Here is a 57,671-nt window from a genome sequence, read left to right as displayed (position 1 = left end):
TTATGATACGTAAAGAAGGCTACTAAAGGAGGATTTTCAGTTGTACCAAAACCGGATGTATTCTTCCAGTCGACCACTGCACTTCCTGAGAATATATATCCCAGGCTATCCGGAGCCAGTGCGATAGGCATGTGTTCCCAATGCACCAGGTCTTTGCTGATAGCATGCCCCCAGTGCATAGGTCCCCAAACGGACGCTTCAGGATAATGCTGATAAAACAGGTGATATTCTCCTTCATAATACACCATACCATTTGGGTCGTTCATCCAATGTTCTGCAGGAGAGAAATGGAATTGTGGACGATACTTTTCCTGAAACGCGGATACTGTATCCTCCGTTTCAGTTTTCGGTTTACTATTTTTACACGATGTCATAGACAATATGATTACCAGTGGGATCGCAAGATATAAAACATATTTCATCAGCATACTCCTTTTATATACATTTAATAATATCCATTTACTTCCAAATAGACCGGAGTGTATAAACATCCAGATCCTTTACTTCAATATTATTTCCCCAGAAGTGGAAACCTTCCTTATTCTTCATATCCGGACGACGCTCCATTGAATAGGAGTAAGCACCGTTATCTATAAAGACTTCGACAGAAGTCTTATCCAGAATGATATCGGCAGTAATTTCCATGCCGGTCATATCTTCAGGTGAATAGAACACACCATTTATACGATTGAAGTTCATATCATAATCCAATAAAGGTTGTCCGAAGAGATTCAGACCTGCACTGGTGGCATGAGACAGTTTGATGGTGGTACGGATACGTAATATTCCTGCGTCATTATATTGTTGAAGCAACTCATTGGCCTTATCGGCTGTCAGTGAGTTCCACTGGCCTGCTTTGGTCTGCAACTGGTCAAACTCTTTGATCGGTTTACTGAAAAGGCGGATACCGTCTTTGGTCGTGCGCAAAGACAATTCTGTCGGAAGCAACATCATGCCGTTGATAGGCATTCCCGGATGAGAGATACGTCCCCAGCCCAGTTGGATACGGCGTCCGTCGGATTCAGGAATATTGGTGAAAGTTTGGGCGGCATAGATAGAACCGGTCGAATAGTAATATTTACCGGCTTCAGGTGTGAACTTCTTACCATCAAAAGCACCGGTCATATAGGTGCCGGAAGCTCCGTACATCACCCATTTGGTATTATTCTTATTTCCATCGACAGGCAGTTCGAACAATTCGGGGCATTCCCAGAAGCCGGTGATATGGCTTTCGAACGTCCAGTCTTTCAGGTTATCCGAGTTATAGATAGAATGTCCGTCGCGTTCATTCAACACCATCACCCATTTATTGGATGGTTTATGCCAGAACACTTTCGGATCACGGGTATCTTTACTGTTCCATTTCGCTTTGGAGTCGATCACCGGGTTTCCTGTATATTTTGTCCAGGTACGTCCTTTGTCGAGGCTATAAGCAATACATTGTACCTGCTTTTCCGGATTGTCGGCCGTATAGATAGCTACCATCGCCGGAGTACCTTTCTTTCCGAAGCCGGAGGTATTGTCATAGTCGATCACGGCCGAACCGGAGAACATAGTACCATGTTCATCAGGGAATAAAGCCTCCGGCAGTTCTTCCCAATGGACCAGGTCTTTACTTACAGCATGTCCCCAATGCATATTTTCCCATTCACGTTCGTACGGGTTGTGCTGGTAAAACAGATGGTATTCGCCCTCATAATATAGTAATCCGTTGGGGTCGTTATTCCAGCCTCTACGTTGGGTATAATGTATCTGAGGACGGTTTGTCTCCTTATACAGACTATCCTGTCCGGCAATTTCGTCGGCCTGATAGATCTTGTTTATTCCAGCTTTATTCCCGTCGTAGGATATTTTTATTTCTTTATTTTTCAAGGCCGACATATCACAGAACACCCAGTAATCCGGGTTCTCCGGAGCCAGGCGGATCTTAAATGCCCGTTCCTGCTTGCCTCCTACATCAAAAGTCATTACTGCCCGGTCTGTCTGATGCGAAACCGGAAGATTAAGATACCTCTTCGTAATCTTCATTGTCAGGTCTTGTGCCTCCATTGTAGAAATACAGGTCAGTAAAGCACTTGCGAGAATCAACACATTTTTAGTTTTTACTTTCATGGTAAATTAAAATTAAAGTAAGACATTATTATAACGATAAAACAGGGCACAATCTTATTCAGTCAGTGCCCTATTTATATCAAGTCTCATTATCCATTAATCGAAATCCAACTTACAAAGTCAAGCTATGCGTCTCATATTCATTTTGTGATAGTTGAATTTTTATCACATACACTCCTTTAGGCAAATTAGAAAAATCTAAAACATCACCTTCTCTATTCATCTGACCTTTACTTTTCAATATACCAGTACCTTTGCTATATAACTCGTAAGAAACCAGAGAAGATCTTTGTAACAACATTTTTTCATCTAAATTTTCAACCAAAGATAATTCTACTTTTTTTGAAGCCAAAGAGGAGACTAAATAATAACCGGAGAAAGCAGTTACTGTTAGAGAACCTCCTGTATTTTGATTTCCACATGGCGAATCGCCCTGACACATAACAAGATAATTTCCTGAATTAGGGAAAGTTACCTCACAACTATTCTTATAAGCATATTTAGTTGCATTAGGAGATACAGTCCATTTATAAGGATTAAAAAGTTCTGCAGTTTCAGTCACAGGAGTTACCGAATATACAACCCTTTCTCCAACTCTCACTCTTGCCGGTCCATTGACATAAGTTACAACAGGTATTCCCAAAAATATTTTTTTAGAAGTAGATTTATTACCACAGGTAACCGAAATCTCAGCAAGTTCTCTTTCCTGAAGCATTTCAACTTGAATTTTATTTGTTCCTTGACCAGAAAGTATTTTTACTTTACCTGATACTTGCCAAACAAAACCAGATCCAGACTTCGGTATCCTATATTCAACTATTTTTTGTCTTGGACAAATATTGTTGGTACCAAGTATTTTGAAAGGGAAGCCAGATCCAACGCCAACAGCATACCAAGCGTCTGTTACCTGTATCACTTCTTCAGAATCAACACCATATAAAGATGTTGCAGCCATGATACTATAATTACAAGCTTGCGAGTAATTTGAATTAGACGTTAAATACTTCGTCAAAGTGTTATAAGCAATTTTTGCAGCTTTATCTATGCCTATTCCTTGGATTGCGTAAGAGTTTCCTAAATCATTTGTTCCCGAACCACCTACTGACAATAAATAAAACCAATGATTTAAAACCCCACTATTTGTATGTACACCACCATGATCAGTATTTGCTGTATGCCAATTAGCTCCTTGATAAGTATCCGGTTGCCCTCCCATTTTAGGATTATCCATATATCTCAAAGCCCCAGACATAATATCCTCTCCAATACGCCATATATTATTTCCACTTCCACTTTTTGCATAATTTTCCACACAGGCTGCCCATATATCACTAAAACCTTCATTCAAAGCCCCTGACTCATTCTGATAAACCAAATTTGCCGTAGAGGAAGTTATACCATGTGATATTTCATGAGCAATTACATCTAATGACGTCACCGCGTCCCAAGTAGTTCCTACTCCATAGGTCATACGTTGTCCATCCCAAAAAGCATTATTGTTATTATTGTAACCAAAATTAGTCAATGTCGCATTTACATAATTAAGTAATACGGAACCACGATTATCATAACTATTTCTATTAAATATTTTCTTAAAATAATCATAAGTCATTTCCGCTCCCCAATGTGCATCCAATGCAGCATCATCATTATTGGCATTATGCCATTCTGTCGCAGTCCAGTTATTATCATTATCAACATAATCAATATCAGCATAATTAGACCGTCCACTTAAATTATATGTTTTTATTCCACTTCCACGAGAATAATCATGAAGACGAAAACCTCCAGAAGCACTTTGTGTTTCAATATTTCTCACTCCACTATATCTAGTAGAAGCAGAACCAGCAACTTGATAAATTAAAGAATTCTTACCTTCTACCTTACCATCATCTGCATTTACATATACATAATTGCGGCTTAGTGGCTTATTAGCATAAATATTAAACTTATACGTAAGAATAGGAATACTATCACTAAAATAAATAACGAGTTCTCCTTTAGGATAAAACGTTGCTGTTGAATCTTGCTGTTCTTTCTTCAACCAAGCTTCATTTTCTTCATTCTCCCACATATAAGATTCTGCACCAACATAAGCTAACGCATTTGCAAGTGCAGTTCGTTCAGATATACCAGGAACGACATCAGTAGCTGTTATCGTTCTAAAATTACCATTAATACTTTCTGCTACATCATCTTTATAATGTACATGATATTGGGAACCTTCAACTTTAATTCCTTTATAATACTGAGTAAAAGAGACATGATCATCACTTATAACAGAGTTACTTTCATGTAATAAAACTGAAACATTTTTTCCCAATGGCAAAACGTCTGTTAAAATTGTTTTCGCTTCTAAAACCTTATCCTGAACAATTCTTTGTTTTGAATACTTTATTGAATTTTGCCCGGAAAGCCTAACAAACGATGGTATGACTTTATCTACATCATAGACAATACTATCATTGATATTCTGAGAATAAGTATTACCACTCAAACATATCAATATTAAAAATAAGACTAAATTTTTCATATGTAAATAGATTTATTAGAGGTCTATAGAACATTATTAACTCTATGACCCAATTAATACTAGTAAACACAAAAGCTACATTCCTAGAATGCACTTTGAAGAAACAATATGATTCCATTTTTCTATTATCAACACCTCCTATCCATTTAATTAATATGAACATATATATTAAGTTCATTTGTTTAACAATGATTTGGTGAAAGCAAAAGTATTCCCTCTCCCGATAACAGGTGATAAAATATTCATTTAAGCGTATCAAAATTGTCACATACATAAAGATTTAAGGATAAAATGTGACATTTGTGATAGGGACGCGACATTTGTTATTTATCAGGGGAAAGCGAGAACGATAATATTTTTATTATCTTTGTAATGTCGTTAAGACAAACGTTCTATGCATAGTGACGATGGGCTAAAGACCCGGTTACCCTTTTTGTATAACTCATAAATAAAATAAAATGGACAAAGTGAATCGTTTTTTTGAATTAAAGGAGCTGTGGAAACAGAGTGCCGAGGCAGATCGCCCAACCATCGATCTACAGATGACTGACCTGATGGATAGTATGACCGACCAAGAAGTTGAAGAACTAACCACTGGTGTACAAAATGACTTTGATAATATTCATCGAGAAGTTATTGAGATAAAAGAACAACTTTCGATCCGGGAGCGACTGGAACCGGTATTGCCTTATTTGTCTGTTTCTAAATTGTCAAAGGATTATTTCAATAAATCCTCATCCTGGTTCTACCAGCGTTTGAACGGAAATTTGGTGCATGGCAAAGTTAGCCGATTTACCCGTGATGAGTTAGTTATTCTGGAAATGGCTTTGAAAGATATCAGTCTGCGTATTTCTGCATTACGGCTTGTGTGAACAAGGCCGATCATTTAATATTCCGTCGGTGTAACATCATACACCTGCTTAAAGCATTTGGAGAAGTAAGCCGGTGAAGAAAAACCGGTCTGATAAGCAATTTCGCTTACTGTATATTGTTTTTGTTTTAATAAGGCCGCCGCTTTACTCAGGCGATAATTACGAAGGAATTCGACAGGTGTCGTTCCGGTCAGTTCTTTTATTTTCCGGTGAAGATGTCCGCGGGACAAGCCTAACGTATCACTCAGTTTCTCTACATTATATTCAGTATCTGCATAGACTTCTTCTATACATTTGATAAAGTTATTCAGGAACACATCATCCATGTTCTTTACCTTTTCCGGCTCGGTCAGTAACAGGTTTCCTTTTTGCAGTTTCTCAAGCAACTGTTCGCGTAGTCGTTTACGCTCTTCCAGAATACGGATAATCTTCAGTTTGACGAAATTAATACGGAAAGGCTTCTGGATATATTCATCCGCACCTCCTGATAATCCGAAGTTACGTTGACGTTCGTCGGAAAGGGCGGTCAACAAAACAATCGGAATATGGCTGGTCGATAGATTTGTCTTGATATGACGGCACAGATCGAAACCGTTCATTTCAGGCATCATTACATCACTCAATACCAACGATACATCTTCGGTTGCCAAAACTTCCAATGCCTCTTTTCCGTTAGCAGCAAGCAATATATCGAAATTATCCTGCAACTCCTCTTTCAGGTATGTTCTCACCTCTTCATCATCTTCCGTGATCAGAATGGTATATGGATATTTGACTGACAACAATTCTTTTTCGGTAGAGTCATCCAATTGGGAAGCATCATAAGCCAACGGGGAAATAGGCAGTTCAGTAACATAACCATCTGTAAAATGCTCTTTTCCTTTCAACAATGTCAGGGAAAAAACCGTCTTTACTCCCGGAGTGCTCTCTACCGCGATCGTTCCATGATGCATATCGACATATTCTTTCACCAGATGAAGTCCTATTCCGGTTCCGTTGGAAGCATTTCCCGTATAAAAACGGGTAAAAAGGTAAGGTATATTCTCAGGAAGAATACCCCGACCACTATCTTCTACCAAGACCTGTATTTTATTATCTACCTCAGCCAGGCTTATATGAACCGTCCCATTTTCAGGAGTAAACTTAAATGCGTTGGATAGCAGGTTGACCAGAACCTTCTCCATCATCACCGGATCGAACCACAGCATACATTCCTTCAACTCAGAAGTAAAAGTGAAATTAATATGCCGCACAGTAGCCATACTTTCAAAATAAGATTTGATCTCACGGATGAAAGCAATAAGGTCCGTCTTACGTATCTTCAGCTTCTCCTGCTTATTCTCCACCTTCCGGAAATCAAGTATCTGGTTGATGACGCGCAACAGATGATCCGCATTCTTCTGCATCAATTGCAGGTCGCGCAGGTAGGGAGAATCATGCATCAACTTCAACAACTTATCCAAAGGGCCGAGGATCAGAGTCAGCGGAGTACGAACCTCGTGGGAAATATTCGTAAAGAATTGTAGTTTTTGTGCTGTCACTTCTTTTATCTCGGCGTTCAACTGGATAAGCTTTTCTCGTTGTTCTTCCTCCTTCCGGTTGATCTCGCGCAGTTCGTGATTGGTTTTCTTCAACTTAAAATTAATCAGGAAAGTATAGATAGAAAGAAGTACAAAACCGATCATCAGGATGGAAATGATCAGAAAAGAGTCCTGCAGGAAATTAAAACGGTTGAGCAACGTATCGAGGTTCGTACGTTGTTGTTCGATCCTTTTTTGGTAATTCAGGAGGCGGGCGGATTGTATTAAGAGAGTCCGTGCACTGATCTTATCGATCTCCCCGGTTTGCAAAGGGATATACTTTTGAACCGACTCTCCGTTAATGATTTTCATAGCAGTACGTATCACCTGTTCACCTCCGGTAGGATAAAGGAAAGAGGCATTGATACGTCCGTCGGCCACAGCTTCAAGTCCGGCTCCTGCCACTGCATCCACTCCGATAATCGGTAGTTTTTCCGCCCATTCCGGAGCCTTTTCTATGAAATATTCGCGGGCGGCAATAGCCATCATATCATTATGGGAATAAACAAAATCCACCTTGAACGGCCATTCCAACTGTTTCAAACGTACTTTTGCCGTATCATACACCCATTCTCCTTCTACTTTACGGAAACTTAAGTCAGACCGTTTCACCAAGGCATCTATAAACCCCTGATGGCGTTCCTGTGCCGGAGAAGAACTCGACAACCCCCATATTTCCAAGATAGAAGCCGAAGGAGGAAGATACCTGGCAGCATAACTACCGGCAGCATATCCGATCGTATAATTATCGGCACCGACGAATGTCGTATACAAATCCGTATTGACTTTCCTGTCGGTGATAATAGTTGGAATACCGGCCTTGTACGCCTCTTCGGCAACTTCCGTGATCGGGTTCGATTGAAAAGGGGAGATAATCAATACATCCACCTTGTCGTTTATCAATTCTTTTATCTGCCGGATCTGTGTATCGTTATTGCTGTTCGCATCCTTGACGATTATTTCAATATTGTCATAGTTGGAAGCTTCAATCTGCATTTCCTTTACCATCGCCTGCCGCCAGGCATCGTCGAGCATACATTGCGAGACACCGATTATATACTTCTTTTCTTTTTCCAAGGTATTACAACTTACTACCAATAAAGAAAAGAAAGACAATAACAAAAAGTATTTTATGCGTCTCACCAATGCCAGACAGGATTGTTTTTTCATGTATTATCTTCAGATTTATTTTACATTGACTAAAGTACAAAAATAAAATAATATCCTCTGAGAAGACTATCACAAATGTCATAAACTCGATAACAATTGTACCATACCTCACATCCACATACAAAAAACCTCTTTCTCCATAACGAAGAAAGAGGCCAATTGTCTGTTAAACAGAATAAAGAACTAGTTATGGACCAATGTTCCGATATTTTCCCCGCTCATCACCTTTTTCAGGTTACCGTTAGTATCCATATCGAAGACAATGATCGGCAGGTTATTTTCTTTACACATGGTAGTTGCCGTCAGATCCATAACCTTCAGGCCACGAGTGTATATTTCATCATAAGTGATATCTGAAAATTTGGTTGCCGTAGGATCTTTCTCCGGATCGGCCGTGTAGATGCCATCTACGCGGGTACCTTTCAGCATCACATCGGCTTCGATCTCGATCCCTCGCAGGGAAGAACCGGTATCGGTAGTAAAGAACGGATTACCCGTACCGCCGGACATGATTACGACATTACCTTGTTCCAATAGTTCGATGGCACGCCATTTATTATAAAACTCACCGATCGGTTCCATACGAATGGCAGTCAGCACCTTTGCCTTCACGCCTTGTGCAACCAACGCAGAACTCAATGCAAGGCTATTGATAACCGTTGCCAGCATTCCCATCTGGTCTCCCTTCACCCGGTCGAATCCTTTGGATGCGCCACTCAGGCCACGAAAGATATTACCACCACCGATCACAATTCCGATCTGTACACCCATTTCGGCAATTTCCTTGATTTGTGTTGCATACTCGTTCAGACGAACTTCGTCGATACCGTATTGTTTCCCTCCCATCAGCGACTCACCGCTTAGTTTCAGAAGAATTCGTTTGTATTGTGCCATCTTGCTATTTTTTGATTTCTAAATGTTCTTCTGCAAAAATACAGTATTTCAATCAGCAAACAATATCAGTAAGGAATTATTGCGGTATTATTTAATAAAACCGTATAGCAAATGTAACAGGTTTGCAACGCATACACTTTACTTTTGCTCCTGAAATGAAACACACACTTTATTCCTTATTTTGAAACACTAAGAATATTGACCAAACCTTCTTCCTAACTTTAGCATTCCCCTGTTTCTTTCAGCGGAAAGAGACGGGGAATGTCGTTTTCACAATTTCATATATCTTTTTACTTTTCAGGGCTGAACAATATAAAGGAACACTCTGTTTCATAGAAAAGAAACGTTGAACAAAAAGAATCAATTTAAAATTATGTAGTTATGAAAAATGTATTAATTGGTATCGCCGCCGGTGCAGTCATCGGTTACGTACTTCGCAAAATGGAAGATGACGGTAAATTCAAATGTATTCACAATGACGTTACTCAGCTGACGGACATGGCAAAGAAAAAATTCAAGAATGTAGTAGATAAAGGTGTCAATGAAGCCGAATATATTGCCGACCGTGTTGAACATGTCACTGATAAGGTGAAGAAAAACGGAACAAATTAACATCCAATCATAAGTTATTCTTACATTTTGTCAGCCAACAATCAAACAAAAGACTGATTTAATGACAAAAAGACATATCTGGATAATAAATTCATTTGGCACACAGTTTGTATATTGATAAGCGAACGAGGGGTTCGGAAAGAGCCCGGAGTTCAATAAATTATTGAATGTGTAACTTAAATATAGGAGATTTAATTATGATGCCGATCAGAAAAAATCAAAATTGGTTACCGAGTGTCTTCAATGATTTCTTCGATAACGACTGGATGGAAAAAGCTAATTCTACAGCGCCTGCCATCAATGTGATTGAAAGCGAAAAAGATTATAAAATAGAATTAGCTGCTCCGGGAATGACTAAAGATGATTTCAACGTTCGTATTGACGAAGACAATTGTCTGGTTATCTCCATGGAAAAGAAGAGTGAAAACAAAGATGAAAAGCATAACGGACGCTATCTGCGCCGTGAGTTTTCATACTCTAAATTCCAGCAGACGATGATATTGCCGGACGATGTTGAAAAAGAACAGATCAGTGCAAAAGTAGAACACGGTGTGTTGACAGTGGATGTTCCTAAAAAAGCTCCGGTCGAAGCTGCAAAACTGCAGAGGAATATTGAGATTAAGTAACTTATAAATAACAAAATGAATACCCCCCGTCGGAATATCCGTCGGGGGGTATTTTTTTATCTGACTTCTCTCTTCTCAGGGATACCGACAGATGAACTTTATTTTATTACTTTAGTATTAATACGGCTACCTGTTCGCCCGTCACGGGGTAATTGGTTGAAGTATAGACGCTGCAAGCAACGTCTATACCTGACAACCGCGTAGCGGTAATTTTAGAATTATTTCATTATTTCTTATTTAACGATTGCTTTAACAGCAGCTTCGCCTTCTACAGCAACTACAACTACGCCCTGAGGAGCAGCGATTTCTGCATTGTCAGAAGAAAGTACTGTGTTAGCAATAGCCTGACCTAAGATGTTGCTGATTGTAACAGTCTTACCTGCAGCACCTTTGATAGTAACTTTACCGTTACCGGCAACTACAGAAACTTCACTGGCAGTGATAGCATCGTTAGATGTTGCTACTTCTTCAGTCGGTTCGATGTTGAAGATTTCAGTATCGAGGATAGCTTCGTTGTAGTTTGCAGCTTTTGCAATTACAGGAACCCCATTCTGGATTTTAATCCAACCACCCTTACCATCTGTAGGAATAGGTTTGTCACCAACTGATTCGATCAGGAAGTCACAAGCAGGTTTATCATCAACCAGACGCAATGCGAATACTGCATTCTTGATACCATATTCGTGAGCAGCATTGATAGAATCACCCTTAGTGTTCTTGCTAGGATCAGCATCCAAAGTCCATGTAGTCATATTGTGCTTGTTGTCACCCAGGAAGATAGAGTCTGAAGCAACAGCCAATGCAGCTAGGTTCATATCTTTACCATGACGCATTACGATCAAAGTATCACCGATATGTTTTGCCCATGTGAATGACAGACGAGTATACTTTTCATTCCAGATATAATCCTTACCGTTAGCAGCCAACTGTACAGAATCCTGTGCATTAACTAAATAACGACCGATCTTATAACCCTGAGAAGGAACTTTGTGACCGCAATCACCGTGGTTAGCGATATATTCATCTGTATTATGTTCTGGATTATCAGGACACAACATACCAGCAGGAACTTCTGTTACGTCTACAGCAAACATATACTGAGGCATCTTAGTCTCATTACGTACATAAGCAGTATCAACATACAGAGCAGACAGTTTGTTGTCACCCTTACCTTCTACGCCCAGGAAGTTGATTCCTTTTTCCTTAGAATAAACGCTATAAGCATCTTCATACAGATATTCTTTAGCTGTGCTGTTTACTCTATAGATCTTAGCATACTTGTTAACATCCATATCTTTCAGACCATCTTCAGGATTAGAAACACCCAGACGACGATACAGAGGAGTTGTACTTTCTTTCAAAGCGAATGTTGCAACACGTTCTTCGCTGCACTGACCTTCGATAGAGAACTTCATAGATGCATCACGTACACCTACACGAGTCGGATCTTCTTTCTTATTTGCACTAATCAATGCATAATAGCAAGTAGTATCACCTTCTTCTGAGATCAACTGGTTGTTTTCTTTCAGATAGAATTCAGCAGCCTTTGATTTATCAGCAGAGATAGCATATGTATTTTCGTTATTCGGATCTTCAACAACAAACTTGTTATTATTACCCAGTTTAGAGCTATCATATACACGGATACGATATGCTTTCTTATACAACTGAGGTGCAACAGAACCTACATAACCATACTTAACATCATAAAGCGGTTTAACTGTATCCAATTCAACTGTTACTTTTTCACCTTTCAGGTCTACATAAACAGTTGTATCAACAGCTGTTGTATTTACATTTACAAAATTACCAACCTGGATACCATTGAAATAGTCCATATTGAAAGCAATCTTTGACAATGCATCTTCAGTTACAGAAGCATAACCCAGATATTTGTTAGTAAGAATACCAGCAAGCGGTTTCTTAACTTCAGCCTTAACCCAAGCCAAAGTATCTGTAGAAACATAGCCAAACATACCTACCTGCGCAAAGATCTGGCTTGCGTCAGCACCTTTATACAACTGAACATTTTTTACACTCTTTGCAGGGAATTCACGGTTGTAAATGTTTACAGTCTGTTCACCCGGCAAACCAGGGTTCTGTTCAACAACCCACTGCGTACGTGGCATATGGCCGAAGTCCTGAGCCTGTCCATAAAGCTGAGATTGTTCTTCAGAAGCATATTCCAAATTAGTGCCACAGAAGTCTGCAACCAAATATTTACCATTCTGAACTTTCTTCACGTTAGAAGCCAAGTTGAAGAAATAAACACCTGAAGGTAAAGTTGTCTTCGCATATTTAGAAGAACCATTGATAGTAATCTTTGTATTAATTGTAGAAATAGGAGTAGAACCTGCCTTATATTCAGAACTTCCTACAGTTACTTCACGATGGTTATCAGCAAGAACAGCTATTTTAATTAAATTCTGTTCAAAAGGAAGATTGCTAGCATCAATGTCCACAGCTGTACCATTAGTTGTTTCCAATGCTGCTGCATTAGCTTTCCAGATTCCTAGATCCTGAGGATTTGTTGCTGAAGTCATTTGAGTCCAGAACTTCGTATCATCCTGTTTTTTTGCAAAACCTGCTGTACGAATTACAATAGAGTCAGAAGACGGATACCATACAAACTGGAAATTGAAACGACCATTCAAATCATGGCGAGTACGATCCAAAGCATTGTGAATTCTCTGATCTTTAAAATTCTTAATAGCAAAAGCGAGATGCTTATTACCAGCTTTGCTTGTAACGAAGTTTGTATCAACAGCCAAATAAGTCATTTTTGATGCATCTTCTGTTTCATCATTTGCTTTCAAAGAAACCCAACCATCTGACATTGCAGCAGTCTTAAATTCTCCATAAGCTTCCGGAGTTTTTGCTTTCAAAACTGTTTCTGCTGTTGTTTTTGATGTTGTATAACCAGCTACTATGGTAGAAACACCGTCAAAAGTATCACCTTTTATAATTTTATCCAGTTCTTCAAAAGCTCTACTCAAACCTAAAGAAGCAGATGTCAAATCATTAGTACTAACACCATAAGCTTCTGACGGATGAGAATAAAGCATCGTATTCAATGCGGCTTTCACTGCTGTTACAGTAGCATCTTCAACACCTGTTACCACTGTTGCATTAACAATTGCTTCAATATCAGCCTTATCTGTTTTTTTATTATATTCTCCAGTATTTGCAGCAGTAGCAATAGCACTATAAATATCCCATACTGCTTTATGATCTGCTGTAAATGTAGCCTCAGGCATCAACGCTTTGATAGATTTACCAAAAGCTTCAACTACAACTGCTTCCAGATAATCGTATTCAGCATTGGTTAGTTCGTTATACTTTGCAGCCAAATTTAAATTATTTGTTAATTCATCTTTACCCGGAGTTGCAGGTGCTGTGAAATTAGCAGGGAAACCTACCGGTGCAACAGCTTTATATTCTTGTTTAGTAAACAAGTTTATTGCAGCAGGATTACCACCTTCAACATCTTTATCGAATGTCAATTTCAATTTTCCAGTTTCTGTATTAGCCCAAAGCATAGAGTTCAGATCATCTACACCTAAAACAATCGCCTGAGGATCAACAGGAACAACTTTTAATTGGCTATTTGACAGGCTTGCCACAGGATTATTCAATGCATATTTCAATGCATATACACTAGAGCTTCCTTTTACCAAAGTAACAACTGAGTCATTCTTCGCCCCAAATACAGAGGTTAATGCAACTTCTTTAGTTGTGAGATTTTTAAAACCATTTACAGGATCCGGAGCATCATGCCATTTCCACAAAGCCACATCTCCACCAATGTTTGTAGCATCAGCAGAAGTATTTAATGCTTTTAAAGCAGTAGACGGATCAACAGCCAAAGCTGTTCTCGTTCCCAAGTTAACAAATGCATAACGATAACCATCTGTAGCGTTACCCTGTACATCAATAGTCCATAAAGTAAAACGAGCATCCACTACATTGTCTGTAGCCACAGCCTGTAGTTGATAGGCAGCACCATTGTTTACCGGAACCATAGCTATCACTTCTTTAGTAGTAGCAGTCTTCAACTGATAATAAGTACCAGCTTTAATTGCCTGTGCATAAGTAGGTGTTGCTGGAGCAACATACTTAGCATAGCTAGGAGCAGCATTTACAGTTCCAATACTTGTCGCCAGCAGGACGCCAGCTACCAAAGTAGAAAACTTTTTGTTCATAAATCTAAATTTTAATATTAATAATAGTGTTAATGAAATAGTTCTTGTTCAATCATTTACATACTCTAGTCCAATTTGAGTGACTAGAAAAAACGACCGTTTATTCTAGTCATGCTTTTGAGGGAAACGTCTGTTTGTAGTCAAAACATAGAATTTCGTACTTGTTTTGCTATTCTATTGATAAGAAAGGAGATACTAAAGATATTTTTCTTTGAAAAAGGATTGTGATTTCAAAAGTTATAAGTACTTTTGTTGACGAGAATAAACGGTCGTTTTATTTAGTCAGTCATAATAAGATATTCTTCTCTTATTTTTCATAGCATTTAATGCAATAAATTACCCCTATAAATATAGCTATTATATATATTAATGTACGCGCGTACCTTTTATAAATATAATTTTCTTTTAATTTGGCGTCAAAGGCATCCTTACACTCATAACAAGCTATATATCTACACTTTACAGATGACGCCACCTTTAAATCCAGCGTCACCCACTACTTTTGGGAGCTCTTTTTCAGATCATCGGCATAATTAAAGATTTTCATAAGGAACACTAAGCCTAAAGTATATGACAATTTATGGGATTTGTCAGCTATTTTAAATACGTAAGGCTAGGGATACGGATACGCAAGGCAAGCCTTGCAAAAAAGTAAGGCTTGCCTTACATATTCGTAAAGTATATATTACTTATTTAAAGTACAGGAGAAAAATATTTAATCATGCTGAATAAGAGGTTTAAAGATAGTGATGAAATTGCTTAACTGTAACACTGATATTTTAAATAGGGTGTAAAAAAGAAAGGTGACGCTATACCAACAGTACGTCGTCACCTTCATAAGTATTTATATTCAACGGATACAGCCCATATTTACAGCCATTGACGCCATAAATACGAAAAAGAATCTTCCGGCTATTCTTTCGGAATAAACATACTGATGCCAACCGGGTAATGATCGGAAAGGTAATCGTTATCGGGGCCGTTATAAATTTGAGCATCTACACAGTTAGAGCGAAGGCTATCGGTAACAAAGATAAAATCGATCCGTTCCTGCTGACGACGCAAGGCTTCTCCTTTCGGAGAACTGGCCAGGATACGGGTCGGGAATGAATAACGCTGACTATCAGGGGTAAACATATAACAGATATCATGCAATGAAGCAGCCATAAAAGTTGATATAACTGCATAATTCTCCAGATGCTCGTCTGTCCAGGAAGCATCGAAAGGAGAATGGGCATTCATATCACCCATCAACAAGCAACTGGTCAGCTGGTTACTATGTATATAGTTTACAATATTATCCGCTTCCTGTTTACGTTTCAGACGATCGGAAGGATTCAGATGCGTTACCAGAAAGTCCATGTCGAGCACTTTACAATGTAACAAGCCATGTCCGTATCCATCTATTTTCCGGTCGATTACTTTGATAGGCGTTTTGGAAGTAAGACCGACCGGATAACCGTTCTCCTTCACAATAGCGGCATACGGATGACCGTATCCGGCAGCCAGTTCTTTCAGCTTGGCTTCGGTGAAGCCACAAAGTTCGTTCAGTGCCAATACATCAGGCGATTGCTCTTTTACCCAGGCTGTGAAACGAGCGATACGATCCTGATCGGTGCCGTCACTGAAACCGTCCATAATGTTGTAAGAGATAATCTTTATCTTCTGACGATCGGTGCGCCAATCGCGTTCATAAGTCTGGGCTTCCAATACCGGAGATATAAACAAAGATAACAGAAACAATAGAAATCCACTTTTTAATAATCGCTTCATTGCCATAGTATTTAGATTGAATTATTGTCGACTACCGATACTTCCTTAAACGCATACCGCCTTACTTCCCCGTCATTCAGTTCGAGGATCAGATGACCGGTCGGTTCTATGCCCCGGATACGTGCCCGGAAAACTCCCTGCTCATCACGGTACGGATAAAAGCCCTCTCCACGATAAAGGGCAGCCATATAACTATTCCGTATCTCTTCCTCCTTCTCCAGGATCAAGCCGAGATAACGGTCGTAAAAACGTTTCAGGAAACTGTTCAACAGTTCTTCCCGATCATATTCCCGACCGGTGATCTGGAACAGTGAAACCGGATTGGGAGCATTGCTCAGGAACTCCCGCTGGTTTATATTGATACCGATACCGATCACTGAACAATAGAGCGAATGCCCCGTCAGGTCGTTCTCTATCAACATGCCGCATATCTTCCGGTCTTTCCAATAGATATCGTTCGGCCATTTCACCGTTACATCGTCGATATACTGATCGAGTGTCTCTTTTACGCTGAGCGCAGCTATCTGGGAAATCAGGAACTGACGGTTGGCCGGAAGGAAGTCAGGATAAAGGATCACACTGAACATCAGGTTCCTGCCATCTTCCGACTCCCATGAGTTGCCTACCTGTCCACGTCCGGCTGTCTGAAACTCAGTAACAACTACGCTTCCTTCCGGTAGCGATTCTTTACCGACCAGTCCACGGAGATAGTTATTCGTAGAGGTCGTTTCGTTCAGGCGGATAAAGCGCGGCGCTTCGTTTTCTTCATTCATCGTATGTTTCCCTTATCTTTTTTGGCAGTTTGGCTATTACTTCACGATAGGAATGATGAATCCAACGGCAGACCTCTTCGGCTGGCATATCGCGTTCCAGATAAACACCGTTCCAATACTTTTTATTGAAGTGATAAGCCGGTTCCACAGCGGTATAACGATCACGCAGTTCTTCCGTATAATCAGTGCTGCATTTCAAAGCGATATATGGTTCTTCCGCATCTAACGACAGAAGAGCAAACATCTTGTTCTCCACTTTAAAAACCAGAGAGACATCGTCAAACGGAAAACTTTCCGTAACATTTCTCAGCGACAGGCAATATTCGCGGGCTTCTTCTATATTCATACTTTTCTTTGTTTTATTATCTGCAAGGAGCGTAGAAAGCATCATCCAGATGTTCGATCTTATAGCCTTCCCGGCCCTTTATGAGGGTTATAATATCGAAGCGAACCGGATAGTCGAGATTGAAATAACGGACATAAGCATCTGCTGCGGCTACGATCCGCCTTATTTTCTTATTGTCGACAGCCTCTTCGGGCGAGATAAGAAAGTCTTCCGAACGGGTCTTTACCTCGACAACGATTATCTCGCTGTCTTTCAGGGCAACAATATCCAATTCGTAATGATGCCAGTGCCAGTTCGAGTGCAGAACCGTATAGCCCTGACGAATCAAAAAGTCGCGTGCAACAGCCTCTCCGTCTCTACCTAAATTGTTTCCTTCAGCCATCTTATTAATTTGCACAAATATACTGTTTTTCTTTTTTATTTGCGCTTTCGCTTGTACATTTGCACATTATGGCACAGAAACGGAAATATTCAGCTCCACAACCCAACCGTCCGCGGGTATATAAGGTTACTTTTATGCTTAATGAAGAAGAGCAGAAGGCTGTCGACCGCTATCTGGCCAGATATAACATAGAAAACAAATCCCGGTGGTATCGTGAAACCATCCTTTCACACATACTCAAGACGCTGGGAGAGGACTATCCTACGCTCTTCAAGGAAAACGAAATGAGACGATGAATCCATTTAACGACGAATATTTTATGAAACAGGCCCTGGTGGAAGCACGTGCTGCCGCGGCCGAAGGGGAAGTGCCCGTAGGGGCGGTAGTTGTATGTAACAATCAGATCATTGCCCGTGCCCATAACCAGACGGAACGGTTGAACGATCCGACGGCCCATGCGGAAATGCTTGCTATTACTGCTGCCGTAGGTGTATTGGGAGCGAAATACCTGACCGGATGCAGTCTGTATGTGACAGTAGAACCTTGTATCATGTGTGCAGGAGCAATCGGCTGGTCACAGCTAAGTACGATCGTATACGGTGCCGGCGACGAAAAGAGAGGATACCAGGAATATGCCCCGAAAGCATTTCATCCGAAGGCCGTTGTAAAAAAGGGAGTGATGGAAAAGGAATGTGCGGAAGAGATGCAGAAATTCTTCCGGCAGAGAAGATAAAAACAAAAATCCCACGTCAAAAGCGCGGGATACTGTTTGCATATTACTATTTCACCTCTTCGAAGTCGACATACTCGCCTTCGTCTTTTGCAAAAATCTTCTTACGGTTTGCAGAAGCGTAATCATCCTCAGCAGCATGCGACTGCTGTTGCCCGCCAGAGTAACTGCTTGTCTGACGACGTTGTTCTCCCTTCTTTTCATTGCTGCTTCCGCTACCGAACAACATATTTTTAAATGTGCGCAGAATAGAGAAGCCCATCAAAAAAACTAACAGGATGAAGAAGAAAAACATTACAAACAAAAACTTAAACATAATATTCGTTACTTAGTTGGTTTATAAGAGAAACACATAGACCAAACCTCTTGTTTAGTGTCTTCTGTTAAAAATAGACAAGAGGATATAGAGAAGAATCGTTCCGGCTATACCAAGCATACCGAAAAAGGCAACGAACAAGACTGCACAAACGACTAATATATAGCGTCTTTCATTACCTTTCCAGCCAACCGACTTGATCTTTAACGAGAACATGGGTATCTCAGACACAAGCAATAAAGAGGTAGCCAACGCCACCACCAATGTAATCACAATAAACAGAACATGATTAGCCTGGCTCAAAGGAGACAATGAATATCCGACCGAGGCCCAGAACAACGCATGTGCCGGAACCGGCATACCGATAAAAGAAGTTGTCTGCCGTTCGTCGATATTAAATTTGGCCAGACGCAAACCGGAGAAAGCCGTGATCACAAAAGCCAGATAAGGGATGTAACGTCCTATCTCTCCCAAAGGAAGACTGGCCTGGCCCAGCATCCAGAACACGATCATACCGGGTGCAACACCAAAGCTTACCATATCCGAAAGGGAGTCGAGCTCTTTCCCCATCGGGGAATAAGCTTTCAGCAAACGGGCGGCAAAACCATCCAGGAAGTCGAACACAGCAGCGATAATGATCCATATAGCTGCCCACAACAGATTTCCCTGCAACGCCATTACACTGGCTATACAGCCGGAAATAAGACTCAAACAAGTAATTGAGTTAGGAATATGTTTTCTGATATTCATTGTTTCGTATATTTTCAGGGCCTTATTCGCACGGACATTTGCTCAAACGTGCAATCGGAGTCTGATTACCGGTAACCTTCTGATCCATCTCGATCAGAACTTCAGTTCCGACAGGCAAATAGACATCTACACGCGACCCGAATTTGATAAAACCCATTTGTTCGTCAACATGACATTTCTCTCCTACCTTCGCATAAGTAACGATACGCCGTGCAAGTGCGCCTGCAATCTGGCGGGCCAGCACATCTGTTCCATTCTTGGTAGTGATAACAACAGCAGAACGCTCGTTTTCGGTACTGCTCTTGGGCAGATAGGCAGCCATGAACCGTCCGTTATTATGAGAAACATGTTTCACCGTCCCGTTTACCGGAAACCAGTTGGCATGTACATTGAACACAGACATAAAGATAGATATCTGTAAACACTTCCGGTGAAGGACCTCATTCTCCATCACCTCTTCAATGGCAACGATCGTACCATCGGCAGGGGCAATCACCAGTCCTTCGGAGTCGTAAGGGAAACGACGGAACGGACTACGGAAAAAATTCAGTACCAATAGAAAGAGAATGGCCGATACCGATGCAACAGAATAGAACAACGCCTCCTTGCTGACGGTATGGTATATTGCGACATTCACGATAAACAACACCGTAAATAACGTAAGTAGTAGACCTGTTCCTTCTTTATGTACTTTCATTCTTTTCCTAAAACTGCGTTTTTATTACAATCTGCAAAAGTATTCATTTTTGTGGAATAACAAAACAATTGACTGCCGACAATTGACAAATGAAGCGTATTTCGGCTATTTACTGAATAAAAAAGGATAAAACACCTCTATTAACTATCAACAACCTCTATTTTACCCTGTTCGACATACCAGAGAAAACCTTCCACTTTTGTGTAGCCCATCTGGCGGATCAGTTTCATATAATTCTTTACCTGGTTATGGTGTCTCTTATCCTGGATATCCCCGAACTTATAGTCGACCACCACTACTTTATCGTCCGTAATCATTACCCGGTCAGGACGTTTAGACAGTCCTTTGCCGAAAAGGATATCCACTTCGTTGAGTACGCGGGCTGTTCCGTCATACCAGGGAAGGACTTCCACTGTCTTAAGCAGTTCCTCTAAACGAAGGATCAATGTTTCAGCTTCACTTTTATTGATCACTCCGGCCAGACGGTAACTCTCTACGGCCGATCCTATATCTGCACGTGTTCGTATCTGGCTCAACACTTCATGCATCAACGCGCCATGTTTCCGTTTCTCATTATCAAAGAAAAAGCCTTTACCATGCAAACGGAGTTGAAGGCGGTCGTCGGGAGAGATGGAGTTGATACGGATCATTTCTACTTCTTCCGGGGATGATTCGTCCGCCTTTGCAACTGACGGATGCCACCAGCTTCCTAATTCAAAAAGTCCGGCTTTTGTATCGAAAGAGGGAGACAAAGGCATTAAAGACTCTCCTTGCTTGGTATCCGTTACTTTCCAGTGCAGTGCGCCCCAAAGCGCGTCGGCGACAGACGATATCTTCTCTACCTCTCCGGTCTCTTCTTTTATCTTCTTGGGACGCGGGGCAAAGACGATCAGTTCTTCTTTCGAGCGTGTAAAGGCCACATACAAAGTATTCAGGTTATCGATAAAGGCATGCAACCGTTCACGGAAATAGTCTTCCGCAAAGATGGTATTCCCCAACGACTGGCTGTAACGCACCGGAACCAAATGTAAGCGATCGAACGGCTTTATATCCGGCTTACACCAAAGGATAACGGGTTTCGTCGGTTTATGGTCGATCTCCCAATCACCGAAAGGTATGATAACGACCTTAAAACCCAACCCTTTCGATTTATGGACGGTAAGGATACGGATCGCATTTTGTGCGTCAGGCGTGGCAATCGTCTTACGATAGCCTGCGTCATCCCACCATTTCAGGAAACGGCTCAGGTCGGCACTTTCCTTTTGGGTATATTCGGACACCATATCAAGAAAAGCCTGTACAAAGACTTGTTCATTATCCTGGAAGTGACCGGAGAAAAGCCGGAAGAGTCCTTCCGATATTTCATACAACGACTGGCGGGAAAGGGCCTGCAATTCGGAAGAGATCTCCGGCGGGAAAGCCAGTCCGGTCGTTTCTACGGAACAGACATCCGGACGATCCGCTCCTGCCGGTTCATCCTTTAATATCCGGTAAGAATACAAAGCTGTTTGTTCGTTGATCTTGTCTTCGGGGTTCTTCAGATAGCGCAACAGGGCGATCATGAACCTTACGGCAGGCGATCCGCTGACAAAGAGGGCTTCATCGGAGATAATATCATAATTATAATGGTCGGAAGGGTTTTCTTCTTTGTAGGAAAGCAACTTATCCGCCACCATAGCTCCCTCCATGTTGGTTCGCACCAGGATTGCTATATCTTTCAGTGCATAACCGTTGTCCTGTAACTGTTCGACTACCCGGGGCAAGCGGTCGAGTGCTTCTTCTTTCCACTCCTTCTCTTCATCACCCGACAGGAATTCGATCCTGACATGTCCGTCCTTCTGCTGAAAAGGAGGGGGCACCTGTTGGTAACTCTTATCATAGGCAGACATGATCTTGGTAAGGAAAGAGGCTCGTTGCTCTTCACTCAGCGAAGAGGTCAACAGCGTTTCATTATACACAGTCTGCAACAGGGCGGGAATAGAGGTAAAGAAGGTGTTATTGAACTCCACGATATTCCGGCAACTACGCCAGTTCTCCTTCAATGTTTCTTCCGTTACTTCTTCGGTGGAGAAATCGGTTTGTACCTGTTCGTCCAACAGTTTCCAGTCGGAGTTACGGAAACGGTAGATACTCTGCTTCACGTCACCTACGATCAGGTTGGCCCGGTCGTGTGCCAGGCTTTCTTCTATCAACGGACGGAAATTGTTCCATTGCATGCCGCTGGTATCCTGGAACTCGTCGATCATATAATGATCTACATGCGTACCGGTTTTCTCGTAGATAAACGGGGCATCACTTCCACCGATCACTTTGTTAAGCAGTTCAGTGGTATCGGCGATCAGCATGACATTCTTTTCCTCACGGTAAGAGGCGATCTGGCGGGAGACATCGGTCAGGATTCCGAGGGTATAATAATAACGGACTATTTCGCGGGCCGTATTATAGGCCGTCAGATTGGAGAATAAAGCGACAATATTCTTGATGCAGTCATTCAGCCCGTCTTCGAAAGCACATCCGATGATCTGGCGGGCCCCCTGCGGAGTTGTCTTGGTGAAACAACCCTCCAGGTTATCGGCCAGACTGATAAACGTAGCGGAAGGTTCTTTCATTTCTCCCCGTTCCAACCGTTCGAGCAAGGTAAGCGGAGAACGGCTGCCTCCTTTAAAGTCAGTCGTACGGAGGGCGTATTTATCGAGTATCTGCAAGCCTCTTTCCCCCAGACGTTTCGCTTCGGCTTCCACCGAACGGATAATGCCGAACAGCTCATTCTTGTAGTTCTCCAGTGCTTCCTTATCCCGGATATCTTTGGCGACTTCATCACTGGAAGCCTTATAGCTTTCTTTAAATACTTCACGACTCAAAGACATGATATCTTTACGCAGGTTCCATTCGCCTCCGTTCTCGATCTTATCTTCGGCAAAGCGGAGCAGCCAGCCCAGGAGCTCTTTACTTTCGGGCTTCTCCAGATCGGCCAGTAGATTATCGATTGCGGAGGTCAGTACCAGTTCCTGATCCATCTCGATACCGTAACCGCCCTGCAAACCGATCTCGCGGGTAAAAGCGCGCATGGTCTGCTGGAAGAACCGGTCGATCGTACTGATATTGAAAGAGGAGTAGTCGTGAAGGATATCTCTTAATATCTTGCCTGCCTGCCGGCGAACTTGCTCTTCCGTCAGCGAATAAGCGGACTTCAACGAATCGACGTAATCGGACTTCCGGCCTGCGGAGAGGCTGTATAATTCCTCTATAATACGGCTTTTCATCTCGTCGGTCGCCTTATTGGTAAATGTCACGGCCAGGATACGGCGATACGCACCCGTACCGGTGAATAACAAATTCAGATATTCACCCGTCAGCTTGTGGGTTTTACCTGCCCCGGCAGAAGCTCTGTAAACAGTCAGCATAATATTTTATATCAATTAGGTCCTTAATTAAAAAAGATAGATGTTCGTTATTTGTCAAATTCGAGCCTATCCCCTCATCAATGTTACTTCGCCATTACAGGTTTATTTGCCGTCTGCTTCAGCTGACGGTTTTGATAGGCTGTCTTTTTCTTGGCTTTAGCCACATTTCTCTTAGATTGAGACCTGTAAGCAATGGGACTAAAGTCCATAGATATAGAGCTTTTACCAATCCGTCAGCTGAAGCAGACGGCAAATAAACCTGTAACAAGCAAGCCTTTCTGTTTATAGGATAGCTCACTTCTTGCTATTATCGAACGTTATATAACGCGACTTTTCACATAGCCTTCTTTTTGCAACAGCTCGAGCACTTTCTGACGGAGATCGCCCTGTACGATAATCTCCCCGTCCTTAGCGGAACCGCCTACACCGCATTTCACCTTCAGGAACTTCCCCAGAGAGGTGAGATCGTCCGTCGTTCCGCGAAAGCCGGTAATCAAAGTAACGGCCTTCCCTCCCCGGTTACGTTTATCCAACGAGATACGTAGGAGTTGTTTTTCTTTCGGAAGGGTATCTTCCTCCGATTCATCGCCTGTATTGTATTGAAAGTCCGGGTTGGTAGAATACATCACTCCCAGACGCTCTTTCCAGTCGTTATTCTTCATCATTCATTTTGTTTTTATCAGTTCCAAAGCTACAAATTTAACGGCAAATTACAATAATATCCGGCAAAATATACGATTGTGAAACATAAATTACCAGTTATAATGATATAAGTGACGCTTTAGAAGCACGGATTACCAGTTCAAACGATGTAAATGCTGTTTCAGAAACCCGGAAATCAATTTCAAAGAATCAAAGTGATGCTTCTACAACTAAAATATCAACTTTCATCGATATAAGTGCTGTTTTGAAAACAACAAGAGCTATTTACAGCAGTAAAAGCGATGCTTTAGCAACTATTTTTCTATATTTGTCTCCGTATATCTTTAAAACAAGAAAGCAGATGGATACATTCTACGACCGGATCGAGCAGATAGCCGATCATTATAAGATGAAAACAGGGGTTCTTCTACGGCGGTGCGGAGTGCCCTATTCCACATTCCGCTCGGCACGCTTCCGCGATTGTGATCCGCAATTGAAAACGGTGTTGCGCATCCTCAAGACCTGCCCTAATGTTCGGATGCAGTGGTTGATCGAGGGCGAGGGTGAAATGCTCAAACCCGGCTCCGGCAAGGATAACGAGGCGAAAGAAAATGCAGAGATCGTCCGCCTCAAAAAGCAGATATCTCAACTAACGGAGATGCTGCTGGAAAAAGAAAAACGGATTATCGAACTGGAGATCGGTCAGGGCGGCTGATCAACACAGTTGCATAGGCAGCAATACCCTCCTGACGGCCTGTAAAGCCCAGTTTTTCTGTCGTTGTTGCTTTTATGGAAATATCCTCCTCGTCCACTTGCATTACTTCGGCCAGTGTCTGCTTCATCAGAGGGATATGAGGATTCAGTTTCGGACGTTCTGCCGCAATAGTAGCATCGATATTACCCAGTTCGTAACCGGCATCACGCAGCAACTTCATGGTGTCGCGCAATAAGATCTTGCTGTCTATATTCTTATATTCTCCGGCTGTATCCGGAAAATGATAACCGATATCACGCATATTCGCTGCGCCCAGCAGTGCATCACAAATAGCATGTATCAATACATCGGCATCACTATGGCCTAACAGACCTAATGTATGTTCAATACGTATGCCTCCCATCCACAGTTCACGATCGGCCACCAAGGCATGCACGTCATACCCAAATCCTACCCGTATCTTCATTATTAATTGTTCATTATTAATTATTAATTACCGAAACAGGTTCTTGATTCCGTCCATATCGAACGACAAGGTAAAGCGCAACGTCTGGTCTAACGGGTTACTCTGAACTGTACTTACCAGGTAAGCGGCATCCAACTGGAATACGCTCATACGGAAACCGGCTCCGACAGAGAAATACTGACGGTTACCTTTGTTGGCATTCTCATAGAAATAACCTCCACGCAAGAAAAACTGATCGTTATAGCTGTATTCAGCACCGATCGAAACCATCACTTCCTGCAATTCGCCTTTGAAACCATCAGGTGAGTCTCCAAAAGATTTGAAGATACCGGAGATACCGGATACATCATTATATTCCAGCTTCTTTTTATCATATTCGGCACGCTCTTCATCCGTTGCCCCCTCAGTCAGATAAGGCAGACTCGGTACCAGATATTTACTCAAATCAAGATATAAACCAATCCGGTTAAAATCGTCGATCGGATAAAGCAAACCTGTTCCCAAACGAAGAGTTGTAGGCAAGAATTCATTGGTAGTACCACCATTATAAGATATTTTGGTACCGATATTAGACACATTAAAACCTAAGCTCCATAAAGCCTCTGCCTGTCCCAGAACCACATACTTTTCCAGATAACCGGCAATATCGGCTGCGAAAGCATTACCGGGAACACGACTTTCATCTTGTGCATCCTGTCCCATATCCGAACGGATATAACGCATAGCTACGGCCATAGAATAAGATTCGGACAATTTACGGCTGTAACTGACATCGAATGCCATTTCATAAGGACTTACAGAATATCCCTGATCCTCCGGATTACCGGTACTGTTGGAAGATATATCACCCAGCGAAAAGTAACGCAGGGAAGCACCTATCGCCTGCAAATCATTGTCACCTATCTTATAATAACCGGAAAGATTAGCCAAAGCCACGTCATTAACCAATTTGCGCAACCAGGGAGTATATGACAAAGACACACCGGCCTTGCTGTACATAAAAGCATACTTGGCAGGGTTCCAGTATTGTGAGTTTATATCCGGAGTAGTAGACGCTCCATTATCCCCCATCGCACCGGCACGAGCATCGGGAGCAATAGAAAGAGAAGGTACTGCTGTATTGACCGGAGCGAATTTGCTTTTATCCTGCGCCCACGTAGTAAATACGGTCAGTAAACTGAAAACTACTATAAGTGTTGTACTAATTCTTGAATTCTTTATCATACTATATTCCTGTTAAATACGCGGCAAGTAACAAACCTGCCTTACGAACATATAAACTGATTTTGTTTTACTTTATTGTGCGAGGATTATTAATTTCTTTGCCTCCGTCGCCTCCTTAGACCCTCCGGAACTGATCGCTGCACGATATATATAAACGCCGGGACGAAGCCGTCCTCCCCTGTTATTGGTCAGATCCCAGGTCACCGTATACGATTTAAAGAGTTCGGACGAACCTGTTTCTTCATGTCTCCACTGCAAGCGGCCAACCATATCGTACACCATAATCCCGACGGTCAACTGACTTTCCGGACGGTTATGGAACAGATGGAAAGTCACTTGCTCACGAGCCGGGACAGGAGTTGCCGACAATTCCAGCAGATACGGTTTCAAGCCTTCCACAACCTCGAATTCAAATTCCTGTGTCGTCGAGTTATTCTGTATATCCCAGACCTTAAACTCTGCCTTATGCATCCCCGGAGTCAATGCCGGAATCAGGAACTTGACAATTCCTTCTCCTTCGCTCCCCGCTACCAGTTCATAGTAACTGTTCAGATTATAACTTAAGGCCGGATTACCATCGATGATCAACATCATGTCATGTCCGATACTGCTACCTGTTATATTAACACCACTCTTGTCCCAAAGACGGGCTACAAAGAACGGGGTAGTATTGACCTGTCCGCCACTCACAAAAGTCGAGTCGTTCAGATAGAGTGCGCGTACTTCCGGACCATCCTTATCGTTATCCGCATTATCGTCCGTTCCCCCGACACGATAATTCAAATAGGCCCCCTGGGCTTCTATTTGACTCGTCTCATCCGATGCATAGAGGTTCATCTTGCCGAATTCATTCGAATAAGAGATATCTTTGGGTACGGTAAATGTGAAACTAAACTTTCCCGAACGAACGGAGTCGTTACCTATAAAAAGTATGTTCGAGTAATCCGTATATTTGAAAGTCTTACCTGTATTGTTATTGTCCAATGTTTCATAAGAGACACGGCTATCCAGAACGGTCGGGTTCAACAGGCCGGAGAAATCGGTTGCCACATTCCCATCCGGGTTCAGCACCTCTCCTTCGACGGTTATTTTTTGCAATGCCTTAAAAGTAACAGGTTCGTTGGTCACAGGCTCCCCGTTTATCGCCGTCACATTCATGCGGTATTCCGGATAACACAACTTCATAGCGGGGTCACCGATCAAAGCAAATCCCAATTTATAGCGAGTGGAACCCAATGCGCGTTTGGTCGCTTTCATCACTTCTCCCAAGGTCAACCGGCGTCCGTTCTTTTTCTCAAACAAATTACGGATCAGGTTATCGTTAATTGAGAAGTTTGGACTCGAATAAGCTACGCGGGTAGTAGTGAACAAACCGATACCGCCACTCACCTTATTCAGGAAAACCTGCTCACCGGCAGAAGTTACCGGAGCATCGAAACGACAGAAATCGCAAGTCGCAGTAATCCAGATCGGCAAACGGGGATAAGTCGATTTGGTAATATCGCTTTCCGTCAGTACTTGTTCATCACTCCAGGAAACAGTATTACCATGCCCTGTATAATTGATCAACAACTGGCCGCTCTTAAGCAATTTCTGTATATCTGTCTTCACTGCCGGATAAGTACTCAAACCTCCCGAAATATCCTTTTTATAAGAATCGAAATAAATCTTATTCACCATGAACTCCGGATGACTGGTGTTTATATACTCGCCCAGTTGGTCAGCCTGTTCGGCATGTTGTATCATATAACTATCGGCATTATTACCGTCGTCAGCGACAAAGCAGACATTATTTTTCCATGATCCAGTCTCATTATTATCCATATAATTGATCACCTTGTTGACCATATTGGCCGCCTCGGTCACAGTCCGGACAGGAAAACGGCCGATACCGATATCGATCTTCGAAGCTATCAGACCTTTTCCATTGTTACTATCGTCAAGAAAACCGAAGTAATCGTCTATCACATACGATTTATCATCCAGCGATTCATCCGTCTGGTAAGTCAACAGCATATTACTTGTCGTTACATTCTGCCAGCTAGAGGTTAAGAAACGGTTATCGAACGCACCGTCACCAAAAAGAAGAAGATATTTGGGAGCATCGCTTTCGGAAGTTTGCCGATCGTAAAACATCTTCATGAAACGACGATAGGCTGTAGCATCCGGTGTCCCGCTAGAGAATTCGTTGTAGATTACTTCCGGGGTAACTACCTGAACCGTCAGTCCGTCACGGTCGCGGTGAACTTCCGCCAAACGTTCTGCCTGACTCGTTAATCCCGGCTGTGCAATAATGATCATATCCGTTTGTGGTAAAGCGTGCAGGTCCTGATTCGTTACATCGCCTACAACTTTAGGAGTGGGGAGTGACTGATTCCGTTGCACCAAGGCAAACTCCCTCAACGTTCCTCCCGGAATAGAGAAAGATAATTCGCTTCCACTCAGTTCTGTCTCCATCCGCTTCGGATTCACGGCATCCGTTACATCAAAAACCAATGTATTCGCATTGGCATTCTGAATAACAAAACGGGAAGGATTCCCGACGGAAGCCAGACTACGGAAAAACGTACAGGCGCCATAGGGTTGCAACTCCCGTTTCATCTGCAAACGGATATAATCGAGGTAGACGTTTTTGTGGCCATATTGCCCGTATCTTACATTGACTTTGACATTCGCACTTTTATCACCTTTCCAGTCGGCCACTTCATACGCCAGGTTCGCTTTGGTATATTCATCGCTGGAAGAGCTGTAACTGATTGTCCTTGAAATCAATTCACTGCCATTCACACTCAGGGTCACATTTCCCGTACCGCTAATAGGCTTTGCGATAAAGCGGAGGGTAACTTTACCATCGTCGTTGGTGATTCCTGTTATGTTGTTAAATGAAAAATCCCTCGACAGGGTCATATCCATTGCTTCTCCGAACAACTCACGTCCGGAGTTATTAACAGAAACCAAATCTTTTTCATGCAACCGGTAATCATCAAAAGTCGTCACCTTCAAAGAAGCACCCGCAGCCGAAGCGACAGACTCCATTTCTTTTGTAGCGGTAGCATCCGTCAGAAAATAATACCCATACTGAGAGTAAGGATTATTGACATGAACAAAACACTGGTTAACGGTATCATAACTCCATTTCACCACGCCACGTCCGTAAAACAGCAGATAATCATCGCCACGCCAGGTGGCTACCGCCGGAACATCATCGATATAAGGATTAGAAAAATCTTCATCCAGTATCCAGCCACCATATCCATGTACGGAAACTTTTGCCGGATCGGAAAATCCCATCGAACGTAAATCGGCATAGGAGAGTTTATAGATTCCGTCTTCTTCCACCTGTACTTTCACCCATTTACCGGATGACAAAACGGACTTGGCAGCATAAATACTTCCATCGGCCCGGACAGAAGAAAGAAAACAGATACTTATTATTAATGTATATAGTATTCGTAACATAATCTTTTTTTCAGTTGACAGTTGATAATTGACCGTCACTTGTCAACTGCCAACTATTTTACGTAAAAATCAAGCAACTTCCGTTCGCCGATATATCCCTGCAAATGGTCATCGATCTTCACAGGTCCCACTCCTGCCGGAGTTCCTGTAAATATCAGATCTCCTATCTTGAGGGTAAAAAAGCGACTAACATAAGCGATAACCTTGTCTACCGGGAAAAGCATATCCGAAGTATTTCCCTCCTGTGCCTTCTGTCCGTTTATATCCAGATGAAACGGGATACGGTTCACATCCCCTAGTTTATCCAATGGTACAAACGTCCCGATCACAGCCGAATTATCAAATGCTTTACTGATCTCCCAGGGTAATCCTTTAGCACGCAATTCTCTTTGCAGGTCACGGGCGGTAAAATCGATACCGACTGTAACTTCATTATAATAACGATGTGCAAAACGTTCGGCGATATTCTTACCCAGCCGGTCTATCTTTACAACAATCTCGGTTTCGTAATGTATCTCCGACGAAAAATCGGGAATAAAGAACGGCTTCCCGTCTTTCAACAGGGAAGAATCGGACTTCATAAAGATAGTAGGTTCCGATAATTCTAACGAATGATGCAGCTCTTTATTGTGTTCTGCATAATTCATTCCTACTGCTATGATCTTCATTTCAGTGATTTATTGAGTTCAAACGATTAAACATGACAGCCAGATGGGCATACATGGAAGTATTCTGTACGACAATATGTTCCGGCACACGGATACGGAACGGGGTAAAGTTCCACAGGGCTTTGATCCCTCCGGCAATGATCTGCTCGGTAACTTCCTGTGCCTTATCTACCGGAACCGTGATCACACCGATCGTTGCACCGTATTCTTTTTGTTTGGCTGGAAAATCATCCAGGTGAAAAACCGGGATTCCATTGATCACGGAACCTGCCAGTTCCCGACGCACATCGAAACCGGCTACAATCTCGAGTCCATACTGGTTCAATCCCGAATCTTGCAGCAGGGCAGCTCCCAAACTACCTACACCAAATAAAAAAGCCTTATGCTGTGCAGTAAAACCTAAAAAGTCTTCCAATACATCCACAAGGGTACAAATCTCATAACCAACCCTGGTCTTTCCGGAGATATTTACAAAAGAGAGATCTTTTGCCACCTGACTGGGGTCTACATTAATCTCTTTTGCGATCTGGGTAGATGATACAAACGTCTCTCCCTTACCTTTCAAGAGCTTCAGGAAGGCAAGATACCAGGGCAGTCTCCGGAGGGTAGGCTCCGGTATTTTCCAGGCTTGTTTCATTTCATCGTTGGCCATTATCTTTCTACTTATTAATGCAGCACACAAAAGTACAATTTTTTTCTTTCAGACAGGATTTCTCATTCATTTTAATACAAAAAAGGCCGTATACACTGTTTATGGATATACGGCCTTTCATATGACAAAGTTAATCCGGTCGGATACTTCTCGGTTCTAAATTCTTTCCAGCGTAGCAACGATAAAATCCCAGACCTTCTGTACAGACGGAATGTTTACCCGTTCGTCCGGAGAATGGGGATGTTCCAGATCCGGACCGATAGAGATCATATCCATAGCAGGATAAGACTCCTGGATGATACCACATTCCAAACCGGCATGCATCACTTTTACCGACGGTTTTCTACCGAACAACTCTTCATAAGTCTGTGATGCAATCTTTAAAAGCGGCGAATCGATATTCGGCTGCCAACCGCCATAAGCACCGCCATATTCTACTTTCGCTCCTGCCAGAGAGAATACACTTTCCAGGCTGGAACATACGGAAGCCTTACGGCTTTCGGAAGAACTACGTACCAATATCTTTATCTCGATCAGTTCATTGGACGATCTCACTATTGCCAGATTAGACGATGATTCTACTGTACCCGGGAAATCAGACAACATACTGATCACACCATTCTGACAACCTTCTATTGCATTAATCAGATCGTCCTGTATCTCTTCCGGTATCAATGTCGCAGGCAGATCGGTCATATCGGCTACGAAACTGATGTTATTCTCAATACCTTTATATTCTTCACGGAACATATCCTGATAGTCAGCCACCAGTTCCCACAATGATTCCACATTATCACCGGGAATCGTAACCACGGCAAACGCTTCACGCGGAATCGCATTGCGAAGCGAACCACCTTCGATCGAAGATAAACGGGCACCGTAATCACAAACCGCCTCTTTTAGGAAACGGAACATCAATTTATTGGCATTGGCACGTCCCAGATGAATATCCACACCGGAATGACCGCCTTTCAAGCCTGTCAGGATCAGCTTAACTGCTACATCACCTTCAGGAATATACGTATCTTCTTTAAACTGCACGGAGATGTTCAGGTCTGCCCCGCCGGCACAACCGACGAACAGTTCACCTTCTTCCTCCGAGTCGCAGTTGATCAATGTTTCACCTTTCAGGAAACCGGGCTTCAATCCGAAAGCACCGTCCATTCCTTCCTCTTCGTCTATGGTGAAAAGGGCTTCGATCGGACCATGCTTGATCGTCGTATCGGAAAGTACAGCCATAGCAAAGGAAGCGCCGATACCATTATCGGCACCTAGCGTGGTTTCACGGGCTGTCACCCAGTCGCCATCTATGTAAGCATCGATCGGATCAGTAAGGAAATCATGCTTTACGGAAGAATTTTTCTGGGGAACCATATCCAGGTGCGATTGCAGGATAACGGTTTTATGCCCTTCCATCCCGGAGGTTGCAGGTTTGCGGATCAGAACGTTTCCTACTTCATCCCGCAAGGTTTCCAATCCCAATCCTTTACCAAAAGCTTCTACAAAACGGGTAACTGCTTCCATATGTCCTGTAGGACGAGGGATTTGTGTGAGGTCATAGAAATAACCCCAGACATGCTGCGGAGAAAGATTCTTGATTTCTGCTGACATAGTTTCTTCTAAGTTGACAGTTGACAAGTGACAGTTGACAGATAAATGCCAAGAGAGACATTGACAACCAGATTAATAAATAATATATAGTAACAAACTTATTCCCTAAAGGATTACCGCACGGAGTTTTTTTAACTGTCAACTATTATTTGTCAACTGCCAACCCCACCTTGTTATCCCTGTTGGTAAGCGGCAACGCCACAATACCGAACAGACCGCATATCACCGTCCAAGCTGTCTGAACCGTGTGAACCACAAGGGCGAAAGCGGCTGCATCATTTTCATTGACGCCAAAACATACCAGCGTAGCGATTACCATAAAATGCCACGCTCCGATACCGGCCTGCACAGGGACAGCCACACCGATACTACTCATCGTAAAGGCTATCAGTCCGACAGTTATCCCCAGGTCGCGTGTAAAGTCGAAGGCATAGAATGTGATATAGAAATAACAGAAATAACCACCCCAAATCAACAAGGTCTGCAATAGGAAACGTCCTTTCTGCTTGAGTAACCATATACTCTTCATTCCATCCCACACATTCAGTAACAAAGACTTTGCTTTCTGAACCAGCGTAAAGTTACTCATATATTTGAAAACAAACCAAATTCCGCCAACTAAAATTACAGCCCCCACATAAATCCATATAGAATCGAACATCGTTCGGAAGCCGTCCAGCAACGCCGGATTCCTGGCGAAGAAGCTGACAAAGAAGTCGAAATTAAAGATAAAGATCAATAAAGTGATCGATCCGACCACGATCGTATCGCTTACACGGTCTATCAGGAGAGTCCCCAACAGCTTGGTAAAGGGGATCTTATCATATTTGGTAATAATACCGCAACGCCACACTTCGCCTACACGTGGAAGCACCATGTTTACCGCATAGTTTCCTAAGACGGCATAGATTATATTGCTCATTTTAAAACGCTCGCCCAACGACGAAATAAGCAACCCCCAACGAAGCCCGCGAACCACATTGGCAAACAGACCGAACAATAAAGAGACCAGGATGATATCATATCTCACTCCCTCACGGATCACTCTCCATATCTCGGTAACATCCATATTACTATACAAGAACCAAAGCAGCAAACAGCCGAAAGCTAAGGGTAGAAATATCTTGACAAACGTTTGTAGTATACTTTTAAAATTCATTCTACGTAGGATACTTTAAATTATTTGTTGTATTTTTGTGCACCCGCAAAGATAAGCATTATATTTTAATACAAATACTTTACATCAAAAACCGGATGAGATTAGTTAAACCGAAAAAAGCTTTAGGACAACATTTCCTAAAGGATTTAGATATCGCCCGGCGTATAGCCGATACGTTAAGCGACTACAAGGATTTACCGGTTCTGGAGATCGGTCCGGGAATGGGTGTGCTTACGCAATATCTACTGAAAGCAGGCCACGACCTGACTGTTGTGGAACTGGATATGGAATCGGTTGATTACCTCGAACAGAACTTCCCTGCACTCGAAGGACGTATCCTGGCAGAAGATTTTCTACGGTTGGATCTTTCAAAGCTATTTCCCGGTCAGTTCTGCGTCATCGGTAACTATCCATATAATATATCCAGCCAGATATTCTTCAAGGTACTCGATTTCAAAGAGCATGTACCCTGTTGCTCGGGCATGATACAAAAAGAGGTTGCCGAACGCCTCGCAGCCGGCCCCGGCAGTAAGACATACGGTATATTAAGCGTATTGCTGCAAGCCTGGTACACGGTAGAATATCTTTTCACGGTGAGCGAAACCGTATTCGACCCGCCTCCAAAAGTGAAAAGTGCCGTGATCCGGATGGTCAGAAACGACCGGAAAGAACTCGGTTGTGATGAGAAATTATTCAAGACAGTCGTCAAGACCTCTTTCAACCAACGACGAAAAACGCTCCGTAATTCGATGAAGCCGTTGTTGGGAAAAGATTGTCCGGATTATGCCTTGCCTATTTTTGATAAACGGCCTGAACAATTATCAGTCGAGCAATTCGTTGAATTAACATTGATCACCAACAAGTGGTTGCAACAAACGGGGACAATACAGAAAGAATAAAAACAGCACAATAAACACACATGAAACAAATAGGAAAAATAATCCGGGTACTATTTCCATCTAACAATTACGGATGGATGCTCCTGTTGTTTTTCCTGCTTCTTTTGCCAAACTTTGTGGTGACGTTCCGATCGAGCGACCTGGCCGGCGATACGATGAAGCAAATTGCCTATCTGTTTTTTTCCGGCCTGATATTGTTCGTTCCGGCCTTATTGTTCAATGCAAAAACCTATTTCGCGTTATCGAGCATATTCCTGCTATTCAGTCCGATCGAGATCGGCCATGTCTTACTCAATAAAATGCCGATATCCATCGGGTTGATGTCGGCCATCCTGAATACGAACAATCAGGAAGCCTTTGAACTTATCTATTCATTGAAAGGATATGTCATCCTCTTCCTTTTGATCCTCATCCTCTATTATTGGATACTATTTACTAAGATAGAAAACAAACCTATACTTTCAGGGCAGGGAAAGATTCTTGTATTCAGCCTGTTCGCCCTTTTCAATATCGCTTTATGGCTGATGATGTGGAAGATGTCGGATTATACCGACGGGGCGATCTACCGCCTGCGTGCCGCCAACTCGAACTTCAGCATGAAATATAAAAAGGTTTACCCCTGCGACCTGATCGCTGCTACTGCCGAAGCAATAGGCATGGAACGTGAAATCGGGGAAATGCAGGAACAGCTGAAAGATTTCTCCTTCGAGGCCGAACCGGAGGATACGATACCGGGTAAAGAGATCTACGTACTGGTGATCGGAGAATCCAGCCGCTACGGCAACTATGCGTTAAACGGATACAACCGCCCTACTACCCCGTTGCTCGATAAACAAGAAAATCTGGTGTCTTACAGTAAGGTGCTCACGACATCCAATCTGACCAACATAGCTATCCAGCAAATACTGACCCGGGCAACACCCGACAAGCCGGATATAGCTTACAAAGAAAAAGCACTGCCCGATGCCTTTATAGAATGTGGTTTCAACACGGCATGGCTGGCCAGCCAGTCATCGAGCGACCGTTTTGTGAAACGTATTACGGCCGATATGGACTATACGTTCTTCTCCACCACCGATTTCGACTCTGCCGATAATTACGACGGGAAACTATTGCCCCACCTCGACTCAGTGTTGAGCCTGGACAAGCAAAGGCAACTGATCGTCATCCATACATTAGGTAGCCATTTCCGTTATAATGCCCGGTATCCGGAATCTTTTTGCCGTTTCACTCCTTCACTGCACGAGAATACAGGGTACGATGTAGTCAGCCCTTCAAACAAGGAAGTACTGGTCAACAGCTACGACAACAGTATCTGTTACACCGACTATGTATTGAACGAGATCATCCGGAAGGTGGACGACCAAAAGGCCGTCAGTGCCGTTGTCTACCTGTCCGACCATGCTGAAAACCTTTACGACGACGAACGCAACCTGGCAGTACACGGCAATACGGAACCGTCTATTTACGAGTTGCATATTCCGTTATTCATATGGACTTCCACCGCCTACCGGACCGTTCGCCCGGAGAAAGCGGAAGCAATAGAGAATCATAAAGAAAAAAAAGTAAGCACATCCAATCTGTTCCATTCATTCCTCGACATTGCAGGCATACGCTACGCCGGCAATAACAAGGAACAAAGCTTTGCTTCGCCGGAATTCAGAGAAGACAGTGTATGGTATATACTAACACCGGACAAACGTCTGATTAAGAAAAGCGACTTATGATTGAACTGACGAAAGACTATATCGAAAATCTGAAAAGTATCATTTCCGAAAAAGATGATGCCAAAGCACAAGCGATGCTCCATGACCTGTATCCGGCCGATATTGCCGAGTTATACCAGGAACTGAACCTGCAGGAAGCAATCTATCTGTATCTGTTGATGGATGGTGACAAAGCAGCTGACGTTTTGATGGAGTTGGACGAAGAAGACCGTCACAAGTTACTGAAAGAGCTTCCCAACGAGTTGATCGCCAAACGCTTCGTCGACAACATGGAAACCGACGACGCCGTAGACCTGATGCGTGAGCTGGATGAGGATACGCAGGAAGAGATCCTTTCGCATATCGAAGACGTGGAGCAGGCGGGTGACATCGTCGACCTGTTGAAATACGACGAAGACACCGCCGGTGGTTTGATGGGTACGGAAATGATCGTGGTCAACGAGAACTGGAGTATGCCCCAGTGTATCGAAGAGATGCGTAAGCAGGCCGAAGACATGGACGAGATCTATTATGTTTATGTAATAGACGACGACGAACGCCTGAAGGGGGTTCTCCCTCTTCAACGGCTGATCACCAACCCTTCCGTTTCCAAGATCAAGCACGTCATGAAGAAAGAACCGATCTCGGTACGTGACAGCGACAGTATCGAAGAGGTAGCCGAAACGATCGAGAAGTACGACCTGGTAGCTTTGCCGGTAGTAGACAGTATCGGACGCCTTGTCGGACGCATCACGATCGACGACGTAATGGATGAAGTACGCGAACAACATGAACGTGACTACCAGTTGGCATCCGGTATCTCGCAAGACGTGGAAACTTCGGATAACGTATTTACCCAGACAGCAGCCCGTCTTCCCTGGTTATTGATCGGTATGATCGGCGGACTGGCTAACTCGGTAATTCTCGGCGGTTTCGAAGGGAACCTGGCAAGCAATCCGAAGATGGCATTATTTATCCCATTGATCGGTGGAACAGGAGGAAATGTCGGTATACAATCGTCTGCCATCGTGGTACAAGGTCTGGCCAACAACTCTTTGAAGCAGGATAATATTCTCCCGCAGATATTAAAGGAAGGCATCGTTGCACTTATCAATGCCAGCATTATCAGTCTGGTCGTATTTGTTTACAATTTCTTTATGCTGGGAGACAAAGGTATCACAGCCTCGGTTTCATTAAGTTTGTTTTCCGTCGTCATGTTTGCCAGTATTTTCGGCACCCTGGTCCCGATGACACTCGACCGCCTGAAAATAGATCCGGCATTGGCAACCGGCCCGTTCATCACAATCACCAACGACATCATCGGCATGATGATTTATATGTTTATATCTTCGGCGTTGACATAAAAACGAAGTCTGGTCGAGCACCTGGGCGCCCCCCTGAAGAAAATTCATTAAATAATGAGTTGTTGAAAGGCGACAAAAAAAGGCTTTTCATCCATAAGGGTAAATGACAAATACCGAATTGAATTTACAACAAAGGACTCTCCGGAAGAACCGATTATTACCGTATGTAATATAATTGATGGGTATCTCATTCAACAATGTTGGTGAGATATTAAATGGCAAACGTGCCGTTTCCACAGAATACGCCCTTTTGTTTGAAGCCGCTTTAAATATCGATCCCGAATCATTACTTAAAATGCAGTCCGACTACAATATGCAGGTAGCAAAATCCGATCAGTCCTTTCTTGAAAGACTGGCCAATATCAGGAAGATTTCAGCCGTATTGTAGAAGGTTGATTACAGTATAAACATCTCTTCCAACAAGTATTTATGTTAAATCATTATGTTGTAGAACATATTTGATACAAAGCTGTTATCTTTGCAGAGTCTATTAAAACAGCAAAGAGATATGCTAAAACAAGCATTTTACATTCTGTTCTTCTATTTTACCGGAGAATTCATCAGCTCCTTTATCGATGGTTTCATCCCCGGAAGCGTGATCGGTATGATATTATTATTCCTGGCATTGGTTTTTAAACTGGTAAAACCTGCAAATGTTAAGAAACTGTCGACCATACTGACAGAAAACATGGGATTGTTTTTTCTTCCGGCAGGCGTCGGGCTTATGACTTCGCTGGGTGTTATATCGCAATATTGGGCAGTCATTCTTACCGCATCCGTTGTCAGCACCATTTTAGTAATTGCCAGTGTCGCACTTATCCAGCAAAAACTAGGCAAGGAGGGCGGAAGCAATGAATAATCTGGCACAATCGGAAATATTTGCACTCACATTGGTAATCGGTACTTACTTGGCTGCACTGGCCTTATATAAGAAAACCCGCATCAGCCTTTTACATCCGTTACTGACCTCCATCCTCGTTATTATTGTCGTTCTGAAGACAATGGGTATAGAGTATGAGTCTTTTCAAAAAGGGAGTCATCTGATCCATTTCATGCTGGGTCCGTCGGTTGTTGCACTGGGATTCGTACTCTATGAACAGATGCAGTATCTGAAAGGAAATGTAATCTCTATCCTTACCTCGGTATTCGTCGGGGCAATAGTCGGGATTGTAAGCGTTATCGTGATAGGTGACCTTATGGGAGCCGACCAGGCATTGATCGCCACCCTCCAACCGAAATCCGTAACGACTCCTATTGCTATGGGCATTTCCGAAAAGGCCGGAGGAATACCTTCGCTAACGGCTGTCATCGTAGTTGCAGTAGGTATATTCGGCAGTATCGTAGGCCCGTTTGTCATGAAAGTGTTAGGAATAGAGAGCAGGATTGCCAAAGGTCTGGCCTTGGGAGCATCTTCGCATGGCGTAGGGACTTCAGTCGCTATACAGATCGGAGCTATTGAAGGAGCACTGAGCGGGTTAGCCATCGGACTGATGGGAATCATGACGGCTATTCTGGTCCCCATGATCAGTTTTATCATTTCCCTGTTTTAGGTATTTCTTCCTTCCGGTATCATATCAGACTGATTTGCAACTCTTTTCTGAACAAAAAGGGGGCTACATGTTGGTACTTTAAGAGGAAAACACTACTTTTGTACCCGAAAAAGACAGAGAACAACTCAAAAAATCATTATAAATAAAAAAATATATCGTATGATCAATTCACAAGACATTAAAAACGGAACGTGTATCCGCCTGGACGGGAAATTGTATTTCTGCGTTGAATTTCTTCACGTAAAACCGGGAAAAGGAAACACTTTCATGCGTACCAAACTGAAAGATGTAGTAAAAGGTGGTATCCTTGATCGCCGTTTCAATATCGATGAAAAATTGGAAGATGTACGCGTAGAACGTCGTCCTCATCAATATACATACAGAGAAGGCGAACATTATCATTTCATGAACCAGGAAACTTATGAAGATGTTATCATCGATAAAAACCTGATCAACGGTGTTGATTATATGAAAGAAGAAGAGATCGTAGATGTAGTTTCTGACGCTTCTACAGATACAGTTCTTTTCGCTGACCTGCCTGCTAAGGTTCAATTGAAAATCACTTACACAGAACCGGGTGTAAAGGGCGATACTGCTACTAACACATTGAAACCTGCTACAGTTGAAACAGGTGCAGAAGTTCGTGTTCCGTTATTCATCAATGAAGGTGAAATTATCGAAGTAAACACAGCGGACGGTTCCTATTGCGGACGTGTTCGTTCATAATATTTGAAGTTTATAAGGGATGATACGGTGTATCGTCCCTTATTTTTTCTTACCAAAACACATCGCTATGAAAATAAAAGAATGGGCAGAGGAAGACCGCCCACGTGAAAAAATGCTACTCAAAGGTGTTACATCCCTCAGTGATGCCGAACTTCTGGCCATCCTCATCGGCTCAGGCAGCAACAATGAAACGGCTGTCCAACTTTCACAACGTATCCTCAACAGCGTAGACAACAACCTGAATGCATTAGGCAAACAGACGATCCATGACCTGGTCTCCGGATTCAAAGGAATCGGTGAAGCCAAAGCAATTACCATTTGTGCAGCCCTTGAGATAGGGAAACGGCGTAACCTGTCCGATCCTATCCTGCGCAACAGCATCCGGAGCAGTATCGATGCCTACAAACTCTTCCATCCGTTATTATGCGACTTACCATACGAAGAATTATGGGTTGCACTGACCAACCGTGCCGGGAAAGTGATCGGAAAACATAGGATCAGCCAGGGCGGGACGGGAGAAACGTCTGCCGATCTCTGCATCATACTTAAAACTGCGATCAATGCACTGGCCTCGGGGATTATCCTTTGTCACAATCATCCGTCCGGAAACACACATCCCAGTTCGCAGGACGATATCCTGACCAGACGTTTGGAAAAAGCGTCGGACTTGTTGGAGATAAAGCTGACAGACCATATCATCATTGGTGACGACAGCTACTTCAGCTATGCGGATGAAGGGAGACTGGGGTTGTAAAACATTTTCTCTTTTCTACGGTTTAGTATATAGAAGATATTAATGTATATTTGCATTCAAATTAAAAGAAGATGAACAACGAATTCCTCCAAACAGAAGAAGCGATTGTCGCCATGTTGAAGACAGTATACGACCCGGAGATTCCGGTCAACGTATTTGATCTCGGCCTGATATATAAAGTTGATGTAGACGACGAAAAGAACGTTCGTATAGATATGACCCTGACTGCCCCAAATTGCCCGGCAGCCGATTTTATCCTGGAAGATGTACGCATGAAAGTAGAATCGGTAGACGGTGTAAACAACGTGGAAGTCAATCTCGTGTTCGAACCGGAATGGGATAAAGAAATGATGTCGGAAGAAGCTAAACTGGAACTTGGTTTCTTATGAATCCTTCGCGGAAGAAAATATATTTTGCGTCGGACGCCCACCTGGGTGCCCGCTTTCATAAAGACCCGCTGGCTATCGAGAAAAAACTCGTTCGCTGGCTCGACAGCATCAAGGAGGATGCATTGGCAGTCTATTTCCTGGGAGACATATTCGACTACTGGTATGAATATAAATATGTAGTACCCAAAGGTTTTACTCGTTTTTTAGGAAAACTCGCCGAACTGTCGGACAGCGGCATAGAGATTCATATATTTATCGGCAACCACGATATCTGGATGTTCGATTATCTTCCTAATGAGATAGGGGCAACCATTCACCGGGATGTATTAACTGTCGACTTACTAGGTAAACGTTTCTTCCTGGGGCACGGTGACGAAGTAGATTTCCGTAGCAAAGCATTCCGTTTTATCCGTGCTCTTTTCCGCAATAAATTCTGTCAATGGCTGTATGCCGGCATTCACCCCCGCTGGACATTCGGCTTTGCTCTCGGCTGGTCTCTGAGCAGCCGCAAAAAAGGGCTGGAAAAGCACAAGACATGTGAATCTCCCGACTATCAAGGTGAAGAACATGAATATATGGTTCTCTTTGCCAAAGAGTATCTGAAAACACATCCGGATATCAACTTCTTCATTTTCGGCCACCGCCACATCATGCTCGACCTGATGCTTTCACGTACTTCCCGCCTACTGATAGCCGGCGACTGGATGAGACTGTTCTCCTATATCGTATGGGATGGGGAAAACCTGTTCCTTGAACAGTTCGAAACTGAATAGCTTCACATAACGGCATAAAAAAAAAGACTGCTCCAACCGGTGTCGGAGCAGCCTAAACACTAATCCTGTGTTTTGTAAGCTGTGAGGACTAGTACTATTTATTATTTACCTAATATATCCATTGTATCGGAAGCAATCATATATTCTTCGTCGGTAGGAACAACGATAATTGTCACCTTACTGTCCGGAGTACTGATCACCATTTCTTCACCACGCATACCATCGTTCTTCTGAACGTCGATCTTCATGCCCATGTATTCCATGTTTTCACATACAACACGACGGGTAGCCCACTGGTTTTCACCCACACCACCGGTCCATACCAGGATATCGCAACCACCCATGGCAGCAGCATAAGCACCGATATATTTCTTGATGCGGTAGTTGTAAATGTTTAATGCAAGGATAGCACGCTTGTCACCTTCAGCAACAGCAGCTTCGATTTCACGCATGTCGGAAGAGATACCTGAAACTCCTTGTACACCGCTTTGCTTGTTGATCAGGTCGGACAACCCTTTAGCATCCAGTTTTTCCTTATCCATAATGAATGTAAGTGCACCGGCATCTACATCACCACAACGAGTTCCCATCAATAGACCTTCAACCGGAGTCAATCCCATGGAAGTATCTACGCTCTTACCGTTCTTAACAGCAGCGATTGAACCACCGTTACCAACGTGAGCTGTGATGATCTTCTGTTCTTCGTAAGGAACACCCAGGATTTCGCAGGCACGTTTTGACACGTAGCGATGGCTTGTTCCGTGGAAACCGTAACGACGGATACCATATTTCTTATACAGGGAATAAGGCAGACCGTACATGTAAGCATAATCCGGCATTGTCTGGTGGAAAGCTGTATCGAATACACCCACCTGGCGAATGCCCGGGATCAATGCGCTCATGGCACGGATACCTTTCAGGTTAGGTGGGTTATGAAGCGGTGCCAAGTCGATACACTCAACCATTTTACCGATCACTTCCGGAGTAATTTCCACACTTCCGCTGAATGCTTCACCACCGTGTACTACACGATGACCTACAGCGTCAATTTCGTTAAACGACTTGATACAGCCGTATTTATCATCTGTCAGTACGCTCAGGATAAACTCAATAGCCGCATTGTGTTCCGGTAATTCTTTGTCCAGAATAACCTTCTTACCATCCGGCTGAGTGAATTTCAGGAAAGAACCCGGCAGCCCCAGTTTCTCCACCCCCCCCTGTGCAAGTACTTCATGTGTGTCCATATTGAACAACTTGTACTTTACAGACGAACTTCCGCAATTTAAAACTAATATCTTCATATCTTTTCGTTGTGTCTTTTTTCTTTATTTTTTGGCAGCTTTCAAACCGATCGACTGATTACTTGCAATAGCAACCATCTTATAGATATCGTCTACTGAGCAACCACGGGAAAGATCGTTCACCGGAGCAGCCATACCCTGAAGGATCGGGCCTACGGCTTCTGCATCACCCAGACGCTGAACCAGTTTATAAGCGATATTACCAACCTCCAATGTAGGGAATACGAGTACGTTAGCCTTACCTGCCACTTCGCTGCCCGGAGCCTTCAATGAAGCAACCGATTCTACCAGAGCTGCATCAGACTGTAACTCACCATCGATCTTCAGTTCCGGAGCCATTTCTTTAGCCAGACGGGTAGCTTCAACTACCTTGTCTACCATTTCGTGAGAAGCACTTCCTTTCGTAGAGAAACTCAACATAGCCACGCGAGGTTCTACACCTACGATATCACGAGCTGTTGCAGCAGTAGCCACAGCAATACTAGCCAGTTCGGGAGCAGTCGGATTCGGCATCACAGCACAGTCGGCAAATACAAGGAGACCATCTTTTCCATATTCCGGTTTCTTTGTGAACATAAGGAATGCACCCGATACACAGCTCATACCCGGAGCAGTCTTAACGATCTGCAGAGCAGGACGAAGCACATTACCTGTCGTATTCTGCGCACCGGCAATTTCGCCATCGGCATCACCGGCCTTGATCATCAGGCAAGCCAGAAACAAAGGATCTTCAACAAGGACAGCAGCCTTTTCAGGTGTCATACCTTTTTTCTGACGTAATTGGAAAAGCAGATCTGCATAAACTGCTTTCTTTTCATGATCTTTAGGGTCAACAATAGTAGCCTGTCCGATGTGGTTCAGACCGTAGTTAGCTGCCAAAGAGGAAATCTCTGCCGGATTTCCAATCAGAATAATGTCGGCAACTCCATCGGCCAATAAACGGTCGGCGGCTTTCAATGTTCTTTCTTCTGTTCCTTCGGGAAGAACAATACGCTGCTTGTCAGCTTTAGCGCGTGCAATAATCTCTTGCATTAAGTCCATAGCGGAAGATATTTTTTATAGTATTTAGTAATTGCTACTGTTTGCGGCTACAAAAGTAGACAAAATGCAACATAGAGTTTGCAAAAAGCACAAACTATTTACAACCGGAGCTGTCACTTTCAGAACATTTAACAGTAATTCACTACTTCTCTCCCTCCGGAAAGGATTTGCTGAAGATCTTCGGCCGAAATATTGATCTCCAGCTTACCATTATGGGCCACAGATATTTTACCCCGTTCTTCCGATACAATAATTATCAATGCATCAGTTTCAAGAGACATACCCAATGCGGAACGGTGTCGCAACCCCAGATCTTTCGGCAGACTGGCATTCTGGGCAACCGGAAGGATACAGCCTGCGGCCTTGATCCGTCCATCGGCAATGATCATAGCGCCATCATGCAAAGGACTGTTCTTAAAGAATATATTTTCGATCAGACGGGCATTGACATCGGCGTTGAACATCTCTCCCGTATGCTCGTAGATCGAGAGATCGACATCCTGCTGGATCACGATCAGGGCACCGGTCTTTTTACGGGCCATATTCATACAGGCTAATACTACGGGGGCGACAAATTTCCCTTCACGTTCATTGTTCGTATCCCTCTTTGAAAAGAGTTTTCCCAGGAACTTCCATCCCCGGTGGGACCCCAACGCCATCAGGAAACGGCGGATCTCATCCTGAAACAGAATAACCAGCACTACAAAACCGACACTGATAAACTTATCCAGTATGGCACCCATCAAACGCATTTCCAGCACCTGCGAAACAAGAATCCATACTATAATAAACGAAACTACCCCACTAAAGATGGCCAGCGTACCTGAACTTTTCATCAGTTTGTATGTCTGGTAGAGAAAAAAGGCTACCAGCAGTACATCGATCAGGTCTTTTATTCCGAAATGCATCCACATAATATTAACAGTTGACAGTTTTTGAAACAAGTTTGACGGCTTCGACAGCGGCTTTTACATCATGGACTCGGAGAATATCAGCCCCGTTCATCAGTGCCAGCGTGTTCAATACCGTAGTACCGTTCAGGCTATCGGCCGGTGTTCCTCCAAGGAAACGGTAGATCATACTTTTACGGGATATACCCACTAGAAGAGGAAGTTCGAACAATCCGAATTCCCGCAGATGATTCATCAGAAAGTAGTTCTGATCGACGGTCTTACTGAAGCCAAAACCGGGATCAAGAATAATATCGTTCACGCCCAGCAAACGCAATTCACGAACTTTCGTAGCAAAATACAACATGATCTCCTCCATCATATCCGTATAACCGGTATATTGTTGCATTGTTTGGGGAGTGCCTCGCATATGCATCATTATATAAGGTACATTCAGATCGGCTACTGTCGCAAACATGTTTTTATCCAGTTCGCCGCCGGATATATCATTTATGATGGCAACACCATATTCCTCCACACATTTACGGGCAACATCAGCACGAAAGGTATCCACCGAAACCACAGCTTCCGGATAATGCGTATTCAAAATCTTCAATGCAAACGCCAGGCGCTCCATTTCTTCTTCCGGGGAGACCTCGGTTGCATCAGGACGGGAAGAATACCCGCCGATATCGATAATCTCTCCGCCTTCCGAGAGAATTGCCTGTATCCGGTCATTGATAGCAGCTTCATTCTGTTTACGGCTGTCGGCATAGAAAGAGTCGGGGGTTACATTCAAAATACCCATCACGACAGGAGTCGCCAACGACAAGAGTGTACCCTTAATATTGAGCGTTTTATCTAACATTGCGATCTATATTTCCAGCAAAGATACACGATTCTCATTTAAATATTCATTCTTCATTCCTCATTCTTCATTTAATTGTTACTTTTGCTCACCAATAATAAGCAAATGAAAAAAAGCTATGAGTATATCAAAACTGTATGAATTATTTATACATAATCCGAAAATAACGACAGACAGCCGCAATTGCCCCAGGGGGTCCATCTTTTTCGCCCTGAAAGGCGAAAGGTTCGATGGAAACCAATATGCGGAAAAGGCTTTAGCTACCGGTTGCTCCTACGCAGTAATCGATAACCCGGATTATGTCATTGGAGAACGTACCATTTTGGTCGATAATGTATTGACTACTCTACAGCAACTGGCTTACCGTCACCGGAAAATGCTGGGTATCCCTATTATCGGAATTACCGGGACAAACGGTAAAACCACTACCAAAGAGCTATTAGCTGCTGTATTATCTACCAAATTTAACCTGCTTTATACCGAAGGAAACTTCAACAATCATATCGGCGTCCCGCTCACCCTGCTTCGTCTGACCCACGACCATGAAATGGCGGTGATAGAAATGGGAGCCAGCCATCCGGGAGACATCAAGGAACTGGTAGAGATAGCATTGCCCAACTACGGGATCATTACAAATGTAGGTCGTGCGCATCTGGAAGGTTTCGGTTCGTTTGAGGGAGTAGTCAAGACCAAAGGAGAGTTATACGACTATATCCGTCGTACCAAAGGCAAGATATTTATTAAAAAAGAGAATAAAGACCTGCAAGAGATTGCCAAAGGAATCGAACAGATCACTTACGGCAACGATGATAGTTCTTTTGCTTCAGGCCACGTCATCAGTTGTAACCCATACCTTACTTTCGACTGGAAACAGCAGGGCAAGATACATACGGTTGAAACGCATCTGATAGGTGGATACAACCTCGACAATGTATTGACAGCCGTAGCTGTGGGTCGTTATTTCAAGATTCCGGCAGAACGTATCAGCCGGGCTATCGCGGCATACGAACCGACCAACAACCGTTCGCAATTGAAAAAAACAGAACATAATACTTTACTGATCGATGCATACAATGCTAACCCGAGCAGTATGAAGGTGGCTATCGAGAACTTTACTTCCATGCCCGTATCCCCTAAAGCCGTTATTCTGGGAGACATGCGTGAACTGGGTCCGGCAAGCGACGAATTACATGCCGAAGTGATAGCAGAAGTAAAAGTTGGTAAGTTCGATAAGGTATTCCTTTGCGGGGAACATTTCCGGAAAGCAGGCAAAGAATTTGCCACTTATCCAACAACAGAAGAATTGATCGATGCATTAAAAGCCAACCCGTTAAAAGGATATCATATCCTGATCAAAGGTTCACACGGAATGGCGTTGGAGAAAACGATAGAAGTTCTATAAAAGGATAGCTAGAAAAAGGTGAACCAAAATGACAGGTTTTGTAGGGGTGGGGTTTGCCCACCCTTTGCGACAAGAATATAACAACCGGTGAAGAAGGGCGGGCAGACCCCGCTCCTACGGCCGAACCTGCCTGTTCCATTGTGACGGCGCCTGTAAGGGCGGTTCGCGAACCGCCCCTACCAACGACACTACATTCACATCTGTCAAATTATGAATCATTGCTCTTCAATCAATGTTTTCTTTCCGGAGTCGTAAATGACATACATCCGGTTATCCTCCACCAATACACCGCGACCACGTTTCTTTTCCATATTCTCTTTGTTGTCTACATTTACTGCGACCACACGATACCGATAGAAGGTGGAGATATCATCAAAGATGGTGTGTCCCACGAAAAGGCGTTTTGCCTGATACTTACTGAAAATCTTCGGCAGGTCTTCCGGATATAAAGGATGATACTTGTCGGCACTATGCACCATTCCCCGGTACCAGATCGGCCCGTAGGTCGCATACATGAAAGCAATATCATCGGAAGCCTTTTTACGTTCTTCCTTCGTGAGGAACAATCCTTCACTCATAATCTTATTCACTTGGGGTATACTTTTATTCTTTTCCAGAAACTTCATACTGAGTCCGGCATGCACAAACAGGTTATCTCCTATAAGTTGCATAGTGTTTCGCGTCGCCAGCCAACGCCCCAACTCTGTCTGTTCGTTCCATAGTTTCTGGTAAGGGATATTCAACGTATCTGCCAAATGAAGATATTTACTTTTTGTATAACGCAGGTCACCGGCCAAAACCATCCCTTCATGATTTCCCAAAAGGAAAGTCATGCGTCCGCCAGCCTCCGTCGCTTCCTTTTCCAATTTATAAAGCAACCAGTAAATAGGCAATACATCTTTCCCACGGTCGAATATATCGCCGATCACCACCAGATGATTCTTGCCGAACGACCAACGATAGTCCTTATCCACCACATTCCACTCTCTCAGAATAGAAGAGAAACACTCCCAGTTGGCATGGGGATCGGAAAGGACAATCATCTTCTCAGCCTGCTTGTTTTTCCATTCCGGACGTTTGATGCGATGTAGAGTAACCGGAAACAGCTTTTCTCCTTTATCGGAATAAACGTCAAACGAAAAACCTTTCGGTACTGCCGGATAGGTCTGGTCATTCAGATTGCCTGCCGTATCTACAGAAACCGACCGGAAACTACCGTCGGCATTATACAATAAATAAGGCCCGTCGGTAGATAATGATTCTACTTTTTCTTTATATTTCTTATCCGCACCCGACAGCTGCACAAAGCAGCTTGTCAGGAGAACGAATAATACTATAAATTTATATTGGAAAGATTTCATATATATCTATTTAATAATCAGGATTCTGTTGTGATGCGATATTTGGATTCGTATCGATTTCAAATTTAGGAATAGGAAGCACAACTTTATAATAATTCCGATCAAATTTCTTTGCTTCATCCGGCATTGAGAGATGTTTCGTACTGCTGATAGCAGATATCTTCACATCTTTACGCTCTATTGTCTGGTTATTACGTAAAGCATCATACAAACGGTGGCCTTCACCGTAGAACTCTTTACGACGCTCGTTCAATACACGTTCAAGTGAAAGCGTCTCATCTTTTACTGTCATTTCCGGATTTGCACGGTTCACGATCGGTTCAAGATACTTAACAGCTTTTACATTATTGCCCAATTTAACAGCCGCCTCAGCTGCATTCAGATAAAGTTCGGACATACGTAACAACGGTATATTGGCATCTGCCGGGTTTTCACCTTTCTGTGGCTGATACTTATTGATATAAGCTTTTGCCTTATAGATTTCGTACACCTTGTTACGAACATCATCCGGGTCCTCATTCAACAATCCGAAGAAAGAGCTGGTCAGGATCATATCCGAATATCCGCTGCGCCAACAAAGATATCCCATACTTTCTTTTCCCGGACTATCTACCGTCAGATTAACGATCTCGAAAAATACTTCACCGGGATCGGAAGCACTACGTTCATCTCCCCAGGCTGTGGGATATTCTTCGTTACTCCACAGGTGATATTTATACTTGGCTGCACCGGCTATAGCCTCTTCAGCCACTTTCAAAGCATTTTCATTATCCCCCTTGTACAGGTAAGCACGGCTCAACAAAGTCATTGCACCCCAACGATTCATCTTTCCGAAATTAAACTCCGGACTGAGTTGTGGAATGGCATCATTCAGGTCTTTAATGATAGCGTCAAAACATTCGGCTACAGTGTTACGGGATGGCTTACTATCGATCTGACGAACATCCTGCACGATACATGCCCCCCAGGAAGCACCGTTGTCCTTTGTATAGGGGTAACCATAAATACGAGTCAAATCAAACAAGGCCAGTGCTCTGATAGTCAGTGCCTGTCCGATTATATCACTGCGTTCTTCCTCGTTCTCTTCTGTTTCCGGGATATTTACGATCTCTTCCAGAATGATATTCGCATTACGGGTAAGCTCATAGGGAATCTGCCATAAGGTGGAAGGTGCATTGTCTTTCGTATACTTCAGCAAATAATAACTACCGGTACGCTTGGTTGCACCGTTAGCTTGTACATCATCGGCTGTTACATCGCCGTAATAAATGATACGTCCGGAGTAACCGTCCGAATTCTGCATGGCACTGTAGATGCCGTTCAACGCATACTGAAAATCCGACAAACGTTCGAGAGAACCTTCCGAGGGAATCTCTGTCGATGAGTCTAAATCTAGCCAACCGTCGCCACAGGAAGTTGCGAACAGGGTTAAAACACCGGATAATATATAATTTAATGCTTTCATTATATTGTACACTTTATGATTAGAAATTAACATTTAATCCAAAAGTAACCGAGCGTAATGGAGGAGTACCCCAAATGGCTGTACCACCACTAACTGCTTCCGGATCGTAATATTTATACTTCGCCCATGTCAGCAAATTATTGCCGGATACGTACAGACGAACCTTGTCGATACCGGCAGCACTTGTCCATGCTTTCGGTAAAGAATAGCCAAATGTCAGGTTTTTCAGACGGATAAAATTCGTACTGTGCAGGCGACGAGTCGTTGCATACGATTTCATAGAGACATCGCCATTCAGGATAAAGCGTTCGATATCCGTCTGATCGCCCGGATTCTGCCAACGGTCACGATAATAAATGGGGATATTGGCTTCGGGGTCATCGCCACCATGTTCCGTTTTCTGTGCCCAGTTATCATACGAATAACCTCCGAACTGATAAGAGAGCATAAAGTTCAGATCAAAACCCTTATAACGCAAGCTGTTAGAAAGACCTCCCTGCACTACAGGATCTGCATGTTTTGTAGCAATACGGTAAGCTTCACTGGGATCTTCAGTGATTGTCTTATCAAAGCTGCCGTCGGCGTTCTGCTTATTGGTATAGAACTGAGGAACACCGGTTTCAGGATTAATACCTGCAAATTCAATCAAATAGAAGGTACGATAAGGCATTCCTACTTTACGGATCTGTGAACCGCTGACAATTTCAGTCTGCACACCATCCAAACGAACGACCTTGTTCTTGTTATGCCCCAGGTTAAACGTTGTATTCCAACTGAAATTTTTATTGGAAATGTTCGTCGAATTAATTTCCAGTTCGACACCATGATTCTTCACCTCACCGATATTCATCAGAAACTTATCGAAACCGGTTGTCATAGACAGCGGACGATCCATCAGTAAGTTTTTAGTGCGGCGAGTATAGTATTCCAGTGTCACATTCAACCGGTTGAAGATACCGAAATCGAGTCCCAGGTTGAAGTTATGATTGGTTTCCCAGGAAAGGTCTTTATTTTCCAGTTGCGACTGCAGGATACCTGGCTGTTCCAGATAACCTTCTTTGATAGAACTCAAGCCCATATATCCGTAATAGTCAGAAGGAAGCGTACCATTCACACCATAAGAGGCTCTTACCTTCAAATCGGTCAGTTGATCTTTTAAATCTACCATGAAATCTTCGTCAATAACTCTCCATGCTCCGGAAACAGACCAGAAGCTACCCCAACGGTTCGAACTCGACAAACGGGAACTGCCATCCAGACGATAACTACCACCTAAATAATATTTATTCTTATAATCGTAGTTTATACGTGTCAGATAAGAAACCAGACGATATGCACGGCTATACCCTCCTACGGATTCCAGCTTCATACCGTTCTCCACATCATTCCTGTCATAACGGGCAAAGTTGGATGATTCGCCGGATAGATGGTCGCGGTCGAACATATCCGTTTCGTAACCGGCCAGTACATCCAGATGATGATTGTCGGCAATAGTTGTCTGATAGCTCAACGCATTTTCCCAGACCAGCTTCCGGTATTCGTAGAATACTTTCTTCATATCTCCGTTCAAATCATCACCGTTTGAGGTACGCGGGTCATACCAGCGATCGCCTTTCGACAAAGTATAATCGTAACTCAACGTCGTCTTGAATTTCAGATTATCTATAAATTCATACTGCGCATATACCGTATTAAATGCACGGGTAAGATGTTCACGACGATAGTCGTAAGTGGCCGATAGCAAAGGATTGCGATCGGCGATGCGAATTAATTCGCGGTTCCAACTACCGTCTTCGTTATAGACAGGGTCGGAAGGTGTAACAGCACTCTTGGATGTATAGAATGGAGAAGTATAAGAAGTTCCCTCGTCGTTCACATCCTGGTTTACATTCGCAAATAAAGCTTTTACACCCAAGCTGAACCGCTTGGTGGCCTGATAATCGATATTTACACGGCCGGTAATACGTTCCAGACCGGAATTCAAAGCAACACCTTCCTGTTTCAGATAACCCAAAGAACTATAATATTTGAATTTATCCGAACCTCCGGTAATAGACGCTTCATAAGTCTGATGACTACCCTTCTGGAACAGTACATCATCCCAGTCGATATATCCGCACCAGGGCTTCGGGGCATAATCGTCGATTTCACCGTCGGCATACTCACGGGCTTCTGCTTCCGTCATCTTTTTATGAACCATACCGTCGGCTACCAACCCGTCATAAATCAGATTGCGACGTTCTTCCCCACCCATTACTTCACGGTAATCCATGGCAAAGTCAGAGAAACCCCAGTCGGCTTTCAACGAAACCGAAGGTTTTCCTGTTTTTCCCTGCTTGGTTGTGATCAGGATCACACCGTTGGCTGCACGCGAACCATACAAGGAAGCTGCCGCAGCATCTTTTATAACAGTAATATTCTCTATATCCGATGTATTGATAGTTGACATAATATCCATACCTGCATCTGATCCTGTACTACTGATATTCCCGGAGTTTACCGGTACACCATCTATCACATACAGAGGAGAATTGGATGCATTGAAAGATCCCATACCACGAATATTAATGGAGGAAGAAGCCCCCGGCTGACCGGATGCCGACGAAATCTGTACTCCGGGAGCTGCACCCTGCAATACCTGAGAGAATGAAACGGCCGGAACATCTTTCACCTCCGACGTCTTTACCGTTGAAGCAGAACCGGCATAAGCTGATTTCTTATATGTTCCATACCCGGTAATAACCACCTCTTCCAGTTGCTGGTTTTCCGATTCCAATACAATTTTCAAAGGAGAATTTCCCGATACACGTACTTCTTTCGGACTATAGCCGACAAAAGAAACAACGAGCGTTACATTCTTTTCGTCTTCCACTTCCAACGCAAAGTTTCCGTCCATATCGGTTGTCGTACCATAAACAGTACCTTTCACGATTATATTTGCTCCGGGAACAGTTTCACCTGTCTCATCGAATACTTTTCCCTGCACCATCTTTTTTTGCTGAACAACAGCAGCGCTTACCATGTCGGTTGTATGGCGGATAGCCACCACTCCATTATGAATAGTATATGCCAGATTCGTTTTATCCAAACATTTATCGAGCACCTTATAGACATCTTCATTAACAACATCCACCTTGTTCACTTTCACATTCTGCACATCGGGAGTGCTGTATACGAAGGTAAAATCGGTCTGTTTTTGCAACTCCCAGATCACATCCCGTAAGGTTGCATTACTGAAAGCGACAGTCACAGTCGCACTAGGTATCGCCGAACGGGCCGGAGCTTGTGCAAGCCCGGTTGTCAGAAATAAACAGACCAAACCGGATATGCAGAGGATTCTCTTTCCACTGCCTTCTCGGAAGTTCTCTTTGCCTTTTCTCATAACAATAAATTTTAAATTAGACCTTATGCTATTTTGTTTTTAATCAATAGATAGTGATGTTTCGTTTCTCCACTTTCGTCTTTACTTTGCCTGTAGCCCTCAACAGTTCCAGGAAAGGGTCGATTTCTTCATACCGGTTCAGGTTACATCCAAACCGAAGATTCTTCACATTTTCATTACCATAAATGACATTCACATCGTACCAGCGTGATAAAGCAGTCATAATATCTTCAAGCCGTTCGTCTTTGAAATAGATCTTTCCATGTATCCACGAGGTGTAAAGAGATACATCTACCTGCCGGACTACCAGTTCGTGCGACTCATTATCGAGTTCCGCCTGCTGTGACGGTTTTAAATCTATACTTCCCCCTTCCTTCGTATGAATACGAACAGAGCCGGTCACCAGTGTCGTTTGTATACAATGGTCGTCCGGATAAGCTGACACATTAAACATTGTACCTAACACGCGTACATCTATACCTTTTGTTTTTACGATGAAAGGAGATCTGCTTTTACTGACTTCGAAAAAGGCTTCGCCCGTCAGTTCCACTTCGCGGGAATCACCGGAAAAATGAACCGGATAACGCAATGAACTCATTGCATTCAGATGAACCAGGCTACCATCGCTCAGCCGGAGTTTATATTCTCCTCCACGCGGAATATCTATTTTATTATAGACTACTACTTCTTTGGCAACGACATCAGTCTCTTTCTTATTATAGGCCAGTTCTGCATCATTTACATTGATCTGTATACCGGATTCCTTGAGTTCGTCCCGGGATTCGGCATCGAGCCCGACCACCGTCCCATCACCGAGAGTTAATACCGCCTTGCTCTCACCCGGAGTTATATGCATAGTCTCAGCCAAAACCGGTTCCGGGAAAGTCCGCCCCTCGTCACGGGTAAAATGCCAGGTAAGGATTCCTGCGGCCAACGGAAGAAGGAAGATGGCAGCATACTGACAAATAGCCAGATAGAGTTTTTTGCGGCGTGTCACACGGATACGCTTCTGTACCTGTTCCCAACCAACTGCCTTATCATATTTTTCTGCCCGCCGGAAATGTGCATACAAGTTTTCCTTCCGGCACATCGACTCGAATAAACGGAGATTATGCTCAGAGGCATTTTTCCACCGTTCCAGCTCCTGCGCTTCTTCTTCAGACAGTGAGTTTGTTACTGATTTAGCTATTAATGCTGCAATATAGAAATCTTGTTCCAACATTCCTGTGATCTTTTATTAAGTAAAACAGGCGAAGTTAAAAACAGGGTGAATGGCATTGAATATTTTTTTAACCGGGCTAGAGAAATAGTACGTAATAGTAGTATTCTTTGAGGAAAGAACGGAGTTTCTTATAGGCTCCTTTCTTTAGTGTATGTACGGTTTCTTTGGAGACGGACAGTTTCTCAGCAATCTCTGCATTCGAGTTGTTTTCCAGGGCCAACCGTATAATATTACGGCTTTGTGAAGGCAGTTTATCCACTGCTTCCATTACAACGCGGTGCATTTCTTCTTCTATCAGATAGTCATGGAAAGTCGATTCTTCCATACGCGCAGCTGTTGTTTCTTTATATCCTGACACCACCTGGCGATGCTCCAGTTCGTTCAAACAGGAATTGCGGGCACAGGTGTACATAAACGACCGGACCTGATAAATAAACTGAAAGTCATTTTGCTTCTGCCAAAGCCTGACAAAGCATTCCTGCACAATATCCGACGCTAATTCCTCGTCTTCCACATAGCGTTCCGCAAAGACACACAAAGGTACATAGTAGCGGTCAAACAGATTTCGAAAAACCTGTTCATCAGTTAAATTTATTTTCTCGTCATTGCTCACACTCTTTTTATAATCGCCGGATATCTAACACTTTACTATTTTTGGGTGCTTAAAGTTACATAAAATTATATATTTCACAAGAAAGCCCCGGAAATTTGAAACTTCCGGGGCCTTTTTTGTGTCTGTGTTCCTCCTTCGCAGGAGTACTGGCAGAAGAACTTTATTTTATTACTTTAGTATTAAACTGTCACTTGTTCGCCCTCGCGGGGTAATTGGCCGATGACCGCGTGACAGATTATTTTTGATTAAAAAAATTTCTTATTTTACGATTGCTTTAACAGCAGCTTCACCTTCCACAGCAACTACAACTACACCAGCAGGAGCAGCGATTTCTGCGTTGTCAGAAGAAAGAACTGTGTTAGCAATTGTCTGACCAAGAACGTTGCTGATAGCAACAGTCTTACCGGCAGCACCCTTGATAGTTACGATTCCGTTACCAGCAATTACTGAAACTTCAGATGTTGAGACACCTTCATTAGATGTTGCGAATTCTTCAGTCGGTTCGATGTTGAAGATTTCAGCGTCACGGATAGCATCTGTATAAGTTTCCATTGCAGCTACAACAGGAACACCATTCTTAATAGCAACCCATTTACCTGTTCCATCTGACGGGATCTTATGATCACCTGCTGATTCGATCAAGAAGTCACAAGCATCTGCATTAACCAAACGGAATGCGAATACCGGATTCTTAATACCGTTAGGTCTTGCTGTTGTTACCTTGTTATGGTCATTATTACCTAAGAAGATAGAGTCTTTTGCAGCAGTGCTAGCTTTACCATTACGGAAGATCACCAATGTATCACCGATATGTTTAGCATCTACAAATGCCAAACGAGTGTACTTAGTATTCCATACATAATTATTATCACCAGCAGCAACAGAGTCTTCTGCATTGATCAGGTAACGACCTGTGATGCTAGCCGGAGTAATAGTTGTGTGAGGACAAGCCAGAGAGTCTGCCAATGTAGCATGTTTGTGAGTTGATGTAGCGTTACACCAAACTGTATCAGCCTTAACAATCTGCGGATTCATTACTAACATATACTGAGGCATGTTAGTGTTTCCACGTACATAAGCTGTATCAACGAACATCGCTGATTTAGCATCTACACCCTTACCTTCAAGACCCAGGAAGTTAATATTCTTACCTGCTGAATATTTGCTTGTTGCATCTTCATACAGATATTCTTTAGCAGCACTGTTTACTGTATAGATCTTACCGTTCTGAACTGTCATATCCAGGAAGCCATCATCAGCCTTTGATACGCCCAGACGACGATACAACGGAGTGTTATCTTCAACTACAGCGAAAGTAGCGATACGTTTTTCAGGAGTGAAATAACAAGATTCTTCTACAGTAAATGCCATTGAAGCGTCACGTACACCTACACGATTCCAGTCGCTATTTACATAGAATTTCTTATCGTCTACATAACGTGAAACTTGCTGCAATGCATAGTAACAAGTAGTGTCACCTTCTTCAGAAACCAATTCGTTATTTTCTTTCAGAACAAAGTAAGAAGGAGTAATACCGCTAGTTTCGTGAGTGATTACATAAGATTTACCATCTTTACCAACTGTTACATAATAACTA

The 57,671-nt window shown here is 43.1% G+C and carries 50 protein-coding genes (2 of these 50 running past the window's edge); 17 read left to right on the top strand and 33 right to left on the bottom strand.

Annotated features, from left to right (window positions below):
- The 3 genes from M1P97_RS18700 to M1P97_RS18690 form a co-directional block, all read right to left on the bottom strand.
- A protein-coding gene (locus M1P97_RS18700; protein WP_249389862.1) for a glycoside hydrolase family 32 protein crosses the window boundary here: on the bottom strand, positions 1 to 422 show its 5' portion. 1,162 nt of this gene lie to the left of the window's left edge; 422 of the gene's 1,584 nt are visible here — the first part of the coding sequence; it begins with the start codon at positions 420 to 422; the stop codon falls past the left edge of the window.
- 37 nt (positions 423 to 459) lie between these two features.
- On the bottom strand, positions 460 to 2,112 hold the full coding sequence (locus tag M1P97_RS18695; RefSeq protein WP_394803931.1) for a DUF4980 domain-containing protein: 1,653 nt from the start codon (positions 2,110 to 2,112) through the stop codon (positions 460 to 462).
- Between the two features lie 112 nt (positions 2,113 to 2,224).
- Positions 2,225 to 4,645: a M4 family metallopeptidase gene (locus M1P97_RS18690; protein WP_249389861.1), complete on the bottom strand. Its 2,421-nt coding sequence runs from the start codon at positions 4,643 to 4,645 to the stop codon at positions 2,225 to 2,227.
- Between the two features lie 458 nt (positions 4,646 to 5,103).
- Between M1P97_RS18690 and M1P97_RS18685 the strand changes: the two genes are divergently transcribed.
- Positions 5,104 to 5,517 carry a DUF5053 domain-containing protein gene (locus M1P97_RS18685; RefSeq protein WP_249389860.1) on the top strand — a complete coding sequence of 138 codons (414 nt, stop codon included), beginning with the start codon at positions 5,104 to 5,106 and terminating at the stop codon, positions 5,515 to 5,517.
- 14 nt (positions 5,518 to 5,531) lie between these two features.
- Here M1P97_RS18685 and M1P97_RS18680 read toward each other — a convergent pair whose 3' ends face one another.
- Positions 5,532 to 8,267, bottom strand: coding sequence for a substrate-binding domain-containing protein (locus tag M1P97_RS18680; protein WP_249389859.1), 2,736 nt, complete (start codon positions 8,265 to 8,267; stop codon positions 5,532 to 5,534).
- A gap of 183 nt (positions 8,268 to 8,450) precedes the next feature.
- On the bottom strand, positions 8,451 to 9,161 hold the full coding sequence (gene pyrH, locus M1P97_RS18675) for a UMP kinase (RefSeq protein WP_122361228.1): 711 nt from the start codon (positions 9,159 to 9,161) through the stop codon (positions 8,451 to 8,453).
- A 381-nt stretch (positions 9,162 to 9,542) separates the two neighbouring features.
- Between pyrH and M1P97_RS18670 the strand changes: the two genes are divergently transcribed.
- Positions 9,543 to 9,773, top strand: a complete 231-nt coding sequence (locus M1P97_RS18670; RefSeq protein ID WP_129731516.1) for a hypothetical protein — start codon at positions 9,543 to 9,545, stop codon at positions 9,771 to 9,773.
- A 197-nt stretch (positions 9,774 to 9,970) separates the two neighbouring features.
- Positions 9,971 to 10,399, top strand: a complete 429-nt coding sequence (locus M1P97_RS18665; RefSeq protein ID WP_195373468.1) for an Hsp20/alpha crystallin family protein — start codon at positions 9,971 to 9,973, stop codon at positions 10,397 to 10,399.
- Between the two features lie 233 nt (positions 10,400 to 10,632).
- On the opposite strand, the gene M1P97_RS18660 is transcribed toward M1P97_RS18665, so the two are convergent.
- The 5 genes from M1P97_RS18660 to M1P97_RS18640 all read right to left on the bottom strand — a co-directional run bounded on the left by M1P97_RS18660 (position 10,633) and on the right by M1P97_RS18640 (position 17,875).
- Positions 10,633 to 14,601 (bottom strand): DUF6383 domain-containing protein, encoded by a 3,969-nt coding sequence (locus M1P97_RS18660; RefSeq protein ID WP_249389858.1) that lies wholly within the window; start codon positions 14,599 to 14,601, stop codon positions 10,633 to 10,635.
- A gap of 912 nt (positions 14,602 to 15,513) precedes the next feature.
- Positions 15,514 to 16,374, bottom strand: a complete 861-nt coding sequence (locus M1P97_RS18655) for an endonuclease/exonuclease/phosphatase family protein (protein WP_249389857.1) — start codon at positions 16,372 to 16,374, stop codon at positions 15,514 to 15,516.
- An 11-nt stretch (positions 16,375 to 16,385) separates the two neighbouring features.
- Entirely contained in the window at positions 16,386 to 17,147 is a 762-nt protein-coding gene (locus tag M1P97_RS18650; RefSeq protein WP_249389856.1) for a biotin--[acetyl-CoA-carboxylase] ligase, read from the bottom strand.
- Positions 17,140 to 17,493, bottom strand: a complete 354-nt coding sequence (locus M1P97_RS18645; RefSeq protein ID WP_249389855.1) for an MmcQ/YjbR family DNA-binding protein — start codon at positions 17,491 to 17,493, stop codon at positions 17,140 to 17,142. Before M1P97_RS18645 ends, M1P97_RS18650 begins: the two co-directional genes overlap by 8 nt.
- A 16-nt stretch (positions 17,494 to 17,509) precedes the next feature.
- The gene (locus tag M1P97_RS18640; RefSeq protein ID WP_195373467.1) at positions 17,510 to 17,875 is read right to left on the bottom strand and encodes a YraN family protein; all 366 of its coding nucleotides are present in this window, start codon (positions 17,873 to 17,875) and stop codon (positions 17,510 to 17,512) included.
- Between the two features lie 68 nt (positions 17,876 to 17,943).
- Here M1P97_RS18640 and M1P97_RS18635 point away from each other — a divergent pair, with 68 nt between their 5' ends.
- Entirely contained in the window at positions 17,944 to 18,171 is a 228-nt protein-coding gene (locus M1P97_RS18635) for a hypothetical protein (protein ID WP_249389854.1), read from the top strand.
- Complete coding sequence (locus M1P97_RS18630) at positions 18,168 to 18,608, top strand: nucleoside deaminase (protein WP_195373446.1); 441 nt, start codon at positions 18,168 to 18,170, stop codon at positions 18,606 to 18,608. Before M1P97_RS18635 ends, M1P97_RS18630 begins: the two co-directional genes overlap by 4 nt.
- 46 nt (positions 18,609 to 18,654) lie before the next feature.
- On the opposite strand, the gene M1P97_RS18625 is transcribed toward M1P97_RS18630, so the two are convergent.
- The 6 genes from M1P97_RS18625 to M1P97_RS18605 all read right to left on the bottom strand — a co-directional run bounded on the left by M1P97_RS18625 (position 18,655) and on the right by M1P97_RS18605 (position 24,434).
- A complete protein-coding gene (locus M1P97_RS18625) occupies positions 18,655 to 18,921 on the bottom strand; it encodes a DUF4834 family protein (protein ID WP_195373445.1) in 267 nt (88 codons plus the stop codon).
- A gap of 54 nt (positions 18,922 to 18,975) precedes the next feature.
- The gene (gene pssA, locus M1P97_RS18620) at positions 18,976 to 19,671 is read right to left on the bottom strand and encodes a CDP-diacylglycerol--serine O-phosphatidyltransferase (protein WP_249389853.1); all 696 of its coding nucleotides are present in this window, start codon (positions 19,669 to 19,671) and stop codon (positions 18,976 to 18,978) included.
- Positions 19,672 to 19,693: 22 nt separating this feature from the next.
- On the bottom strand, positions 19,694 to 20,368 hold the full coding sequence (locus M1P97_RS18615) for a phosphatidylserine decarboxylase family protein (RefSeq protein ID WP_195373443.1): 675 nt from the start codon (positions 20,366 to 20,368) through the stop codon (positions 19,694 to 19,696).
- 140 nt (positions 20,369 to 20,508) lie between these two features.
- Entirely contained in the window at positions 20,509 to 23,772 is a 3,264-nt protein-coding gene (locus M1P97_RS18610) for a UvrD-helicase domain-containing protein (RefSeq protein WP_249389852.1), read from the bottom strand.
- Between the two features lie 83 nt (positions 23,773 to 23,855).
- Complete coding sequence (locus M1P97_RS26310) at positions 23,856 to 23,981, bottom strand: hypothetical protein (protein ID WP_262893297.1); 126 nt, start codon at positions 23,979 to 23,981, stop codon at positions 23,856 to 23,858.
- Positions 23,982 to 24,089: 108 nt separating this feature from the next.
- Positions 24,090 to 24,434, bottom strand: a complete 345-nt coding sequence (locus M1P97_RS18605; RefSeq protein ID WP_195373466.1) for a translation initiation factor — start codon at positions 24,432 to 24,434, stop codon at positions 24,090 to 24,092.
- A 245-nt stretch (positions 24,435 to 24,679) separates the two neighbouring features.
- On the opposite strand from M1P97_RS18605, the gene M1P97_RS18600 reads away from it, so the two are divergent.
- Positions 24,680 to 25,129: a hypothetical protein gene (locus tag M1P97_RS18600; protein WP_249389851.1), complete on the top strand. Its 450-nt coding sequence runs from the start codon at positions 24,680 to 24,682 to the stop codon at positions 25,127 to 25,129.
- On the opposite strand, the gene ispF is transcribed toward M1P97_RS18600, so the two are convergent.
- The 7 genes from ispF to M1P97_RS18565 form a co-directional block, all read right to left on the bottom strand.
- On the bottom strand, positions 25,098 to 25,595 hold the full coding sequence (gene ispF, locus M1P97_RS18595; RefSeq protein WP_195373440.1) for a 2-C-methyl-D-erythritol 2,4-cyclodiphosphate synthase: 498 nt from the start codon (positions 25,593 to 25,595) through the stop codon (positions 25,098 to 25,100). The two genes, M1P97_RS18600 and ispF, sit on opposite strands and share 32 nt — an antisense overlap.
- A gap of 27 nt (positions 25,596 to 25,622) precedes the next feature.
- Positions 25,623 to 26,819 (bottom strand): type IX secretion system outer membrane channel protein PorV, encoded by a 1,197-nt coding sequence (porV, locus tag M1P97_RS18590; protein ID WP_249389850.1) that lies wholly within the window; start codon positions 26,817 to 26,819, stop codon positions 25,623 to 25,625.
- Between the two features lie 72 nt (positions 26,820 to 26,891).
- Positions 26,892 to 30,278, bottom strand: a complete 3,387-nt coding sequence (porU, locus tag M1P97_RS18585) for a type IX secretion system sortase PorU (RefSeq protein ID WP_249389849.1) — start codon at positions 30,276 to 30,278, stop codon at positions 26,892 to 26,894.
- A 53-nt stretch (positions 30,279 to 30,331) separates the two neighbouring features.
- Positions 30,332 to 30,946: a fumarylacetoacetate hydrolase family protein gene (locus M1P97_RS18580; RefSeq protein ID WP_195373437.1), complete on the bottom strand. Its 615-nt coding sequence runs from the start codon at positions 30,944 to 30,946 to the stop codon at positions 30,332 to 30,334.
- Between the two features lies 1 nt (position 30,947).
- Positions 30,948 to 31,598 (bottom strand): redox-sensing transcriptional repressor Rex, encoded by a 651-nt coding sequence (locus M1P97_RS18575; RefSeq protein ID WP_129731492.1) that lies wholly within the window; start codon positions 31,596 to 31,598, stop codon positions 30,948 to 30,950.
- Between the two features lie 156 nt (positions 31,599 to 31,754).
- Entirely contained in the window at positions 31,755 to 33,209 is a 1,455-nt protein-coding gene (locus tag M1P97_RS18570; protein WP_195373436.1) for an aminoacyl-histidine dipeptidase, read from the bottom strand.
- A gap of 145 nt (positions 33,210 to 33,354) precedes the next feature.
- Positions 33,355 to 34,368 (bottom strand): lysylphosphatidylglycerol synthase transmembrane domain-containing protein, encoded by a 1,014-nt coding sequence (locus tag M1P97_RS18565; RefSeq protein ID WP_249389848.1) that lies wholly within the window; start codon positions 34,366 to 34,368, stop codon positions 33,355 to 33,357.
- Positions 34,369 to 34,463: 95 nt separating this feature from the next.
- Between M1P97_RS18565 and rsmA the strand changes: the two genes are divergently transcribed.
- The 10 genes from rsmA (at position 34,464) to M1P97_RS18515 (ending at position 42,529) form a co-directional block, all read left to right on the top strand.
- The gene (gene rsmA, locus M1P97_RS18560; RefSeq protein WP_195373434.1) at positions 34,464 to 35,267 is read left to right on the top strand and encodes a 16S rRNA (adenine(1518)-N(6)/adenine(1519)-N(6))-dimethyltransferase RsmA; all 804 of its coding nucleotides are present in this window, start codon (positions 34,464 to 34,466) and stop codon (positions 35,265 to 35,267) included.
- 20 nt (positions 35,268 to 35,287) lie between these two features.
- Positions 35,288 to 36,994, top strand: coding sequence for a phosphoethanolamine transferase (locus M1P97_RS18555; protein ID WP_249389847.1), 1,707 nt, complete (start codon positions 35,288 to 35,290; stop codon positions 36,992 to 36,994).
- Positions 36,991 to 38,337 carry a magnesium transporter gene (mgtE, locus tag M1P97_RS18550; RefSeq protein ID WP_075559271.1) on the top strand — a complete coding sequence of 449 codons (1,347 nt, stop codon included), beginning with the start codon at positions 36,991 to 36,993 and terminating at the stop codon, positions 38,335 to 38,337. Before M1P97_RS18555 ends, mgtE begins: the two co-directional genes overlap by 4 nt.
- Positions 38,338 to 38,515: 178 nt before the next feature.
- Entirely contained in the window at positions 38,516 to 38,725 is a 210-nt protein-coding gene (locus M1P97_RS18545) for a helix-turn-helix transcriptional regulator (RefSeq protein ID WP_249389846.1), read from the top strand.
- Positions 38,726 to 38,845: 120 nt separating this feature from the next.
- Complete coding sequence (locus tag M1P97_RS18540) at positions 38,846 to 39,196, top strand: CidA/LrgA family protein (RefSeq protein WP_195373432.1); 351 nt, start codon at positions 38,846 to 38,848, stop codon at positions 39,194 to 39,196.
- Positions 39,189 to 39,887 carry an LrgB family protein gene (locus M1P97_RS18535; RefSeq protein WP_195373431.1) on the top strand — a complete coding sequence of 233 codons (699 nt, stop codon included), beginning with the start codon at positions 39,189 to 39,191 and terminating at the stop codon, positions 39,885 to 39,887. The genes M1P97_RS18540 and M1P97_RS18535 overlap by 8 nt, the downstream gene beginning before the upstream one ends.
- Positions 39,888 to 40,046: 159 nt before the next feature.
- Positions 40,047 to 40,613: an elongation factor P gene (gene efp, locus M1P97_RS18530; protein ID WP_195373430.1), complete on the top strand. Its 567-nt coding sequence runs from the start codon at positions 40,047 to 40,049 to the stop codon at positions 40,611 to 40,613.
- Positions 40,614 to 40,680: 67 nt separating this feature from the next.
- A complete protein-coding gene (radC, locus tag M1P97_RS18525) occupies positions 40,681 to 41,367 on the top strand; it encodes a RadC family protein (protein WP_249389845.1) in 687 nt (228 codons plus the stop codon).
- A 71-nt stretch (positions 41,368 to 41,438) separates the two neighbouring features.
- The gene (locus M1P97_RS18520; protein WP_075559276.1) at positions 41,439 to 41,756 is read left to right on the top strand and encodes an SUF system Fe-S cluster assembly protein; all 318 of its coding nucleotides are present in this window, start codon (positions 41,439 to 41,441) and stop codon (positions 41,754 to 41,756) included.
- Positions 41,753 to 42,529 carry a UDP-2,3-diacylglucosamine diphosphatase gene (locus M1P97_RS18515; protein WP_249389844.1) on the top strand — a complete coding sequence of 259 codons (777 nt, stop codon included), beginning with the start codon at positions 41,753 to 41,755 and terminating at the stop codon, positions 42,527 to 42,529. The genes M1P97_RS18520 and M1P97_RS18515 overlap by 4 nt, the downstream gene beginning before the upstream one ends.
- 101 nt (positions 42,530 to 42,630) lie before the next feature.
- On the opposite strand, the gene M1P97_RS18510 is transcribed toward M1P97_RS18515, so the two are convergent.
- From M1P97_RS18510 to folP, 4 genes are all read right to left on the bottom strand, one after another.
- A complete protein-coding gene (locus M1P97_RS18510) occupies positions 42,631 to 43,830 on the bottom strand; it encodes an acetate/propionate family kinase (protein WP_249389843.1) in 1,200 nt (399 codons plus the stop codon).
- A 24-nt stretch (positions 43,831 to 43,854) separates the two neighbouring features.
- Positions 43,855 to 44,871, bottom strand: coding sequence for a phosphate acetyltransferase (gene pta / locus M1P97_RS18505; protein WP_249389842.1), 1,017 nt, complete (start codon positions 44,869 to 44,871; stop codon positions 43,855 to 43,857).
- Positions 44,872 to 44,999: 128 nt separating this feature from the next.
- A complete protein-coding gene (gene cdaA / locus M1P97_RS18500; protein WP_195373426.1) occupies positions 45,000 to 45,785 on the bottom strand; it encodes a diadenylate cyclase CdaA in 786 nt (261 codons plus the stop codon).
- Positions 45,786 to 45,789: 4 nt separating this feature from the next.
- Positions 45,790 to 46,629: a dihydropteroate synthase gene (folP, locus tag M1P97_RS18495; RefSeq protein WP_195373425.1), complete on the bottom strand. Its 840-nt coding sequence runs from the start codon at positions 46,627 to 46,629 to the stop codon at positions 45,790 to 45,792.
- 118 nt (positions 46,630 to 46,747) lie between these two features.
- Here folP and M1P97_RS18490 point away from each other — a divergent pair, with 118 nt between their 5' ends.
- A complete protein-coding gene (locus M1P97_RS18490; protein WP_249389841.1) occupies positions 46,748 to 48,031 on the top strand; it encodes a UDP-N-acetylmuramoyl-tripeptide--D-alanyl-D-alanine ligase in 1,284 nt (427 codons plus the stop codon).
- A gap of 215 nt (positions 48,032 to 48,246) precedes the next feature.
- Here the strand turns inward: M1P97_RS18490 and M1P97_RS18485 are convergent, their stop codons facing one another.
- The 6 genes from M1P97_RS18485 to M1P97_RS18460 all read right to left on the bottom strand — a co-directional run.
- Positions 48,247 to 49,392: a metallophosphoesterase gene (locus tag M1P97_RS18485; RefSeq protein ID WP_195373423.1), complete on the bottom strand. Its 1,146-nt coding sequence runs from the start codon at positions 49,390 to 49,392 to the stop codon at positions 48,247 to 48,249.
- A 10-nt stretch (positions 49,393 to 49,402) separates the two neighbouring features.
- Positions 49,403 to 50,857, bottom strand: a complete 1,455-nt coding sequence (locus M1P97_RS18480) for a RagB/SusD family nutrient uptake outer membrane protein (protein ID WP_195373422.1) — start codon at positions 50,855 to 50,857, stop codon at positions 49,403 to 49,405.
- Between the two features lie 19 nt (positions 50,858 to 50,876).
- Entirely contained in the window at positions 50,877 to 54,239 is a 3,363-nt protein-coding gene (locus M1P97_RS18475; protein WP_249389840.1) for a SusC/RagA family TonB-linked outer membrane protein, read from the bottom strand.
- Between the two features lie 43 nt (positions 54,240 to 54,282).
- Positions 54,283 to 55,461 (bottom strand): FecR family protein, encoded by a 1,179-nt coding sequence (locus M1P97_RS18470; RefSeq protein ID WP_249389839.1) that lies wholly within the window; start codon positions 55,459 to 55,461, stop codon positions 54,283 to 54,285.
- A gap of 76 nt (positions 55,462 to 55,537) precedes the next feature.
- Positions 55,538 to 56,074, bottom strand: a complete 537-nt coding sequence (locus M1P97_RS18465; RefSeq protein WP_195373419.1) for an RNA polymerase sigma-70 factor — start codon at positions 56,072 to 56,074, stop codon at positions 55,538 to 55,540.
- A gap of 258 nt (positions 56,075 to 56,332) precedes the next feature.
- On the bottom strand, positions 56,333 to 57,671 hold the end of the coding sequence (locus M1P97_RS18460) for a DUF6383 domain-containing protein (protein WP_249389838.1). It continues 3,050 nt past the right edge of the window; 1,339 of the gene's 4,389 nt are visible here — the last part of the coding sequence; the start codon falls outside the window, past its right edge; it ends in the stop codon at positions 56,333 to 56,335.

Source organism: Parabacteroides leei (genome assembly GCF_023369805.1).
Lineage (GTDB): Bacteria > Bacteroidota > Bacteroidia > Bacteroidales > Tannerellaceae > Parabacteroides > Parabacteroides leei.
Note: the sequence above shows the minus strand (reverse complement) of the source record. Positions and strands in the feature narration are given on the sequence as shown.

Coding starts and splice junctions, on each gene's coding strand:
- M1P97_RS18695 (WP_394803931.1), bottom strand. CDS start 2,112: ATGAAAGTAAAAACTAAAAATGTGTTGATTCTCGCAAGTGCTTTACTG.
- M1P97_RS18690 (WP_249389861.1), bottom strand. CDS start 4,645: ATGAAAAATTTAGTCTTATTTTTAATATTGATATGTTTGAGTGGTAAT.
- M1P97_RS18685 (WP_249389860.1), top strand. CDS start 5,104: ATGGACAAAGTGAATCGTTTTTTTGAATTAAAGGAGCTGTGGAAACAG.
- M1P97_RS18680 (WP_249389859.1), bottom strand. CDS start 8,267: ATGAAAAAACAATCCTGTCTGGCATTGGTGAGACGCATAAAATACTTT.
- pyrH (WP_122361228.1), bottom strand. CDS start 9,161: ATGGCACAATACAAACGAATTCTTCTGAAACTAAGCGGTGAGTCGCTG.
- M1P97_RS18670 (WP_129731516.1), top strand. CDS start 9,543: ATGAAAAATGTATTAATTGGTATCGCCGCCGGTGCAGTCATCGGTTAC.
- M1P97_RS18665 (WP_195373468.1), top strand. CDS start 9,971: ATGATGCCGATCAGAAAAAATCAAAATTGGTTACCGAGTGTCTTCAAT.
- M1P97_RS18660 (WP_249389858.1), bottom strand. CDS start 14,601: ATGAACAAAAAGTTTTCTACTTTGGTAGCTGGCGTCCTGCTGGCGACA.
- M1P97_RS18655 (WP_249389857.1), bottom strand. CDS start 16,374: ATGAAGCGATTATTAAAAAGTGGATTTCTATTGTTTCTGTTATCTTTG.
- M1P97_RS18650 (WP_249389856.1), bottom strand. CDS start 17,147: ATGAATGAAGAAAACGAAGCGCCGCGCTTTATCCGCCTGAACGAAACG.
- M1P97_RS18645 (WP_249389855.1), bottom strand. CDS start 17,493: ATGAATATAGAAGAAGCCCGCGAATATTGCCTGTCGCTGAGAAATGTT.
- M1P97_RS18640 (WP_195373467.1), bottom strand. CDS start 17,875: ATGGCTGAAGGAAACAATTTAGGTAGAGACGGAGAGGCTGTTGCACGC.
- M1P97_RS18635 (WP_249389854.1), top strand. CDS start 17,944: ATGGCACAGAAACGGAAATATTCAGCTCCACAACCCAACCGTCCGCGG.
- M1P97_RS18630 (WP_195373446.1), top strand. CDS start 18,168: ATGAATCCATTTAACGACGAATATTTTATGAAACAGGCCCTGGTGGAA.
- M1P97_RS18625 (WP_195373445.1), bottom strand. CDS start 18,921: ATGTTTAAGTTTTTGTTTGTAATGTTTTTCTTCTTCATCCTGTTAGTT.
- pssA (WP_249389853.1), bottom strand. CDS start 19,671: ATGAATATCAGAAAACATATTCCTAACTCAATTACTTGTTTGAGTCTT.
- M1P97_RS18615 (WP_195373443.1), bottom strand. CDS start 20,368: ATGAAAGTACATAAAGAAGGAACAGGTCTACTACTTACGTTATTTACG.
- M1P97_RS18610 (WP_249389852.1), bottom strand. CDS start 23,772: ATGCTGACTGTTTACAGAGCTTCTGCCGGGGCAGGTAAAACCCACAAG.
- M1P97_RS26310 (WP_262893297.1), bottom strand. CDS start 23,981: ATGGACTTTAGTCCCATTGCTTACAGGTCTCAATCTAAGAGAAATGTG.
- M1P97_RS18605 (WP_195373466.1), bottom strand. CDS start 24,434: ATGAAGAATAACGACTGGAAAGAGCGTCTGGGAGTGATGTATTCTACC.
- ispF (WP_195373440.1), bottom strand. CDS start 25,595: ATGAAGATACGGGTAGGATTTGGGTATGACGTGCATGCCTTGGTGGCC.
- porV (WP_249389850.1), bottom strand. CDS start 26,819: ATGATAAAGAATTCAAGAATTAGTACAACACTTATAGTAGTTTTCAGT.
- porU (WP_249389849.1), bottom strand. CDS start 30,278: ATGTTACGAATACTATATACATTAATAATAAGTATCTGTTTTCTTTCT.
- M1P97_RS18580 (WP_195373437.1), bottom strand. CDS start 30,946: ATGAAGATCATAGCAGTAGGAATGAATTATGCAGAACACAATAAAGAG.
- M1P97_RS18575 (WP_129731492.1), bottom strand. CDS start 31,598: ATGGCCAACGATGAAATGAAACAAGCCTGGAAAATACCGGAGCCTACC.
- M1P97_RS18570 (WP_195373436.1), bottom strand. CDS start 33,209: ATGTCAGCAGAAATCAAGAATCTTTCTCCGCAGCATGTCTGGGGTTAT.
- M1P97_RS18565 (WP_249389848.1), bottom strand. CDS start 34,368: ATGAATTTTAAAAGTATACTACAAACGTTTGTCAAGATATTTCTACCC.
- rsmA (WP_195373434.1), top strand. CDS start 34,464: ATGAGATTAGTTAAACCGAAAAAAGCTTTAGGACAACATTTCCTAAAG.
- M1P97_RS18555 (WP_249389847.1), top strand. CDS start 35,288: ATGAAACAAATAGGAAAAATAATCCGGGTACTATTTCCATCTAACAAT.
- mgtE (WP_075559271.1), top strand. CDS start 36,991: ATGATTGAACTGACGAAAGACTATATCGAAAATCTGAAAAGTATCATT.
- M1P97_RS18545 (WP_249389846.1), top strand. CDS start 38,516: ATGGGTATCTCATTCAACAATGTTGGTGAGATATTAAATGGCAAACGT.
- M1P97_RS18540 (WP_195373432.1), top strand. CDS start 38,846: ATGCTAAAACAAGCATTTTACATTCTGTTCTTCTATTTTACCGGAGAA.
- M1P97_RS18535 (WP_195373431.1), top strand. CDS start 39,189: ATGAATAATCTGGCACAATCGGAAATATTTGCACTCACATTGGTAATC.
- efp (WP_195373430.1), top strand. CDS start 40,047: ATGATCAATTCACAAGACATTAAAAACGGAACGTGTATCCGCCTGGAC.
- radC (WP_249389845.1), top strand. CDS start 40,681: ATGAAAATAAAAGAATGGGCAGAGGAAGACCGCCCACGTGAAAAAATG.
- M1P97_RS18520 (WP_075559276.1), top strand. CDS start 41,439: ATGAACAACGAATTCCTCCAAACAGAAGAAGCGATTGTCGCCATGTTG.
- M1P97_RS18515 (WP_249389844.1), top strand. CDS start 41,753: ATGAATCCTTCGCGGAAGAAAATATATTTTGCGTCGGACGCCCACCTG.
- M1P97_RS18510 (WP_249389843.1), bottom strand. CDS start 43,830: ATGAAGATATTAGTTTTAAATTGCGGAAGTTCGTCTGTAAAGTACAAG.
- pta (WP_249389842.1), bottom strand. CDS start 44,871: ATGGACTTAATGCAAGAGATTATTGCACGCGCTAAAGCTGACAAGCAG.
- cdaA (WP_195373426.1), bottom strand. CDS start 45,785: ATGTGGATGCATTTCGGAATAAAAGACCTGATCGATGTACTGCTGGTA.
- folP (WP_195373425.1), bottom strand. CDS start 46,629: ATGTTAGATAAAACGCTCAATATTAAGGGTACACTCTTGTCGTTGGCG.
- M1P97_RS18490 (WP_249389841.1), top strand. CDS start 46,748: ATGAGTATATCAAAACTGTATGAATTATTTATACATAATCCGAAAATA.
- M1P97_RS18485 (WP_195373423.1), bottom strand. CDS start 49,392: ATGAAATCTTTCCAATATAAATTTATAGTATTATTCGTTCTCCTGACA.
- M1P97_RS18480 (WP_195373422.1), bottom strand. CDS start 50,857: ATGAAAGCATTAAATTATATATTATCCGGTGTTTTAACCCTGTTCGCA.
- M1P97_RS18475 (WP_249389840.1), bottom strand. CDS start 54,239: ATGAGAAAAGGCAAAGAGAACTTCCGAGAAGGCAGTGGAAAGAGAATC.
- M1P97_RS18470 (WP_249389839.1), bottom strand. CDS start 55,461: ATGTTGGAACAAGATTTCTATATTGCAGCATTAATAGCTAAATCAGTA.